We start from the raw sequence: 46,161 nt of genomic DNA, 5'->3' as shown, positions 1-46,161 counted from the left end.
TTCTCCGCCCATTTCGTGGTGTCAACAAGGTCTATCTTCAGCAGTATGTCGCCATTCATGAATGGGCTCACAACATCAAAATATGCTGCATAGAATTTCTCCGAATGCTGTGTGGCGTCACACAGTTGGCCCCATGAGCCAACATCGCATACCGCGCTGGGCGCGGTTTAGACCCACCGCGGATCGCCCGTCAGGCAGATCGACAGCCAGGCCTCGTCGACCGAGACGTCCATGGCGGTCCAGATGAGTTCCCGCAGTTGATCCTGCTGCGCGATGGTTTGCAATGCGAATCCCGGTCCGACGACGATGTCGATTTCGATGAAATAGGTTCTGCCGGTCTTGACCACATGATGGACGTACTTCTCGATCGCGTGCTCGGCACTGAGCGTTTTCATAATGGCATCGAGGCGCCCGATCAGCGCATCGTTCACGTCCACCATCAGCAGGACCTCGCGCAGATTGCGATTGAGGATCCCTAGCGGCACGGGTAGCAGCAGCAGCGACATGGTCGCGACCAGGGCCGGGTCCGCATAGCTCGCCCAGGCGGTGCGGTAGGGTTCCGCGAGCGCGGGCAGAACCGCAAAGCCGATTAAAGTCACCATGCTGAAGGCAAAGTCCATGCCCCATTCCTTGGCATCGGTGGCGACGAGTTGGGAGTCGAGGCGCCGTGCCTGAATCGACAGGTAAATCCAGAAGCCCAGACAGATCACGCCGCTGACCACGCTGAACCAGATGACACCCGCCGCATCGACCGCGGTGCCGCCCTCACGGATGCCATTGATGCCGTTGATGAACGAATAGATGCAGATCACCAGGACGAGGAAGCCGTTGACCGACTGAACCAGCGGTTCCACATGGGAATAGCCATAGGGAAAGCGCTTGTCCGCCGGTTTAACGATCAGCTTGGCGGCCAGCAGGCTCAAGCCCCCGGCGACCAGGCTGAGGACGGAGAAGATCCCGTTGAGAATGACGACTTCGGATTCCAGGAACAGACCGTAGGCGACGCTCCCGAGTCCGACCGCGACGACGCCCCAGATTGAGCGGCGCAACACCCGTTGTTCGATGCTGTTCGCTTGCCGTACCGACCACTCCGGGTCGCTGCTTGGCGGGGATTCCGGCTGGGACCGCGGGGTGTCGGCGCGGTCGCCCGCGGTAGCCCGGGCTGCCAGGGGATCGATGCTGAAGGCGTCCGGTTCGGACTTGAAGGGCCAGTTGGCCATGGTGCCACCTTATCATTCAATAAAGAACAGCTTGCACGCCAAGACGCTAAGTCGCCAGTTTTCTCAATGTGTTATCCGCGCCGGATGACTCACCCATGGGTGATCGAAGGCTCCGCCGCATCCCTCTTTCTTACGTGGCGTCTTGGCGCCTTAGCGTGAGCCATTGCCGGATTCAGGGTCACGCCGCCGCGGCGACGCTGCTCAGGCCCAGGCCGGACCCAGCCCGGCGGCCAGGTGATGGAAATTCGCCAGCCGTTCAGGCGCGATCTCGCCCGCATCGACCGCCGCGCGGATGGCGCAGCCGGGCTCGCGGTCGTGCCGACAGTCGGTAAACCGGCAGCGCTCCAAGTGGGGGCCGAATTCGCGGAATCCGCGTTGCAGCGTTTCACGGTCGATGGCGCCCAGGCGGAAGCTGCGTACCCCCGGCGAGTCGATCAGGAAGCCGCCGCCGATCAGCCGGTAACAGGTCGCGGTCGAGGTCGTATGACGGCCGAGCCCGGTGGCCTGGGACAGGCGGCCGATCTGGATGTCCAGGTCCGGCAGCAGCGTCTGCACCAGTGATGACTTGCCGACGCCGGATTGACCCACCAGGATGCTGGTCTGATCCGCCAGGGCGGAGATCAGCGCGCCCAGTGTCTCCGGTTGCCGCAGGCTGGTCCAGAGGATCGGATAGCCGATCGCCGGGTAGAGTGCGAAGCGCGCCCGAAATGCGGCCGCGGCCGACGCGTCGAGCAGGTCCATCTTGTTGGCGACGATCAGCGCCTGGACGCCGATCAATTCAGCCGCCGCCAGATATTGATCGATCAGGTAGCCGCTGGGGTCCGGCTCAGGGGCGATCAGCACCACCAGGCGAGTGAGGTTGGCGGCCAGCGGTTTGTCATGGCCGCCGTAGTCCGGACGACTCAGGACTGAGTGGCGGGGTTGGATGGCGGTGACCACGCCCTGGCCGTCCGCGGTGTCCTGCCAGACCACCTGATCGCCGCAGACCGGATGGCCGATGTTGCGGCGCGCCAGGCAGTGGGTGATGTGCCCGCCCGCGTCCTCCACCGCCAGGTTGGCGCCGTGGCGCACCACCACCCGTCCGGACCGCGGCGGGGCCTCCTCTGCGATCTCCTCACGTGCCGTGTCCAGCGCCGTCTCGGCCCGGTCGGCCAGGTGCTGACGGCGCCGCTCCTGGATGGTCCGAATCCGCTGGACCTGTCGTTCCGACAGCCGCCGCCGCGGCATCAGGAGCCCGGCTTGAAGTGGTAGAACCGGTCGTTCAGGAAGGTTGTCATCTCATCGATGTCTTCGTCGAACCAGCGCAGGCTCAGTGCCGTTTCGCACTGCCGGACTTGGCTGCTCAGACCGCCCAGTGAGGTCACCTTGCGGTCCGTTCTGCTGTAGACCTCAGTGCCGTGGCACTTGATGCAGTGCTCCTCGTGCAGTGTATCGATGCCGGGGGCGGCGGCCTTGGGGGCCGGCGCTTCGGCCGCCAGTGGACCGGTCAGCGGGGCGGTCAGCGCCAGGGTGCAGGGAAGCACCAGGGCAATGCAGAAACGGCGTGTGATCATGGCGTGGCTCCAATCGGGTTGATTCGCTCATTGTAGGGTCTGACCGGGCGCGGCGCACGGCCGGCCGCTGGTACACTGGGAGACTGGCGCCCGCCGCGGCAAACAACAAGGAATCCGGCAATGGCTATGAGCGAACAAAACCTGATCTGGTTGGACCTCGAGATGACCGGTCTCAACCCTTTTACCGACCGCATCCTGGAGATCGCCACCGTGGTGACCGATCAGGATCTGCGCATCCTGGCCGAAGGCCCCGTGATCGCTATCCATCAGCCGGAGGCGATCCTGGCCGATTTGGACGAATGGAACCGCAGTCACCACGGCGCCTCCGGGTTGCTGGAACGGGTGCGGATCTCCCCCTGGGACGAGGCCGGGGCGGAGTCGGAGACGCTTGCCTTTCTGGCTGAGCACGTGCCCGCCGGCGCCTCACCCCTGTGCGGCAACAGTATCTGCCAGGACCGCCGCTTTCTGGCGCGCTGTATGCCGCGCCTGGATGCCTATTGTCACTACCGCAATCTGGACGTGAGTACGCTGAAGATACTCGCCCTGCGTTGGGCACCGGAAATCGCGAGCAGCTTCAAGAAGAACGGCAAGCACCAGGCACTGGACGACATCCGCGAGTCGATCGCCGAGTTGAAGCATTATCGGCAGCATTTGTTGCGGGTGTGATCCTGCCCGACGGTTTTCTGTTGTCCCCATAAAGACAACCTGGGTAGCCTCAATCCAGGACCGTGGTAAGGTTTCACCCGCGTTGACGCTGACCTGGAGCCGCCGGCGGCAGTTCCAGGTCCCCGCCGCCGCGCGCCACCCGATCCCGAACCATATAGTCGCTTCCGCCCCGCGTGACCGGTGCCGCGCGCCGGTGGAGCCAGAGCCGAGAGAGGCGAAAGTCGATGATCAGACCCGTGGGTTCCGACGCTTTGCAACCCTTGTTCGTCTACGATCCGGACCAGCATCACGCGCTGATGCGTCAGGCCGAGACGCTGCCGTCGGTGGTGATCAGTTCCCAGGCGGCCGGCAACGCGGTCATGCTGGGCGCCGGCTATTTCAGTCCGCTGCCGGGGTTCATGAACGTGGCAGACGCGCTCAGCGTCGCCGAGACCATGCGCACCACGAGCGGCCTGTTTTTCCCGGTGCCGCTGCTCTGTCTGCTGGAGAGTGCCGCGCTGATCGGCGACGCCCGGCGCATTGCGTTGCGTGATCCCAACATGGAAGGCAATCCGGTGCTGGCGATCATGAACGTGGAGGCGGTCGAGACGGTCAGCGATGCCCAGATGGCGCAGATGACCGAGCGGGTCTATCGCACCCAGGACCCGCAACACCCGGGTGTGGCCGCCTTCCACGGCCAGGGGCGCGTGGCTGTCTCAGGTCCGATCCAGGTGCTGCATTTTTCCTACTTCCAGAACGATTTTCCGGATACTTTCCGCACCGCGGTGCAGATCCGCAATGCCATTGCCGAACGCGGCTGGCAGCGGGTGGTCGCTTTCCAGACCCGCAACCCCATGCATCTGGCCCATGAGGAACTGTGCCACATGGCCATGGAGCGGCTGCACTGTGACGGTCTGGTCATTCACATGCTGCTGGGCAAGCTCAAGCCTGGCGATATTCCGGCCCCGGTGCGCGACGCGGCCATCCGCAAGATGGTGGATCTCTACTTCGCCCCAAATAGCGCCATGGTCACCGGTTATGGCTTCGACATGCTCTATGCCGGCCCGCGCGAGGCCGTTCTGCACGCCTATTTCCGCCAGAACATGGGCGCCACCCACTTCATCATCGGCCGCGATCATGCCGGTGTCGGTGACTATTACGGCGCTTTCGACGCCCAGACCATCTTCGAAGAAGAGGTCCCGCCCGGCGCCCTGGCGATCGAGATCTTCAAGGCCGACCACACGGCTTACTCCAAGAAGCTCAACCGGGTCGTCATGATGTGTGAGGCGCCGGACCACACCAAGGACGACTTCGTGTTGCTCTCCGGCACCAAGGTGCGCGAATTGCTCGGCAGCGGCATTGCCCCGCCGCCCGAGTTTTCCCGCCCGGAGGTGGCGCAAATCCTGATGGATTATTATCAGTCGCTCAATTAAAGCGATTGCCGCAGTTGTTCGATGAGCGGCAAGACTCCGGCGTCACTCAGCGGGCCGTCATAGATGCCCGGCTGGCTCTCGGGTCGGCGGCGGAAACGTTTGTAGGGCCAGACGTATTGATCGGGACAGGTGCGCACGCACTGTTCGATGCCGCGGTTGAGCGCCGTGGCTGCGGTCAGGTCATCGGCGCTGTCGATGCCCTCCGGGGCGGGCAGGCAGTGGATGCGGAAGCCGGCGGCGCCAGGTAAACGCTCGGCGAACATGAAGATGACTGGCGCGCCGGTGCGTCGCGCGAGCCGTTGCACCAACAGCATGGTGAAGGCGGGGATGCCGAACAGGGGTGCGAAGCAGGCGCCCTTGTTCTCCTTGGGCTCCTGGTCCGGCAGCACGCCGACATAGTCGCCGCGCTCCAGTGCCTGGACCAGGACTCGAATCCCCCGGGCGGTGATGGGTGCCAGCTCGGCGCCGCTGCGGCGGCGCGCGGCAAGGATCAGGTCGTCGAGATAGCGCTGGGGTTTGTAGAAGATCGCGGTGGGCCCCTGGCGGGCCAGATGCAGACCGGCCAGTTCCCAGGCGCCCAGGTGTGGGGAGAGCACGATCAGGCCCTTGCCGGGTTGCCGCTGCAGCAGTTGCGCTCCGCGGACCTCGCGCACCAGGGCGTGCACCTGGTCGACGGGGCGCAGCCACAGGTGACCGATCTCGAGATAGGTCTTGCCGAACTCGACCAGATTGCGGTCCCGCAATCGCGTCTGTTCCGGCGGGCTCAGTTCGGGGAGGCAGAGCCCGATGTTGATCAGGGCGTTACGGCGCTGCCGGTTGGGCCAATGGATGAATATCCAGCCGACCGCGGTGCCGACCCGATGGATCAGCGACAAGGGCAGGCGCGCGCTCAGTTGCGCCAGGCCACGGGCGATGCCGTCGGTCGTTTTGAGTCTCAGCCGACGCCAGCGGCTCAATGTCTTTTTCGTCATGGGTCCCGCCGTATTCCTGGGGGTTAGCCGCGCCTGATCCGCACCGCGGATCTTCGTCCGCGGGGTCAGCAGTTCCAAATTTGGGTGGTCGCTGCCGGGCGGCGTGCCGGCAGCGAGGCTGATGGTGGATGCGCTACGCTTATCCACCCTACAAAACCCGCTCCGTTGTAGGGTGGATAAGGCGCGCCGCTCGTTATCGGGGATCTGGTACCGCGGTCGGGCGCGCCGCATCCACCAGGGGCCGCGCGATGTCGCCCAAATTTGGAATTGCTGCCGCGGGGTCCGCGGTGCGGACCAGCGGCCTGACGCTTGCTACACTGTCGGCCCCGCGCCGCACACTCAGGGCGCGTAGGACATTGCATAATAACGACCACCAATCGAGGTAACCCCGCGTGAGTGACGAACACCCAAAAGGCTTGAGCCCGCAGGAAGCACTGCGGATGTTGGAGGAGCATCCCCAGGCGGTCCTGGTCGATATCCGCTCATCCATGGAATTTCTGTTTGTCGGCCATCCCAAGGGGGCGGTGCATGTGCCCTGGATCGATGAGCCGGACTGGACCGTCAACCCCCATTTCACCACGGAGATTCGCAAGCTGCTCCTGGGCGGGGCGGTCTGCGACCCGGACAGCCCCTGCGCCCCGGTGATCCTGATCTGCCGTAGCGGCAAGCGCTCGCTGGAGGCCGGCAAGGTCCTGATGAAGGACGGGCTGCGCGCGGTCTATCATGTGGACGAGGGGTTCGAGGGCGACCTGAACGAGCACCATCAGCGTAGTAGCCAGGGCGGCTGGCGCTTCCGCGGTCTGCCCTGGGAGCAGTGCTGACCGGTTCACGGCACCGGCGGGGCGCGACTATTCGCGCTCCTCGATCCAGGCTAGCTGGATGGCTTCCAGGATTTTCTCACCGCACCGCGCCGGGTCGTCCGCGAACTTCGCCAGCGACTCGACCCAGACGCGCAGGTCCACATAGTTCAGGTAACGCGGGTCGACTTTCGGATGCGCCTCGTCCAGGGCGATGGCGATCTCCCGCGTGTCGGTCCACTTCAGTTCCATCGGATTACCTCGCCCATCGCCGTCGTTGTTGGTTTTTCGTTTCTCGTTTTTCGTAAGCTGATGCTTGATATAGCATTCGGACGTGATAACCGGACGTAGGGGCGGGTTTCAAACCCGCCCCTACACCAAGGGTCGGTCTGGATATCAGGTACGAAGTTTATAAACTCTAACGAAAAACGGAAAACCCTCTACCGCCGCTCCGAGACCATGTTGATGGTATAGCGCGGGATCTCGATGACCAAATCCGCATCACCCACCAGGGCCTGACAGCTCAGGCGCGATTCGTGTTCAAGGCCCCAGGCTTTGTCGAGCAGATCCTCCTCCAGTTCATCGGCCGGGGCGAGTGAATCGAAGCCCTCGCGGATGATCACATGGCAGGTGGTGCAGGCGCAGGAGCGCTCACAGGCGTGCTCGATCTCGATCCCCTGGGCCAGCGCGGCATCGCAGATGCTGACACCCGGTGCGGCCGTGATCACAGCGCCTTCCGGGCAGATGTGCTCATGGGGCAGAAAAATCAGGTTAGGCATGGGAGTGACGTTGCTTATTCGAATGCATCGACCCGCTGCCCGGCCATGGCCGACTGGATGCTGTGGTTCATGCGCCGCTCCACGTAATGGGCACAGGCTTGTTCCAGGGCACGGCGGGTATCGCCGATGCGCTTTGCATCGATGCTGTTCAGAGTGGTGGCCAGCGCGGTCATGGCGTCCTCGATCCGGGTGCGTTCAGCGGCGTCCAGCAGGGTGTCGCCATCGCGCGTGAGCGCTGCGCGCAGCGATTCGAGCACCCGTTGCGCCTCCACCCGCTCTTCGCGCACGCGCCGGGCGAGTTGATCCTCACCGGCGTGCTGCCGGGAGTCGCTCAGCATGGCGGCAATCTCGCCGTCGGTCAGGCCATAGGAGGGTTTGACCTCCACGCGCGCCGTGACTCCGCTGGTCAGTTCGCTCGCGGCGACCCGCAGCAGTCCGTCCGCATCGATCTCGAAGCTGACCTGGATGCGCGCCGCGCCGGACACCAGCGGCGGAATGCCGCGCAGATCGAAACGCGCGAGCGACCGGCAGTCGTCCACCAGATCGCGTTCGCCCTGGAGGACATGGATGGCCATGGCGGTCTGGCCGTCTTTGAAGGTGGTGAAGGTCTGAGCACGCGCGACCGGGATGGTGGTGTTGCGCGGGATCAACCGCTCCACCAGTCCGCCCATGGTCTCGATGCCGAGCGAGAGCGGGATCACGTCCAGCAGCAGGAGGTCGTCCCCCGGACGGTTGCCGGCCAGCAGGTCCGCCTGGATGGCGGCGCCGATGGCGACCACGCGATCCGGGTCGATGTCGGCCAGCGGCGGCCGGCCGAACAAGGCCGCGACCCGCTCGCGCACCCGCGGGACCCGGGTGGAGCCGCCGACCAGGACCACCGCGTCGATCTCCGGCACGCTCACCCGCGCATCGCGCAGGGCGCGCCGACAGGCGGCCAGTGAACGGTCGATCAGCGGGTCGATCAGGGCCTCGAAGGCCGCCCGGTCCAGGGTGGCGGACCAGTGGCGGCCGTCCGGCAGGTTGAGCATCAGGTCCGCGCTCGGTGCGCTGCTCAGTTGCTCCTTGGCGGTGCAGGCCGCCTGCATCGCCTGACGCAGGGTCCGGTGGTCGGCGCCATCGCCGATACCGGCCTGTTCCAATGCCCATTGGGCCAGTGTGCGGTCGAAGTCGTCGCCGCCCAGGGCGGAATCGCCCCCCGCGGCCAGCACCTCGAAGACGCCGCGGGTCAGGCGCAGAATCGAGATGTCGAAGGTGCCGCCACCCAGGTCATAAACCGCATGCACGCCCTCGGCCGTGCCGGCATCCGCGCGATCCAGCCCATAAGCGACCGCGGCGGCGGTCGGTTCGCTCAGGAGTCGAAAGACCTTGAGCCCGGCCAGGGTCGCCGCGTCCTTGGTGGCCTGACGCTGGGCGTCGTCGAAATAGGCGGGTACCGTGATCACCACTCCGGCCAGCGGACCGCCCAGGGTGTCCTCCGCACGCTGCGCCAGGGTCTTCAGGATTTCCGCCGAGACTTCCGCCGGGGTCAGGTCGCCGCCCGCGGTGTGGATACGCGGGACCGCCGCGTTAGGGCTCACGAAGAGGTAAGGAAGGCGTCCGCCCAGTTGCTTGATATCCGCGAGGCCGCGCCCGATCAGCCGTTTGGCTGACGCGATGGTGTTGAGCGGGTCATCCAGCGCGCCCGCCTGGGCAGTGTAACCGACCACCGGCGCAGCCTCGGCGCTGAAGCGCACCACCGAGGGCAGGAGATGGCGCCCCTGCGCGTCCGGCAAGGTCTCGGCGACTCCGCTACGCACGGTGGCGACCAGCGAGTTGGTCGTCCCCAGATCGATGCCCGCGGCCAGCCGGTGCTGATGGGGGGCGGCCGACTGACCGGGTTCAGCGATCTGTAACAGTGGCATCGGGTCTCGTCTGCGGATTCACGGATGTTGCGGGGAAGACATCGGGTTTGCTGATGAACGCGGATTGGTGTTCATCGGCGGACGGATGCTTGGCTAATATCGGCCATCGATCAGCCCCTCCAAGTCCTCCGCGTCGCGCCGACACTTATCCAGGAATTGAAGTTTGCGCACGATCTCCCGTGCGCTCGCCAGGTTGGCGGGGGAGGGGTCAGCGAACAGCCCCGCCAGTTCTTTGTCGAGTGCCGCGCTCTGTTCGGCCAGATGGGTCAACACTGTGGCCACCGCCGCATGGGGGTTCGGGCTGCTTTGGGCCTCGGCCAGGGTTTCGCGCAACTCCATCTGCTCCATGAGAAAGGCGCCGTCCTTACTGGTCTCGCTGTCCGTTCCCGGGTCGCCGGTGTGCAGGGTCAGCAGGTAGCGGGCGCGGGCCAGGGGGTCTTTCAAGGTTCGATAGGCTTCGTTGACCTGGGTCGACGCCTGCAGCGACACCCGCTTTTCATGATCCGCCGCGACCACGTAGCGATCCGGGTGGGTCACCGCCTGGAGTGTTCGATAGCGCTCGGCCAGGCGCTTGGCGTCCACGGTGAATCCGAGCGGCAGATCGAACAGCTCAAAATAGTTTTTGGAAAAGTCCAGCATGGCAAAATTCACCGCGCATGTGCCTCGCTAGACGTTGAAACTCTCGCCGCAACCGCAGGCGTGTTTGGCGTTGGGGTTGTTGAATCGGAACCCCTCGTTCAGGCCCTCGCGGACGAAGTCCAGTTGGGTCCCATCCAGATAGACCAGGCTCTTGGGGTCGACGATCACCTTAACCCCTTGGTCTTCGAAGATCTGATCGTCCGGCTCCAGTGCATCCGCGAACTCCAGGCTGTAGGCCATCCCCGAACAGCCCGAGGTGCGAACGCCCAGGCGGACGCCCACGCCTTTGCCGCGCTGGGCGAGGAAGCGGGTGACATGAGCGGCGGCGGCGGGTGTCAGGGAGATGGCCATGAGCGTGTCTTCCGCGGGTCGATCCCAATGGACAACGACGCGACTCCTGGGCCGCGCGTTGCAGGATAGGGAAATGCTAGGCGCTTTGGGCGCGCGAACGCAAGCGCAAGGTGTCCTCTGGAGTCCGTTCCCGCAATGCCGGTGCCTGGGGGGCGGAGACCCGGATGGCGATTACTCCGGCTGACGTTTGGCGGCGTAGTCGTGGATGGCCGCCTTGATCGCATCTTCCGCCAGGACCGAGCAGTGGACCTTGACCGGCGGCAAGGCCAATTCGTCCGCGATGTCCTGGTTTTTGATCTGCCGCGCTTCGTCCAGGGTCTTGCCCTTGACCCACTCGGTGAGCAGGCTGCTGGAGGCGATGGCGGAGCCGCAGCCGTACGTCTTGAAGCGGGCGTCCTCAATGACGCCCTGGTCATTGACCTTGATCTGCAGGCGCATCACGTCCCCGCAGGCCGGGGCGCCGACCATACCGGTGCCGACGCTGGGGTCGTCCTTGTCGAAGGTGCCCACGTTGCGCGGGTTCTCGTAGTGGTCCAGAACCTTGTCACTGTATGCCATTGCGTTTCACCTCATGTTGAGGAGCGGTCAGTCTGAAGCTCAGGCAGGCTGTTGTAGCCTTGTCACCTGACATCCAGACAGACCCTTAGGCGTTGGGGCGGGTGTAAACTCGCCCCGACGTCCGGTACGTAACGAGTCAAGAACAAGTTAAAGACATCGTTGTCGTTGTCGTTGTCGTAATCGTAATCGAGTTTGTGATGCCCGCGAGGATGCAACTTGAATCGCTTCTCCGATTACGACAATGACAACGACAACGACAACGACAACGACAACGAGTGTATCGTTGCTTAACGTTTCTCTGACGCGTTACTTAATGCCCAACCCATTGCACTGACTTGAGATCCACCCCGTCCTGGTACATGTCCCAGAGCGGCGAGAGTCCGCGCAGCCGCTCCACCTGGGTGCGGATCTTGGTGATCGCATAGTCGACCTCGTCCGCGGTGGAGAAGCGCCCGAGGGTGAAGCGGATGGAACTATGGGCGAGTTCGTCCTCGCGGCCGATGGCCCGCAGGACATAACTGGGTTCGAGGCTGGCGGACGTACAGGCGGAGCCGGAGGAGACGGCCAGATCTTTGAGCGCCATGATCAGCGACTCGCCCTCCACGTAGGCGAAGCTGACATTGAGGTTGCCGGCGACCCGGTGCTGGGCATCGCCGTTCAGAAAGACCTGATCCAGGTCCTTGAGCCCATCCCACAGCCGCTCACGCAGGGCCAGCACCCGCGCATTCTCCTGCACCATCTCGAGGCGGGCGAGGCGGAAGGCCTCGCCCATGCCGACGATCTGGTGGGTGGGCAGGGTGCCCGAGCGCAGGCCGCGCTCGTGACCGCCGCCGTGCATCTGCGCCTCGATCCGCACCCGCGGCTTGCGCCGCACGTACAGTGCGCCGATGCCCTTGGGACCGTAAGTCTTGTGGGCCGAGAAGGACATCAGGTCCACCGGCATGGCGTCCAGGTCGATCCGGACCTTGCCGGTGCTCTGGGCGGCGTCCACGTGCAGCAGGCAGCCGCGGGCGCGGGTCAGTTCGCCAATGGCGGTGATGTCCTGGATCACGCCGATCTCGTTGTTCACGTGCATGACCGAGACCAGGATGGTGTCATCGCGCAGGGCGGACTCCAGCGTGGTGAGGTCGATCAGGCCGTTCGGTTCCGGGTCGAGATAGGTGACCGTAAACCCCTCACGCTCCAACTGGCGACAGGTGTCCAGTACCGCCTTGTGCTCGGTTTTGACAGTGATCAGGTGGCGTCCGCGCTTTTGATAGAAGTGGGCGGCGCCTTTGATCGCCAGATTGTCGGATTCGGTGGCACCAGAGGTCCAGGCGATTTCTTTGGGATCGGCGTTCACCAGCTCGGCGACTTGGCGACGGGCATCTTCCACTGCTTCCTCGGCCGCCCAGCCGAAGGCGTGGGAGCGTGACGCCGGGTTGCCGAACACGCCATCGGGGGTGAGGCAGGCGCACATGCGTTCCGCCACCCGCGGATCGACCGGGGTGGTGGCTGAATAGTCCATATAAATCGGAAGCTTCATCTCGGACTCCGCGCCGCCTCCACCGCGCTGGAGGCAGGGGCACTCGCTAAGGATAGGGGCCGCGCGGCAACTCGCCGCCGGGCCCGCGCAACCGACCAGCCAGGTCGAACCGGCGGGTCAGATCGGGGCGGCGGCGCGCCCGCCCGCCACCACCCCGAGCTTGATGTCGACCGTCGTGCAGGGCTGGGTGCGGTCGCCCGCGGGGTCGCGGCGATTCACCAGATCCTGCAGCGTGATGGTCTCCAGGTAGTCCTGGATCCGGTTGCTCAAGTCGAACCAGAGCGCGTGGGTCAGGCAGGGTTGACCATCCTGGCAGTTGCCGGCGCCGCCGCAACGGGTGGTGTCCACGTTCTCGTCGACTGCGACGATGACTTCCGCCACATGGATTTCACCGGCCGAACGGGCCAGATTGTAACCACCGCCCGGACCACGGACACTGGTCACCAGGCCGTTACGGCGGAGTTTGGCGAACAACTGCTCAAGATAAGACAAGGAGATACCCTGTCGCTGGGCAATGTCGGCAAGCGCCGTCGGTCCCTTGCCGTGATGGATGGCCAGGTCCAGCATCGCAGTGACCGCGTAGCGGCCTTTCGTCGTCAGTCTCATGCTCAACGCCCTCCGGGGGTCTTCCCTGCACATCCTACGTTACCCGACCTCAGCGATCAATTAATGACTTGGATTGGGCTTCAAGGGTTCCGGGTTGGGTGAGTCGATCACCACCGCGTCCAGGTCGGCGTCGTGGTCGAAATGCGTCATGATCCCCTTGGCTTCCAGGGCTTGTGACATCGCCTCCATGCGGCTGTCCATGTGGTGGATGTGGTCGAGCATGCGGTTGATCGCGTTGGCCACCGGGTCCGGGGCGTCGACGGTCGCGCCGTAGGCGTCGAAGCCGATGCGGGCGGCGGTATCGGCGCGGCGGCGCTGGTCCGCATCCCGCTCCCGCTCGATGATGCGGCCGGGCACGCCGACCACGGTGGCGCCGGCGGGAACCGTCTTGACGACCACCGCGTTGGAGCCGATCCGCGCCCCGTCGCCGATCGTGATCGGCCCCAAGACCTTGGCCCCGGCGCCCACGACCACGTCGCGCCCCAGGGTTGGGTGGCGCTTGCCCGGCTGCCAGCTGGTGCCGCCCAGGGTCACACCGTGGTAGAGGGTACAGTCGTCGCCGACGACGGCCGTCTCGCCGATGACGACGCCCATGCCGTGGTCGATAAAGAAGCGGCGGCCGATCTGCGCGCCGGGATGAATTTCGATCCCGGTGAAGAGGCGCGCGACATTCGACAGCACCCGCGCGAGCAGCTTGAGCTCGTGCACCCAGAGGGTGTGGGTCAGCCGATGGGCCAGCACGGCGTGCAGTCCCGGATAGGTCGTCAGGATCTCAAACCCGGTGCGGGCCGCGGGATCGCGATCGTAAATGCTTCCGATATCCTCTCGCAGTTGGTCGAACATGCGCTTAACTGGGCTCCTGCTCCTGGTGCACCGCGGCCGGACGGTTCGCGGTTTTGCGTCCCTGGGCGGCGCTGAGGATGCCGCGCAGGATATTGATCTCGACCCAGTCGGGGCGCGCCCGGTTAAACAGGCGCCGCAACCGCATCAACAGCTGGCTGGATTGCTCCGGGTCGCGGAAGCCGATCTCCACCAGCGTCCGGGCCAGATGGTCATGGAAGGCGTCCAAGGCCTCCGCGGTCGCCAGGTCGCGCGGTTCTTCGTGGGTCTGTTCGCCCTGACCCTCCCGCCAGGCACGACGGATTTCGTAGGCAAGCACCTGGACGGCGGCGGCTACATTGAGCGAGCTGAATTCGGGATTGGTCGGAATCTGCACCAGATAGTGGCAGCGGGCGAGTTCTTCGTTGGTGAGACCCGAACTCTCCCGCCCGAAGACCAGGGCCGCCTCGCCCACCGCGGCCTCGGCCAGCAGCAGACGGGCTGCCGCGGGCGGTTCCAGCAGCGGCCACTCCACCGTGCGTTGCCGGGCGCTGGCGCCAATCACCAATCGGCAGCCGGCGAGGGCGCCCACCAGATCCTGATGCGTCCCCGCCCGCTGCAGCAGGTCATCGGCGCCGGACGCGCGGGCCAGCGCCTCGGCATCGGGCGGGTGGCGGGGTTTCACCAACTCCAGGCGGGTCAGGCCCATCGTTTTCAGCGCCCGCGCGGCAGCGCCCAGGTTGCCGGTATGGGTGGTCTCCACCAGCACGCAGCGGATGCGGGCCAGGGTCGTGTCGGGGTGCGCGTCCATGGGGTAGTCAGCTTCTTCAGAACAAGGCCACATTGTCAATCTTTGATCCGCACGTCCCTTGGGGTATCGTGTCGGTTATGAATCCTACCGTGAATATCGCTATCCGCGCCGCCCGTGCCGCAGGCAAGGTGCTGCTTCGCTACTACGACCGCGTGGACCAGATCAAGGTCCAGACCAAGAGCCGCAACGACTTCGTCAGCGAAGTCGACCGCAGCGCCGAGCAGGTCATTATCCAGGAACTGCGCGCCCGTTTCCCCAGCCACGCGATCCTGGCCGAGGAAAGCGGCGCCCAGGGGGAGGGCGACTACCAGTGGGTGATCGACCCGCTGGACGGCACCGCCAACTATCTGCATGGCTTCCCCCAGTTCTCGGTGTCCATTGCCTTGCGGGTGCGCGGGCAACTGGAGTGCGCCGTCGTTTACGACCCGCTGCGCGAAGAACTCTACACCGCGGCCCGCGGCGAGGGTGCGCAACTCAACGACCGGCGGCTGCGGGTGGCCGGTCGGCCGTCGCTCGACGGGGCGCTGATCGGCACCGGGTTCCCCTTCCGCGATCAGCGCCATATCGACGCCTATCTGGGCATGTTCAAGGACATGACCCTGTCGACCGCCGGTTTGCGCCGCCCCGGCTCGGCCGCCCTGGATCTGGCCTATGTCGCCGCCGGGCGCACCGACGGATTCTGGGAACTGGGTCTGTCGCCCTGGGACTTCGCGGCCGGGGCCTTGCTGGTCACCGAGGCCGGGGGCACCGTGACCGATCTGAGCGGCGGCCCCCGTTACTTCGACACCTGCAACCTGGTGGCCGGCAACCTCAAGGTCCATCAGGCGATGCTCGAACTCATTCGTCCCCACTTGAGCGACGCACTCAACGCCTGATGTCGGCATCGGCGTTGATTTCCTTGGCAAGTCATTGACTACCATTAAAATTCTGTATTTGACAGCCCCGCTCAGGCTTGTTAGCGTGAGCCGTGAACTCAAACGAGGAGGCTGTACATAAGATGTCACGCATCGTTATTCTCGGCGCCGGTATCTCGGGGCACACCGTGGCCCGCTATCTATCCATGTGGGTCGGCAAGAAACATCAGGTCACGGTGGTCTCACCCAAGCCCCAGTGGAACTGGATCCCATCCAACGTCTGGGTGGCCTGCGGCGAGATGACCGCGGAGCAGGTGACCTTCGATCTCGGGCCGATCTACCAGAAGGCCGGTGTGGAGTTTCTGTTGGGCAAGGCGGTTTCGGTGCATCCCGAGGGCGCGGCGGAGCGCAGTCGCCCCTTCGTCCGCATCGAGTATACCGACCCGACCCGCGCCGGCCAGACCGAGGATGTCGATTACGACTTCCTGGTCAACGCCACCGGCCCCAAGCTCAACTTCGGTGCCACGCCCGGTCTGGGGCCGGAAGGGGGCTACACCGTCTCGGTGTGTACCGCCGAGCACGCCGTGGCAGCCAACGCGCAGTTGCAGGAACACATCCAGGCCATGAAAGGCGGCGCGCGGCGTCGTTTTGTCGTCGGCACCGGGCATGGCATGTGTACCTGCCAGGGCGCGGCCTTCGAATATATCTATAACGTCGACCATTCGCTGCGTCAGGCGGGTGTTCGCGATCAGGCCGAGATCACCTGGATCAGCAACGAGTATGAACTCGGCGATTTCGGGATGGGCGGCGTCCACATCAAACGCGGCGGTTATGTCACCAACGGCAAGGTGTTCGCCGAGTCGCTGATGGTCGAGCGCGGCATCAGTTGGATCACGCGCGCCGCGGTCAACAAGATCGAGCCCAACAAGATCCATTATGAGACGCTGGAGGGAACCTACCATGAGTTGGACTACGACTTCGCGATGCTGATCCCGCCCTTCGCCGGGGTCGGTTTGAAGGCCTTTGGTAACGACGGCAGCGACATCACCGCGGCGGTGTTCGCCCCCAACGGGTTCATGAAGGTGGACGCGGACTACAATCCCAAGCCATTCGAGGAGTGGAGCAAAGCCGACTGGCCCCGGTACTACGAGACGCCGAAGTACAAAAACGTCTTCGCGGTCGGCATCGCCTTTGCGCCGCCGCACCTCATTAGTAAACCGATGAGCAGCCCGAACGGCACGCCGATCAACCCGGCACCGCCGCGCACCGGCATGCCTTCGGCGGCCATCGGCAAAGCGGTGGCCGAGAATATCCGGGATATTCTCAACGGCGCGGCCGCTGGACCAACCCACACCGCATCAATGGCGGAGATGGGTGCCGCTTGTGTCGCTTCCACCGGCTCTCACATCTTCAAGGGCAGTGCGGCGACCATGACCGTATTTCCGGTCGTGCCCGACTACGAGACCTATCCGGACTATGGCCGCGATATGGATCTCACCTTCGGCGAGGTCGGTCTGGCCGGGCACTGGATGAAGTGGATTCTGCACTACGTCTTCCTCTACCAGGCGCAGCTCAAGCCCGGCTGGTCGATCCTGCCGGATTGATCGTTCCGGATTCCGGTCCAAAATGTGGGACACCCCGGTCGGTCTGAGTGATGACCGGCCGGGGCGTCCACAGAACCTTGCGGTCACCTTACCCAGCGGAGATATAACATGCCCGCCAAGAACAAAGAGCCCTATAAACAATCCTATTATCCACCGATGCCGACCGCTTTCACGCGCTACATGCGCCGGTCGCTGGTGTGGCAGTTCATCCGCTTCTGGATCATCAATTTCAAGATCTTCAAGCTGCTGACCAAGTCGCACCACTAACGCAACGGGAAGGGTGTCGTGACGATACTCGTCGGATGCTCGCACCCGCGAGCGAAGGCCAGCTGATCCGCGTTGCCGGCATAGACCCAGGCGGTCAGCCGGTGCGCCACCGTGAAGTCCACCGCTTGCCCGATCAAGCGACGCCCCAAGCCTTGACGTCGCCAGTCCGGGTCCACGAAGACGCTGAGATGCGCATTGCGCGGTGAGTCTTTGAACGCGGCGAACCAGCGTGCCAGACTCCAGCCGATGATCACATCGTCGTGCCAGGCCAGGAAACAGCGGACGTGCGGAGGGCGCTCGCGCAGGATTGTCAGCAGGTGGGAATCATTGCCGCCCGCGGTCAGCGCCCGCAGGCGTTTGCGTTCGGCGGCCGTTACGCGCCGCAATGGCCGCGATTCGAAACGGATGTCTGGTTGATCGGTCATGCGGGGTCAGGTTCATCGCGGCCCGGTCTTGGAGCGGCAGACGATATTTTGCCATAGGGAGGATGGATCTGCCCGCCCCCCTGGCTTGTTGCTGTAAGAAGACATGCTGTCAGATCGATCCGCCAGGGTGGGTCGATTTGGCAATCGCCTTGAGTGTGAGGATAGCCCCATGTCGTGCTCGCGCACTGCGACCTGTCCCGCAGGACCTGACTTCAGCCGCTTCGTCATGGGCTATTGGCGCCTGATGGACTGGGGATTCACCACGCACCAACTCATCGCGTTTATCGAACAGGGGCTGGATCTGGGAATCACCACCGTGGACCACGCGGACATCTACGGCGGCTATCGGGTGGAGGGCTGTTTCGGCGAGGCGCTGGCGCAGGTACCGGGACTGCGCGAGCGTCTGGAGATCGTCACCAAGTGCGGGATCGTCCTGGAGCGGCAGGTCTGGTTCCACATCCTCCAGGCTGCCGCTGGGGCGGAGGTGCCGTGATCCTGAAGTCAGCCCGCGATCCCGTGGGAGCGGCCTCCGGCCGCGATGGGGGCTCGCGGGATCGCGAACGTCAGCATTCAGCTCGGCATTGCGTAGCGGCCGCAGGCCGCTCCACGGGAGACGTTATCGGTCGGGAAGACTCAGACGGAGCACCTGACTAGGCCCGCTCCAGTCGATCGAGGAGGCGCCGCACCCATCCGGGTCCGCCATAAATGAGCCCGGTGTAGACCTGAAGCAGGTCCGCCCCGGCTGCCAGCTTGGCCTGCGCGCCCGTTGCATCCATGATGCCGCCGACGCCGATCAGCACCGGCGCCGGGCCCAGGGCTTGCCGCACGGTGTTGAGCAAGACCGTGCTGCGGCCCAATAGCGGCCGGCCCGACAGGCCGCCGCTCATGCCGTCGGTCGCGTTGCGCAGTCCCTCGAAGCGGATCGTGGTATTGGTCAGGATCAGGCCGGCGCAGCCCGCGTCCAGGGCCGCCCTGGCGCAGGCGACGGCGTCCGCGTCAGCGAGGTCCGGGGCCAGTTTCAGCAGCAGGGGGCGCGGCCGGCTCATGGCCTGGTTGGGGGTTTGAATGGCATCGACGATGCGCCGCACCTCATCGACCGTTTGCAGGTCTCGCAGGCCCGGTGTGTTCGGGCTGGAGATATTCACCACGATGTAATCGGCCAGATCGGCGAGTCGCTCGAAGCTCGCCCGGTAGTCCGCGGCGGCGCGCTCGGCCGGGGTGACCTTGGATTTGCCCAGGTTCACACCGAGCGGTACCTGGAGGACGGCGCGCGCCCGCAGGCGGGTGAGGCGCGCCTGCATGGCCGCCGCACCGCCATTGTTGAACCCCATGCGGTTGATGATGGCCTCATCGGCGGGCAGGCGGAACAGGCGCGGTCGCGGGTTGCCGGGTTGGGGCAGGGCGGTGACGGTGCCGACCTCCACGAATCCGAAGCCCAGCCGCTGCCAGGCCGGGACCGCCGCACCTTCCTTATCCAACCCGGCGGCGAGGCCGATCGGGTTGGGAAAGTCCAAACCCATGATCCGCCGGGCCAGCGCCGGCCGTCGCGCGGGGTCCGTGTCCGGCAGGCCGCCAACGAAGACCGCAGACCAGCGCGCGAGGAGTCCCAGTGCGAGTCGGTGAGCCGACTCCGGGTCGAGCCGAAAGGCCAGGGGCCGGATCAGGCGCCACAAGCCCGTGGTGTCGTCGCTGTACATCATTGATTCCGAAAGTAATACACTGTTCCAGCGAGTCCTGCGAATCCGTCGTGCCGGCGCGCTACCATCCATGGCACTGGATTCCGGCATCCTGCCGGAATGACGCCGCAGCTTAAGTTGGAGCGGGGTACGATAGCCTTCGTACCTGATATCCAGACAGACCCTTGGTGTAGGGGCGGGTTTGAAACCCGCCCCTACGTCCGGTAATCACGTCCGAAGGCTATAGCACAGACCGGGAAAATCGCCCTTAAAGGCGATTTTCCCGGTTCAGGACTCGATCATCTGGTCCAGGCCATGCCCCGGCCGCACCATGGGCAGCACGTTTTCCGCTTTGTCGACCCAGCAATCCACCACCATCGGGTGCGTATCGGCCAGGGCCAGGGCGATGCCTTCGTGCAGTTCCGCCGCGGTCGTGATCCGCAGGGTCTTGAGGCGCGGGTAAACGTGCTTCAACCCCAGCAGATTGGGAATCTGGCGGCGGCAGTCCTCGTCCATCTCGGTGCAGTCGCGATCGCAGTCGACGTTGCGGGAGAGACAGGTCTCGTAATGGTGCCCGTCGTCCATCATGTCCTCCCACTGGCGCACCATTCCCAGGTAGTTGTTGTTGAGCACAAAGATCTTGAGTGGAATCTGCTGCGCCACCACCGTGCCGAGTTCCTGGATGTTCATCTGGAAGCTGCCGTCGCCGTCGATCAGGACCACCGGCCGGGTCGGGTCGGCGAACCAGGCGCCGATGGCCGCCGGCAGGCCGAACCCCATGGTCCCGAGCCCGCCGGAGGAGACCCACTGGCGGGGGCGCTGGAAGCGGTAATACTGGGCCGCCCACATCTGGTGCTGGCCCACTCCGGTGACCAGGGTGGCGTTGCCGCCGGTCAGCTCGGAGATGGCCTCAACGACCGCCTGGGGCTTGAGGTTGGGCATTGGCAGGTAAGGCAGGGGCATCTGGGTGCGCCACTGCTGGATCAGGACCATCCAGTCCGGGTGGCTGGCGGTGCGTCCGGTGCTCAGCGCATAGTCGAGGAAGGCGTCCAGGCCGGCCACCAGATGAAGATCAGTCGGCACAGTCTTGTCGATCTCGGACGGGTCGATGTCGACCTGGGCGATGCGCTTGCCCTTGGCGAATCCGCTGACCGCCACCCGGTCATCGAAGCGCCCGCCGAGCGTCAGGATCAGGTCGGCGTCGCGCAACGCATAGTTGGCCGGGATGGTGCCGTGCATGCCGGGCATGCCCAGATTGTGCGGGTCGGCGAAGGGCACCGCCCCCAGGGCGTTGAAGGTGGTGGTCACCGGCACATCGAACCGCTCGGCGAAGCGGCACAGGGCGGCGGCGGCTTCCGCATGAATGATCCCGCCGCCGGCTTTGACCACCGGGCGTTGGGCGGTGGCCAGGGCGGCGAGGATGGCGTCGGCCTGGGCCGCGTCGAACGGCACGGGCTCACGATGGCGCCGTCGCGGCGGATTGGTCTCGGTCACCTGTGCGAGTTGTACGTCCTTGCAAATGTCGACCACCACGGGTCCAGGCCGGCCATGATTGGCGAGCGCGTAGGCCTCCCGCAGCACCCACTCCAGGTCGCGCACGTCCTTCACCAGATAATTGTGCTTGGAGATATGGCGGGTCAGGCCCACCGTGTCGACCTCCTGGAAAGCATCGGTGCCGATAGCCCGGCTCGGTACCTGGCCGGTGATGAACAGGGTCGGAATCGAGTCCTTGTAGGCGTCCGCGATGGGCGTGGTGAGGTTGGTGGAGCCGGGCCCGGAGGTGGCCAGGGCGACGCCCACCCGGCCGCTCACCCGCGCGTAGCCCTCAGCCGCGTGGCCGGCTCCGCCCTCCTGGCGGCACATGATGAAGCGCGGGCAGGGTTCGCCGCGGCGCATCCGCTTGTTCAGCTCCACATGCAGGGGAATGACGGCCCCGCCGGTGTGGCCGAAGATGATCTCGACGCCGAGATCGGTCAGCACATCGAATAACAGGGCGGCGCCGGTGGGGTGAGTGGGGGTCTCTGGGGCGTTCATGGTGATTCTGCGTTTCATGGGGACCAGTGGGTCATGGCGACATGATCCCAGAAAAATCGGTCAGCCGTAAGGCGCTTGCCGGAAATCGCCTAAGCTGCCAGGTAGCGCCGATGCATCCGTTCGACCTGGGGTCCGAGCGCCTCAGGCCCGCCGCCGTTGTCGATGATGTCATCGGCGCCGGCCAGGCGCTGCGCGCGCGGGATCTGAGCCGCGATGATGCGGGCGACCTCGGCATCGCTCAGTCCGCTGCGTCGGCACACCCGGTCGATCTGGACCGACTCGGGGCAGTCCACGACCAGGATGCGGTCCATCAGGGCCTGCTGGCCGGTCTCGAACAGCAGTGGGATCACCAGCACCGCATAGGGGGTCGTCAGGCCCGCCGCCCGTTCCAGCATCAGGGTGCGGATCGGCGGGTGCAGGATGGATTCCAGCCGCGCCCGCGCCGCGGCATCGGAAAAAACACGAGCGCGCAGCGCCGCGCGGTCCAACTGTCCATCGGGGAACAGGCAATCGCTGAAGGCGCTGCCGATCTGCGCCAGGGTCGGCGTGCCGGGTGCGGTCAGTTCGCGGGACAGCAGGTCGGTGTCGATGACCCCGGCACCCAGCGCCGCGAGCTGATCGGCCACGGTGGATTTTCCGCTGCCGATTCCGCCGGTGAGGCCGACCTTGAACACCTAACCCAGGCCGGACAGACGCAAATAGGCGTCGTTGATCTGCTGACCCCAGATCAGGCAGATCCATCCTGCCGTGGCCAGAAATGGGCCGAACGGCATCGGGTGTCCGGGCCGATGGCGGCCTCCGATGATCAACAGGGTACCGAGCACCGCTCCGGCCACGGCGGACAAGAGGATGATCTGGGGTAGAAACTGCCAGCCGAACCAGGCACCAAAGAGCCCGAAGAGCTTGAAGTCCCCGTAACCCATGCCCTCCTTGCCGGTGACCAGACGAAAGATCTGGAACACGGCCCACAGGCTCAGATAGCCGGCCGCGGCGCCGATGATCGAGGACGCGCTGTCGGTGAACAGACCAAACAGGCTTAGCAGCAGGCCGGCCCAGAGGAACGGGATAGTGATGCCGTCGGGCAGCAGTTGGGTGTCGTAGTCGATGACGGCGAGCGTGATCAGCCCCCAGGTCAGCGCCAGCGCGGCCAGCGTCTGCCAGCTCAGGCCGAAGTGCATAACCACGATCAGGGTCAGTACGGCGGTCAGTCCCTCGATCAGCGGATAGCGCGCGCTGATGCGGGTCCCGCAGGCGGAACAGCGCCCGCGCAGGAACAGATAGCTCAGGATCGGGACGTTCTCCAGCGCACTGATGCGATGCCCGCAGGCTGGGCAGTGGGATGGCGGCCTCGCCAGATTCAGCACGGGTTCGTCGCTTTGCGTTGCGGTGCCGACAAACTCGGCGCAGTCCCGCCGCCAGCCCGCCTCCATCATCCGCGGCAGACGCAGAATGACGACGTTGAGAAAGCTGCCCACGATCAGCCCCAGCGCCAGGGTCGTCCCGTAGAGCAGACTCGAGCTGTCTCTAAACACGTCGATCCAATCCATCGTCAACTCCCAATGCGGTAAAGCGCAGATCCTTTCGGTCTCAGCGTCCGGTTTACAACCTGCTCGTCGCCGCTTGACGGGATCTCAGGCCAAGCGACAATCGTTAGCTGCTAGCCACTATTATTAGACCACGGCCGCCAACTTGAAGATCGGCAGGTACATGGCGACCACGAGGCTGCCCACCAGGCCGCCGATGACCACCATGATCATAGGCTCCAGCAGACTGCTCAAGCTGTCCACCGCATTGTCGACCTGCTCCTCGTAAAAGTCCGCGACCTTGGCCAGCATGTCGTCAAGCGCGCCGGACTCCTCGCCGATGGCGGTCATCTGAATCACCATGTGAGGAAACAGGTTACGCTGGCGCATGGACAGTTGCAGTGCTTGCCCGGTGGCGACCTCTTCGCGCATTTTGAGGACCGCCTCCTGGTAGACGACGTTGCCGGTGGCCCCCGCCACCGATTCCAGGGCCTCCACCAGGGGCACGCCGGCGGCGAACATGGTGGACAGGGTCCGGGCGAAACGCGCCAACGAGGCCTTGTTGAGAATGCCGCCGATGATCGGGATTTTCAGTACCGCCCGGTCCACGATATCGCGGAACTTACGCGAGCGCTTGAAGACATAACCGATACCGTAAACGGCGGCAGCCACCCCCAGGAAGATGGCCCACCACCAGTCGCGCAAGATGTCGGAGGCGCCGATGACCAGCAGGGTGAAGGCCGGCAGATCGGCCCCGAAACTGCTGAACAGCTCCTTGAACTGGGGGATGACGAACATCAGGATCACCACCGTGACGATGATGGCCACCACGATGACCGCCGCGGGATAGAACAGGGCCTTCTTGATCTTGCCCTTGATCGATTCGGTCTTCTCTTTGTAGGTCGCGATCTTGTCCAGCAGGATGTCGAGCACGCCCGCCTGTTCGCCGGCAGCGACCAGATTGCAGAACAGATCGTCGAAATACAGCGGTTGTTTGCCCAGCGCCTCCGCCATCGCCGTGCCGCTTTCGATATCCTGCTTGATCGAGAGGATCAAATCCTGCATCGCCGGATTTTCATGTCCCCGGCCAACGATGTCGAAGGCCTGAACCAGCGGTACCCCGGCGGTCATCATGGTGGCGAGTTGGCGGCTGAAGATGGCAATATCTCCAGCACCGATTTTCTTACGCCCGCTGAAGAGCGGCCGGGCCTTCTTGGTGACCTTGGTGGGGTTGACTCCCTGGCGGCGCAGATCGGCCCGCACCACGGTGATGCTGGGCGCGCGCGTTTCGCCCTTGACCCGGCCGCCGCGTCGGTCGGTGCCCTCCCAGGCAAAGACGTACGCCTTTTCGACCTTGGGCGGGGCCTTGTGTTGCGGCTTGGGTTTTTGGGTTGCAGCGAGTGCCATGGGCGTTCAGTGACTTAGTGAAATGACTTGGTGCGTCGCGTGACGTGGTGAGTCTGTGGTTTAGTCTGTGGTTAGTCTTTGGTGACGCGATTGATCTCTTCCAGGCTGGTCACCCCGGCCTTGACCTTGCGCAGCCCGGATTGGCGCAAGTCGGCGACGCCCTCGCGGGCGGCCTGATCCGCCAATTGCAGCGAATTGCCGCCCTCCATGATGAGCCGGCCGATCGTCTCCGACACTTTCATGACCTGAAAGATACCGACCCGTCCCTTATAGCCCTTATTGCAGCGTTGGCAACCGACCGGGCGGAAGATGGTGATGCCTTCCTCGATCTCTTCATCCGTGAAGCCCTCCTCACGCAGGGCTTCGCGCGGCACGTCCTCGGGCTGTTTGCAGTGTGGACAGAGCCGCCGGGTCAGGCGTTGCGCCATGATCAGCAGGATCGCGGACGCGATATTGAACGGTGCGACGCCCATGTTCGCGAGTCGCGTCAGTGACTGCGGGGCATCGTTGGTATGCAGCGTGGAGAGAACCAGGTGGCCGGTCTGGGCCGCCTTGACCGCGATCTCAGCGGTCTCCAGGTCGCGGATCTCGCCGACCATGACGATATCCGGATCCTGCCGCAGGAACGCGCGCAAGGCGGCGGGGAAGGTCAACCCGGTCTTGGTGTTGACATTGACCTGATTGATCCCCGGCACCTGAATCTCCACCGGATCCTCGGCCGTGGAGATGTTGACCTCCGGCTTGTTGAGAATGTTGATCGCGCTGTAGAGGGAGACGGTCTTTCCGGAGCCGGTCGGTCCGGTGACCAGGATCATGCCGTACGGCTTGGCGATGGCGGAGAGAAAGGCGTCGCGTTGCTCAGGCTCGAAGCCCAGCGCATCGATACCGACTTGCGCCGACGATGAGTCGAGTATCCGTAAGACGACCTTTTCGCCGTGCAGGCAAGGCAGGGTGTTGACGCGGAAGTCGATATCACGTGTGCGGCTCAGTTTCAGCTTGATGCGCCCGTCCTGGGGCACCCGGCGTTCCGCGATGTTCATTCGCGACATGACTTTGAGGCGCGCCACCAAGCGCCCCGCGATGTTCAGCGGCGGGTTGGCGACCTCGCGCAGCAGCCCGTCCTGGCGAAAGCGGATGCGGAAGTATTTCTCGTAGGGTTCGAAGTGGATATCGGAGGCGCTGTTGGTGATGGCGTCCACCAGGATCTTGTTGACGTAGCGCACCACCGGGGCATCGTCCACGTTCACATCCGAGTCGTCGCGCTGCTCCTCATCCTCGTTGGCGATATCCAGGTTATCCAGGTCCGTATCCATGAGGTCAGTCATGGTGGTGTCCTGGGCATCGATGGCGCGGTCGATGGCGGCGGCGAGTTTGTCCTCCTCGACCAGCACGGCGTCGGTCGCGAGCCCCGTGTTGAAGCGGATTTCTTCCAGTGCCTGATCGTTGGTCGGGTCCGACAGGGCCAGGAAGATGCGGTTGCCGCGGCGGAACAAGGGCAGCGCCCGATGCTTGCGGATCAGCTTCTCGTCGACCAGGGTCAGAGGCAGATCGGCGAGATCGATCGCGGCCAGATCCAGCAGCGGAACACCGAACTCATGGGAGGCCGCAATGGCGATGCGGCGGCTGTCGAGCATCTTCTGCTCGACCAGATAACGGATAAAGGGTTCGTGGCGGCGCAGCGACTCGGTGATCGCGAAGTTGGCCTGCTCCTCGGTGAGCAGGCGGTCCCGGACCAAACGCCAGGCGAGGCCCGAGGGTTTCATGGTGGTCGGATTGGTCGCCATTGGCTGCCTGTGCTATCGGGTCGGCTACGTTCTTGCGGGTGGCCATCACCCGCTTTTTGCCGCGCGAGCGGCCATCCGGTGGCCGCCGCGACGACACCAGTGTGTTACCTGTTGACCGAAAATGCGAGCCTTACGTTGTTGGCCACCAGGCCGTTGTCTTTCTGTTCACTCTCATTGACATAAAACTCCAGGATGGTCTCCCGGTTCATCAGTTGATCCTCGGTGACATCGTCAGCTAATTCATTGACATGACAGAAGACGCTGGTGTAGGGCGAGCCCTCCGCCCGCGGGTCGGTGATCCACAGGTCGGGAGAAATGTGGTCCATGATGCGCAGGAACCCGTAACCCTTGTCGGCAATCCACTTGGTGCAGACGCCGCGTACACATGAGGCTGGCTTGCCCCAGTCGTTCCGCGGCTCATAGGAAACGGGCAGCAGGTCGGGAATCAGGAAACCGGAGTAGAACGCATCCACTTCCTGCTGGAGCTGGCGGGAGACGTTCTTGAAACCGATCAGTTCCACCCGACAGCCCTTGTTTTGCAGGGCGTTCACGACCTGTATGAAATCGCCGTCACCGGTGACCAGGAGAACCTGATCCAATTTATCGGCCTGCAGCATGGCATCGACCGCCATGTCGAGGTCGGCGTTGGCCTTGGTGGTCACGTTGCCGGCCTCGTCGGTGTACCGGCGCACCAGTTTAACCGTGATTTTCCAGCCGAAGTCACGCACCATCTGCTGGTAGGTACGGGACTTCTTGCGGTACTCCGTGTCCTCTTTGGCGCGTTCCTCATCATAGGCCATGTAGGTGTTGAGGCGCTGCAAGATACCGTCCCCACGGGCGGCGAAGCGGCGCAAAACATCATAACGCATCTGGTAACCGCCATTGTAGCGGACATTCTCGGCGTCGACGAAGACGCCCACGCGGCAATAAGAACTCAAGCTGACCTCGGACAAATGCAAAGTGAAAGTGCGTCTTGAAGTAACGATGATCGGCGCTGAAAGTACACTTTCTGGTAAATTTATGGTTCAGGGCGGTGACCCCGCGCCCGGACGGCGCGGGGTGTCCGCATGACAGTCTAGACCTATTTGTTCGCGCGGTTCTCGATCAGGTCGTTGACCACGGTCGGGTCGGCCAAGGTCGAGGTGTCGCCCAGTGAGTCGATCTCGTTGGCGGCGATCTTGCGCAGGATACGGCGCATGATCTTGCCCGAGCGGGTCTTCGGCAGGCTCGGCGCCCACTGGATGATGTCGACGATGGCGATGGGTCCGATCTCGGTGCGCACCATGGCCACCAGTTCCTTCTTGAGCGCGTCGGTTGGCTCCACGCCGGCCATGGGTGTCACGTAGGCATAGATGCCTTGCCCCTTGATGTCGTGGGGATAGCCGACCACGGCCGCCTCCGCCACATGCGGATGCAGCACCAGGGCGGATTCGATCTCGGCGGTACCCAGGCGGTGGCCGGATACATTCAGCACGTCGTCGATGCGCCCGGTGATCCAGTAGTAGCCGTCCTTGTCGCGGCGTGCGCCGTCACCGGTGAAGTAGGACCCGGGGTACTGCTTGAAGTAGGTGTCGACAAAGCGCTGATGATCGCCGTAGACGCTGCGCATGATCGCCGGCCAGGGCTGGGTGAGGATCAGCGCGCCCTCGCCGGGGCCCTCGATCAGGGCGCCGGTGGCCGCGTCGACCAGCGCCGGCACCACGCCGAAGAACGGCTTGCTGGCGGAGCCGGGCTTGAGCGCCGTGGCGCCGGGCAGCGGGGTGATCAGGTGACCGCCGGTCTCGGTCTGCCACCAGGTATCAACGATCGGGCAGCGCTCGTCGCCGACCACCCGATGGTACCACTCCCAGGCTTCCGGGTTGATCGGTTCACCCACGGAACCCAGAATGCGCAGTGACTTGCGCGAGGTTTTCTTGACCGGGTCTTCGCCCGCGCGCATCAGCGAGCGGATGGCGGTGGGCGCGGTGTAGAAGATGTTGACCTGATGCTTGTCGACCACTTCCCAGAAGCGCGACATGTCCGGGTAGTTGGGGATGCCCTCGAACATCAGCGACGTGGCGCCGTTGGCCAGCGGGCCGTAGACGATATAGGTGTGTCCGGTAACCCAGCCCACGTCCGCCGTACACCAGAAAATTTCACCTTCCTGGTAGTCGAAGGTGTACTTGTGGGTCATGGCGGCAAAGACCAGATAGCCGCCGGTGGTGTGCATCACACCCTTTGGCTTGCCGGTGGAGCCGGAGGTGTAGAGGATGAAGAGCGGGTCTTCAGCGTCCATCTGCTCAGGCTCGCAGACCGCGTCCGCCTTGGCCATTTCCTCGTGGTACCAACGGTCGCGGCCGGCGGTCCAGGCGACATTGCCGCCGGTGCGGCGCACCACGAGCACGCTGCCGACGTTCGGGCATTCCTGCAGCGCGGTGTCCACATTCTTCTTCAGCGGCACACTGCGGCCGCCGCGCATGCTCTCATCGGCGGTGATAACCACCCGGCAGTCGGAGTCGAGGATACGGTCGCGCAGGCTGTCCGGGGAGAAACCGCCGAACACGATGGAGTGGGCCGCGCCGACACGGGTGCAGGCGAGCATCGCGACCGCCGCTTCCGGGATCATCGGCAGATAGATGCACACCCGGTCGCCCTTCTTCACCCCGCTGGCCTTCAGCACGTTGGCGAATTTGGAGACTTCCGCATGCAGTTCGCGGTAGGTGATCTTGCGGTCTTCCGCCGGGTTGTCACCCTCCCAGATGATCGCGACCTGATCGCCGCGTGTTTCCAGGTGGCGGTCCAGGCAGTTGTAGGAAACGTTGAGCTTGCCGCCCTTGAACCAGTTGATGTGCAGGTTCTCCGCGTCGAAGCTCCAGTCGGTCACCGCGTCCCAGGGCTTGAACCAGCTGACGAACTGCTCGGCCTGTGCGGCCCAGAACGCATCCGGATTCTCGATCGACTGCTTGTACATGACCTCGTATTTTTCGGCGTTGATGTGCGCCTTGGCCGCGATGGCCGCGGGAACTGGATAGACCTTCTCGTCTGACATCTCGTATTTCCTCTGTCTTTCGGGTGGTGGTGGTGAATCAGCGGTGCCCAGGGTTCTGGTTGGCTTCCGTCAAGGGCGTGGTCGCGGGGAAGATAATACTAAACGCTCGTCCTAAGGGTTTCCAGGTAGGTTAGCAGGCAGTCCATACCGTTCCAGCTTGTTGCGCAAGCCCATGCGGGACAGCCCCAAGGCGTCCGCCGCCCGGCTCTTGTTCCAGCCGTGGCGGGTCAGTGCCTCGCGCAGCAACTGTTCCTCCAAGGCCTCGACCTGTTCCTTGAGTCCGCCCGTGCCCGGTCTGGCGTTGCCTGATATGGGGCTGTCGCGGGTCGCTCCGAGCACGTCGCTTTTGTCCAGGGCGAGGCCCCGGCGTACGCGCGGGTCGAGCAACTCGGTTCCCAACTGGTCCGTCGGGGCCATGATGAGCATACGTTGGATCTCGTTGCGCATCTCGCGCACATTACCCGGCCAGTCGTAGGCCTTGAGGCATTCCAGCAGGTCGTCGCTGAAGCCGCGACACGGTTTGTCCAGGGTATGGACCAGTTCGCTCAATAGGGCGCGGGCGATGAGCGGGATGTCGACCCGGCGCTCGCGTAAGGGCGGCAGGTGCAGGCAGACCCCGGCCAGGCGGTAGAACAGGTCTTCGCGGAAGCGTCCGACCCGGATGTCCTGCGCCAGCTCCCGGTTGGTGGCCGCGACCACGCGCACGTCCACCCGGCGACGGCGGTTGCTGCCGACCGGTCGGACCTCGCCTTCCTGAAGGACGCGCAGGAGCTTGACCTGAAAAGCCGTGGAGACCTCGCCGATCTCGTCCAGGAAGATGGTCCCGCCGTCGGCCTGTTCGAACAGCCCGATGCGGGCGTTGATGGCCCCGGTGAAGGCGCCGCGCTCATGGCCGAACAGCTCGCTCTCGAGAATGTCATCGGCGAGCGCGGCGCAGTTTTCCGCCACGAACGGCTTGTCGGCCCGCGGGCTGTTGTAATGGAGCCCGCGGGCGAACAGCTCTTTGCCGGTGCCGGACTCACCGGTGAGGAGCACCGGCACGTCGTAGAGGGCGACCTGCGCAACCTGTTCGCAGACCCGGTTCAAGGGGCTCTGCGGTCCGCGGATGATGTTGTCGAGTCGGAAGTTGCGCTTGAGCTGGGCGCGGCGATGTTCCATCCGCTGCTCCAGGGTGGGCGTCATGACCTTCATTTCCAGCGCCAGGAATGCGTTTTCCCGCTGGAGTTGGTGCAAGCGGCAGGCATTGCGCACGGTGAGCAAGAGCTGATCGGGGTGCCAGGGTTTGCTGATGAACTGATAGATGCCGGCGCGGTTGATGCCGTCGATCAGGTCGTCGGCGTCCGTGTAGCCGGAGAGGATCATGCGCACGACCTCGGGCCAGCGCTCGCGGACCCGTGCGAGAAACTCGACACCGCTCATCTCCGGCATCCGCTGATCCGAGATGACGGCACGGATATCGTCCTGCTCCAGGCAGCGTTCGGCCTCCGCGGCGCTGGTGGCGGTGCGGCAGTCGAATTCCTCATCAAGCGTACGGTTAAGGGTATCCAGTGATAAGACCTCGTCATCCACCAGCAGGACGGTCGGCCGGAGCGTCGGGCACGCGTCGGCCATGCCTCAGTTACGCCCGCCCGACACGGTGCGCAGGAGTCGTCGGCGGCAACCGACGCTGTGCGAGGCGGACCGGTCCGGGCGCGTTCCGGCGGCTGTCGTCAGCGTCGGCGTGCGGTCGGTGAGGGCTTCTGGTACATGTTGGACCATCGAACGCCAGGGAGTTGCAGTGGTAAAGCGGGTATTATAAGTCCGATCGGATCTCCGGGCGTGAATAGAACCTCAGCGGCGCCTCACCCGCACCGCAGGGCTTCCAGGATCTCGGCGAGCCGACCCGCGCTGTCGTCGATGTCCTCCTGGGCGGCCAGCACGGCGGTTGGGGCGGCCGTCACCTCAACGGTGTTGAGGATCAGACGGTCCTCCGAGTTGAAATGCTGCACCCGCCAGACGTTCGCAACCCGGGCGGCGCAGACCCGGCAGCTTCCGTAGCCGCGCGACGACAAGGTCACGGACCCGGTGCCCAGGATCTGATCGAGACAGTGCAGGTCCTGCTCGGTCTGCGGCAGCAAGGTCAGATTCACCACATGGGACAGGTCTCCCGGCCGATAGCGGGCGGCCTGCGCATTGACCTCCACCAGCACGCCTGGCGCATTCATCACGCCCGCGGGCCAGGGATCCGGGATGGGTGCCGCCGGGAGCGCTTCGCGAAAGGCTTCGGCGCGAATCAGGCCCGGCAGATCCGCAACCTCCAGATGATGAGTCGACGTCAGGGTGCCCTGGGGTCCGACCGCATGAACCCACCAGACGCCGGCCAACCGGGTTTCCCGGATGCGCGCGGCCCGCGGGCCGCCGATCAGTGCGCTGACCTCGCCCTCGCCCAGGGTCTGCTCGAGCAGCGTGCGGTTGGTCAGGTCCAGGTCGGCCAGGTCGATCATCACCGGCGGATCCTCCACGCGATGGGCGGCGAGCGCCTGCAGCAGCCGCTCCAGCACGGCCAATGCGGCGCCGCAGACGCTGAGGTCCTCCGCCGCCGGCAGTAGGGGGGGCTGGTAGGTCGCCATTGTCTTGGGCATGGGCAGATAGTCGAGGGTCGCCTCGTCCGGGCCAGGCGGCGGCGTGCCTGGGCCAGCGAGTCCGGTCGTCAGCGGGATGGGGAACATGGGCGCGGCTCCGGGGGCGATGATTGGTTGCAACAGGGGACGAGCGGTCAGCTGTTCGCTTGTGAGCCTCGATCAAGATTCCGGCGTGCGTAGTCAGGCCATCCTGGCCTGACCCCGTCAGGGCTGGAAGCCCTGACTACGCATGCCGCTGGCCGGGATTACGATCAAGGCCCGCTTGGGCAACGCGCAGGAACTCGGGCAGTTGCGGCGCGCGTCCCACCAGGTCCGGAAAGAGGTGGTCGAATTGTTGGCCGGCCGCGGCGGCGTCGAGCGCGGCCAGGGCGTCCAGCACCAGTCGGGCGCGGGTTTCGGTCAAGACCTCCCGGGCCGCCCCTTGGAAGACCAGCAGCCAGGCATTCACGCGCTGCGCCCCGACCAGCCGGGTGTCGACCTGGATACGCTCATCGGGCCCCTGGCACCAGGCCCAATAGGGGCCGGCCTCGATGACCTGCATGGGGACGCCGATGCACATCAGCAGGCCACTGCCGCGGGCAGCACCCGCGGATCGCCGTGGCGATAGGCGCTGGCGGCGCTGGGTCGGCCGGATTCGTAGGCATTCAGTGCCAGGGCCGGGTCCGGCAGATCATGGGCGTGCGGCCGAGTGCTGTCCGACGCCTCGTCCATGCGCTCGGCGTGCACGCCGAATCCAGCGAGATAGTCGTGGGCAAGCGCGATGGCGGGCGCGATGCACGCCTTGACTTCGGGTCTCAGGCTCCCGCCGAAATCGTCGAGTTCGACCGGCTGCACGCCGATCAATAACAGATGCTGCGGAGACTCGCCCAGCAGGTCAGCGAGTGCCAGCACCTCCTGGAAGCCGGTCTGATGCAGGCTCATCTTCTTGGCGCCCATGAACTTGGGAACCTCGGCGCCCTCGACCCGTTTGAGCGTCCCCGTCGGCAGACCGTAATCCACCGCATCGAAGACCACCAGCACGTCCGCCCAGCGCACCTGATCCACCAGATAGATCCCCTGGGTTCCGCCGTCCAGCAGTCGCACGTTGGGGCCGAAGCGATAAGCTGCGGCCAAGGCTTCGACCGCCCGCACGCCGAACCCCTCATCGGCCCACAGGACATTGCCGATGCCCAGGATCAGGATGTTCGGGTCATTCTTCATCTCACTTCTCCGTTTATTTTTCAGATGGGTTTCGCTGCGCTCAACCCATCCTACGGGCGATCATCCTTGAACATCCGCCAGCCGCTGATCATGGTGCTGATCAGGCTCTGCCGCGACAGGATATCCTCGCGGATGGCGGTATACACATGCAGCATGACGAAGATCGCGATGATCCACATGCCCCAGTGATGCCACATGCGCACGTCCTGGCTTTGTCCCACGAAGGGGATGACCCAGCCGAACCAGCGGTCCTGCCAACTGCCGAGTCCGGTCTGCTCGGAGTAGAGCGCGAACCCGGTGAACATCATCACGATGCCGCCGACCGTGATGATGACCACCATGAACAGGTGAGCAAGCGGGTTATGCCCGATATATTTGCGTGGCTCCTGCTCCAGAAAGGCGTACCAGCGCACCTCATGCCAGAGCTCGTTCCAGAAGCGCCGCCGCCAGAACGGCAGGGCGAAGAGCTGGCGCGACCAGCGGTTGCCCACCATGGCCCAATAGAGCCGGAAAAGGAAACCCACCGCGAAGATGTAAGCCGCGGCGAAATGGGCGAAGCGGATGTACCCCATGAGATAATGGTCGCTGGCCTCCCCCGACAACGTCGGCAGCGGGCTGCCGATGAGATAGCCGGTAACGGCCAGCACGGTGAGTGACAGGGCATTGATCCAATGCCAGGCGCGCAGCGGGGCCTCATAGACATAGACCGCGGTGCGCTTGACGGTCGGAACGGCGGTGTTCATCGATGGTGATCTCCGCGGCAACGGGGGTGAGGGAACTGTTCGTGAATAGGCGAAACAAATCCACTAGGGAACGCCGTTAGTGTCTCTTTCGTTGTCGTTGTCGTTGTCGTAATCGTAATCGAGTTGATGATCCCCGCGAAGATGGGCCTTGATCAGAATTCCGGCCACTTGGGCTCGCCGGGTACGTAGTCAGGCCATCCTGGCCTGACATTGGCAGGGCTGGAAGCCCTGACTACGCACGCCGCTGGCCGGGATTACGATCAAGGCCGATTACGACAACGACAACGATTGTATTCATGACCCGCGTCGGGGCCCCGCCTCACCGCACCTTGACCCGCGTCAGTTCCTGCCCATCCGGGCTCATGACATGGGTCGAGCAGGCCAGGCAGGGGTCGAAGCTGTGCAGGGTGCGCAGGATCTCCAACGGCTGATCGGCCACCGCCACCGGGGTGTTCAACAGCGCCGCCTCGAACGCGCCGATGTTGCCCGCCGGGTCACGCGGCGAACCGTTCCAGGTGGTGGGCACCACCGCCTGATAATTCTCGATGCGTCCGTTCTTGATGACGATCCAGTGTCCGAGCGCGCCGCGCGGGGCCTCGGTGGTCCCGACCCCGCGGGCCTCGCGCGGCCAGGTGTCCGGGTCCCATTTGGTGATGTTGGCGGTGGCGCTGTCGCCGGCCTTGATGTTGGCGACCAGTTTGTCCTGGAAATAGCGCAGCTTGTGCACCGCCCAGGAGGCTTCCAGACCGCGGGCGGCGGTGCGCCCCAGGGTGGAGAAGAGCGCGGCGACCGGGAGATTCAGATCGGTCAGCACCTTCTCGACCGGCTCCTTGAACTCCGGGGTGCCCTGAGCGTAGCCGATCACCCAGCGGGCCAGCGGACCGACCTCCATGGCATGGCCGCGCCAGCGCGGCGCCTTGATCCAGGAATATTTTGCGCCCTCGTCGATCTCCTGAATGTTGGTGCGCGTGCCCTTGGTGTTGGGGCCGAGCACGAAGTTGGGTTCGGTCACGCCGTCCCAGGGGTGCAGGCCCTTGTTTTCATCCTTGTAGCTGTACCAGGAGTGGGCAACGAACTCCTGAATCTGCTCGGGGTCGCGCAGATTCACCTCATGGACCTCGCTCAGGTTGCCGTTGATGATGGCCCCGCGCGGCAGGAGTTGGTTGGCCGCGGAATTGTCATTGGCCCGTTCCGGGATGTCGCCGTAGGACATCACGGATTGGCTGGAGAGCCCGCCGCCGAAGGTCCAGTCCTTATAGAAGGACGCAATGGCCAGCAGATCCGGGATGTAGACCTGATCGATAAAGTCGATGGTGCGGTCGATGATGGACGACACCAGATTCAGTCGCTCCATGTTGATCGCGCCCACGGCCCCGGTGCCGTCGACATTGATCGCGCAGGGGACCCCGCCTACCAGCCAGTTGGGGTGGGGGTTCTTGCCGCCATAGACGGTGTGGATCTTGACGATCTCGCGCTGGAAGTCGAGCGCCTCCAGATAGTGGGCAACCGCCATCAGGTTGGCCTCCGGCGGCAGTTTGTACGCCGGATTGCCCCAATAGCCGTTCATGAAGGGGCCGAGTTGCCCCGACTCCACGAAGCGCTTGAGCCGGTTCTGGACATCTCTGAACCAGCCCGGTGAGGATTGCGGCCAGGCCGAGATCGACTGGGCCAGGGTGGACGTCGCCTTGGGGTCGGCCTTGAGTGCCGAGACCACATCCACCCAATCGAGCGCGTGCAGGTGATAGAAGTGCACCAGGTGGTCGTGTGACTGGAGCGTCAACTGCATGATGTTGCGGATGGAGTTGGCGTTCTCCGGGATCTGGATGCCGAGCGCGTCCTCCACCGCCCGCACCGAGGTCAGGGCATGGGTGCCGGTGCAGACACCGCAGATCCGCTCGGTAAAGGCCCAGGCGTCGCGCGGGTCACGGCCCTTAAGGATGACCTCGAGCCCGCGCCACATGGTGCCGCTGGACACCGCGTTGCGGATCACATTGTTTTCGTCCAGGTTCACCTCGCAGCGCAGATGACCCTCGATGCGGGTCACCGGGTCCACGACGATGCGGGTGCCGGAATTGTCCAGGGTGAAGCCGTTGGGGGTCTGGATGCTCATGAACGGTCCCCTGTCTGTTTCTTGCTCTCGCCGGGCTCACTGTCGCCGAACTCGGCCGGTTTGCTGATGCGCTTGATGGCGGAGACCGCCGCATGGGCGGCCACGGCCGCGCCCACGGTGCCGGCCGCGACCAGACCGACGCGATCCGCGTTGGCCTCGATGCCGAAGACCCGGGTGTCGGTCACATGGTCGTAGAAACTGCCCTTGTCCCAAAAGCCGTCCTCGGAGCAGCCGATGCAGCCGTGGCCGGACTGGATCGGGAAGGACACGCCGTTGTTCCAGCGCACGGTGGAGCAGGCGTTATAGGTGGTCGGTCCCTTGCAGCCCATCTTGTAGAGACAATAGCCGCGGCGCGCGCCCTCGTCGTCCCAACTCTCCACGAACTGGCCGGCGTCGAAGTGGGGCCGGCGGTAACATTTGTCGTGGATACGCTGGCCGTAGAACATCTTGGGCCGGCCCTGACGGTCCAGTTCCGGAATGCGCTCGAAGGTCAGCATGTAGGTAATGACCGCGGTCATCACCTCCGCGATCGGCGGGCAGCCCGGCACCTTGATGATGGGTTTGTCGTGGATGACCTGGTTGATCGGCACCGCGTGGGTGGGGTTGGGATGCGCCGCCTGCACGCAGCCCCAGGAGGCGCAGGAGCCCCAGGCGATCACCGCCTTGCAGTCGGCGGCGGCCTCTTTGAGCTGTTCGAGGAAGGGGCGCCCGCCGATGATGCAGGACATGCCGTCCTGGTTGAGCGGGGGGTTGCCCTCGACGGCCAGGATATAGTTGCCCCGGTACTTCTCACGGATCTCTTGGATGATCGCCTCGGCCTGGTGGCCCGAGGCGGCCATGATGGTGTCATCGTAGTCCAGCGAGATCATCGACAGCACCACGTCCTTCACCAGCGGGTGGGCCGAGCGGATGAAGGACTCCGAGCAACAGGTGCACTCCAGTCCGTGGAGCCACAGCACCGGGATGCGCGGTTTGGTCTCCATGGCCGCCACGACTTCGGCGGCGGTCGCCGGGCTCAGACCCAGGGCCGCGGTCGTGAGGCTACAGAACTTCAGGAAACTGCGGCGGGTGATCCCCTGGCGCCGCATGACCTCATAGAAGGTCTCGGTGGTCGGCATGTGCTCATCCCCTCAAGGTGTCGGCCGCCGGCGATCGCCGGGGCTGGGCGCGCAGCACTCAAATGCAAACGCCGGGCCAAGAGTCTGGAAAAGACAAAGATAAAATCGTAAACAATGGCTTGCAAGACAGATTGATGTCGGATTGGTCTGTCAACTATCAAGTATTTGGCCAGGTTTGTGCCATCGTGCGTAAGCTTAATTTACACCTACCTGGTGCGTCGGGTAGTTAACTAAGGCACGATGTCGCGCCAGTGCGCCACGCCCTGGTCTGGCGGCCGGCCGATGACATGGGGTCGCAGTAATTCCAGGTTGGGGCGGTATCAGCCGATCCTTAAATAGGCGGATGCGGCGCGCGCGACCGCCGTGCCGGGTCCCTGACACCCGAGCCGCGCGCCTTATCCGCCCTACACGGAGCCGGTTTTGTAGGGTGGATCAGCGCAGCGCATCCACCATCGACCTCGCCGTCGGCACGCTGCCGACGGTGGCCACCCAGATCTGGAATTGCTGTGGGGGTCGAGCCCCTGCTTTTTGTGCCGAAAACGCAACATTTGTCACGGGTGTCTCTTTTTTTTCTCGATCGTGTTGCAAAGGGCGCGTGCGTCCTCTATGATTAGCCCTGCAAAGCACGATTGCTTTTGGTTTATGCAGTCCTTGTTGCTAAATCCACAACAGCGGAGATCCCGATGAACAAGAAGTTACTCACCCTGGCAGTCGCTGCCGCCATGGCCGTCCCGGCCATCGCCTCTGCCGAAGCCATCATGTACGGCAAGGTCAATGTTTCGCTTGACTATATCGATGTCGAGCAGAACGCCACCTTCTTCCGTCCCGGACGGCAGGTTGGCCCCACGTTCAGCATGTTGACGTTCAAGGGGGCTGGGACCTACAACACCGGCGTCAATTTTGGTAGCTTAAACCCGGTCGGAACCTCTGCCGCCGGCTTGGGAAGTTTGACGACAGCAAACCTGAGTAACGAAGCGACGGCTGCCTACTACGACGCCGCGACAGCCGCTCTGAATTCGGGTAGGACTCAGGCACAGGCGCAGGCAGCCGGTGTCGCAGCCGCGAATCTGTATAGCACCAACCCCAACCTGTTTCCCGTGAACAGCCCAGAGCGCGCCACCCAGATCGCGAACATTGCGATGGCGCAAGAGGATGCCTTCGCGAGCAATGGGGCGGCGGCGGGGTTCACGTCGCTGGACGGGTACTTTACCAACCAGTTTGACCTGATGGACCAGAATTTCGCGCTCGGTAAGATCACCGAGAGTCAATACATGGCCGGAGTGGCGCGGCTTGCAACGCTGGAGCAGCTTGCGGTCGCATCGGCAGCGACCGGGGCCTTCCGGGCCGGTCAGTCCTTCAAGGGTTGGGGCATGGACCAGAGCTGGTTCGGACCCGCCTCGCGCCTCGGCGTCAAGGGCTCTGAAGATCTGGGTAACGGTCTGAAGGCGGTGTACCAGATCGAACTCGGCGTCGACATGACCAATGCTTACCGCGATGCCAATATCGCCAATGGTAACCGCGCTGACGGTTTTGCCTTCCGGAACACCTTCGTTGGCCTGGCCGGCGACTGGGGTACCTTCTTGATTGGTCGTCACGACACCCCGCTGAAGATCTCCACCGGTAAGCTGGATCTCTTCTCCGACACCCTGGCGGACTACAACAACACGATCGGCTACCAGGATCTGCGTGCCGACAGCGCGGTGGCCTATGTGTCCCCGAGCTGGAGCGGCTTCCAGTTCATGGCGGCCATTGTTCCGCAGGGCGGCGCGACCGCGCTTGGCGTGTTCAACGAAAATGAAGACTCCCTGGCTGGCGCCTACTCCCTGGCGGCGATCTATAAGAATGGACCTTTCTATGGATCGGTTGCCTACGAGTCGCTGGAGGCCGAGAACTTTGCGTCTGACAACGCCAATTACGAGCTGCTGTACGGCGTCGGCATGACCGCCGAGGCGGACAACAAGTGGCGTGTTGGCTTGGGCCTGCTGGACTGGAACGGCTTCAGCCTGACCGCGATCTATGAAGATCGTGAGCACATCCTGGGTGCCCCGGAAGACGCCGACGGCAATTTCTTCCAGGTGCAGGCCGGCTATGCCTTCGGCAACAACATGATCAAGGCGATGTGGGGCCGTGCCGACCTGAACCGTTGCGCCGATCCGAACAACGTTGGCTTCCGCTACACCTGCCCATCGAGCGCCTTGGGTGAGTACTTCGCCGACAGCATCCTGGTCCAGAACAACGAGAAGAGTTCTTGGGCCGTCGGATATGACTACAACTTCAGCAAGCGCACCTTCGCGTTCGTCCAATACACGCAGGTTACGGATAACATTGAGGATGCGGACTGGAGCGGCTTCTCGATCGGCATGATGCACAGCTTCTGATGATGTAGAAGCCCGCCTGCGGGCGGCCAGGGATGGACTAAAAGCGGGGCCTTCGGGCCCCGTTTTTTTGTGTTGAGGCTAAGCGGAGTCGATGGGCGGCAATTCCATATTTGGGCGGCAACCCGCGATCCCCCTGGTGGATGCGGCGCGCGCGACCGCTGTGCCAGGTCCCTGACACCGAGCGGCGCGCCTTATCCACCCTACAGCGGAGTCGGTTTCGTAGGGTGGATAAGCGTAGCGCATCCACCACCAGCCTCGCTGTCGGCGGGGCCACCCGACACAGATGTTTTCTTCATCTGTGTTCATCTGTGACATCTGTGGACAAATCCAAATCCGGGTGACCGGTTCGGCCGGAGCGACGATCAAGGCGCCAAGCTCGCCAAAAAACACAACAAGCCCGCCGCGGTCACTCCACCTTCAGCGTCTTTGGTCCCTGAGGCGTCCCCAGGATCAGCACATCGGCTGGCCGCAAGGCGAAGATCCCGACCGTCACCACGCCGGGCAGATTGTTGATCTGCTGCTCCAGTTTGGCGGGCTCCAGGATGCTCAGGTGGTGGACATCCAGGATCAGGTTGCCGTTGTCGGTGACGAAGCCCTCACGCCACACCGGGGTGCCGCCCAGTTGAACCAGTTGCCGGGCGACCAGGCTGCGTGCCATGGGGATGACTTCCACCGGCAGCGGGAAGCGGCCGAGTACGTCCACCAGTTTGGTCTCATCGGCGATACAGACAAAGCGCGCGCTTGCCGCCGCCACGATTTTCTCGCGCGTCAAGGCCCCGCCGCCGCCCTTGATGAGCTGTAACTGACGGTTGGTCTCGTCGGCGCCGTCTACATAGAGCGCTAGATCGCCCACGCCGTTGAGGTCATAGACCGGGATGCCGTGGCCTTTCAGGCGTGTCGTGGAGACCTCGGAGCTGGACACGGCGCCGTCGATCCGGCCCTTGATGGTCGCCAGCGCGTCGATGAAGTGATTGACCGTGGAGCCGGTGCCCACGCCGATGATGCCGCCTTCCACATAGGCCAAGGCCGCCTGGGCCGCCTGTTTCTTTTGCTCGTCTTGTTGCATGGATGGACCTCGCTGAATCCGACGATGAACCAAGGGGTATCATAGCCACTTCCGCACCTCTCGCCGCTGAAGGTTTATGCATGCCGGAACGCTACATCGAACGGATCCTGAAGGCGCGGGTCTACGAGGTCGCCCGGGAAACGCCCCTCACCCTGGCCGCTCAACTGTCGTCGCGCCTGGGCAATCAGGTGTTTCTCAAGCGCGAGGACTTGCAGCCGGTGTTCTCGTTCAAGCTGCGTGGGGCCTATAACAAGCTGGTGCACCTGAGCCCGGAGGTACGCGCCCGCGGGGTGATCGCGGCCAGTGCGGGCAACCATGCGCAGGGTGTGGCCCTGGGGGCGGCGCGGCTGGGGGTCGCCTCTACCATCGTCATGCCCCGGACCACCCCGGCCATCAAGGTCCGATCCGTGCGTGCCTTGGGCGGTAAGGCGGTGCTCTTCGGTGATTCCTATGACGACGCCTATGCGCATGCGATGGAGTTGGTGGCGGAACGTGGGTTGACCTTCGTTCATCCCTTCGATGATCCGGAGGTCATTGCCGGGCAGGGCACCATCGGCATGGAGATTCTGCGCCAGCATCCGCGGCCGCCCGATGCCATCTTTGTCCCGGTGGGCGGCGGCGGTCTGATCGCGGGGATCAGCACCTATGTGAAGTGGCTGATGCCGCAGGTGCGGATCATCGGTGTGGAACCGGAGGACGCGCCGACCCTGCACGCGGCACTCGCGGCCGGGCGGCGGGTGGAACTCCCGCAGGTGGGTCTGTTCGCCGACGGGGTGGCGGTGCGGCTGATCGGGGAGGAGACCTTCCGGCTGGCACGCACCCGGGTGGATGAGGTGATCCTGGTCAGCGCGGACGAGATCTGTGCCGCGATCAAGGACATCTTCGATGACACCCGTGGTATCGCCGAGCCCGCCGGGGCCTTGGCGGTGGCGGGTCTGAAGCGCTACGTGGAGCGCACCGGCTGTCGTGGTGAGCATCTGGTGGCAATCGAGAGCGGCGCCAATGTGAATTTCGACCGTCTGCGGCATATCGCCGAGCGTGCTGAGCTGGGCGAGCGGCGCGAGGCCCTGTTGGCGGTTGAGATTCCGGAGCGGCCGGGAAGTTTCTTCGCCTTCTGCCGGGTGATCGGCAGGCGTCAGATCACTGAGTTCAATTATCGCTATGCGGATGCGCAGCGCGCCCAAGTCTTCGTGGGCGTGGAACTCGGCCGCGGCGATGAGGAGCGCGCCGAGTTGATCGAGCGGCTCATCGAAAAGGGGTTCGGGGTGCTGGACATGACGGACAACGAAACGGCCAAGTTGCACATCCGCTACATGGTGGGCGGTCATGCCCCCGGCATCGCGGCCTGCGGGGCGGCCGAGACCCTGGTGCGTTTCGAGTTTCCACAACGCCCCGGTGCTTTGCTCGATTTTCTGACCGGACTCGGCAAGCGCTGGAACATCACGCTGTTTCATTATCGCAACCACGGCGCGGCCTACGGCCGGGTGCTGATGGGGGCGACGGTGCCGGCCGATGAACAGGCCGCATTCCGCCGCTCGCTCGACGATCTGGGCTATCCGCATTGGGATGAGACCGATAACCCGGCGTATCGGATTTTTGCGGGGCGCTTGCCTGGCTCCGATACCGGTTGATCCATTACAGTCGTTGTCGTTGTCGTAATCGGAGAATTGATTCAATGTGGGCATGAGCAGCCTGATATCTATCGGCTTTCGATTCGCCATGTCGCCAGGGCAGACAAGTCCGCCAGGCGTTTGACAGGCTACAATCGCCGGTCACGGGACCAGCGTATCGTTGCGCTGCTTGCGCCTCGATCATCGTGCCGGTCGGCGTCTGGGCCTGCCGCACTGGAGATGCGGCTTTACTGTGAAAGTGCGTAGTCAGGCCATCCTGGCCTGACGGCGTCGGGACTGGAACGGTCAGGGCTGGAAGCCCTGACTACGCAGCCTCGCACGCCGCTCCCACAGGGTCGCTGTGCGACTTTCACGCTAAAGCCTCGACCGCCGGTCTTCTTGCGGCCGGAGCAATGATCAAGGCAGCTGCTTTTAACGCTCGGACGGCGCAGCGGTGCGGTTCGAGAGCGTATCCTCGTGGGTGTCGAAACTCGATTACGACAACGACAACGACAACGACCGAGACGCCCACGGCGTTCCCTAATGGCCTTGGTCACCTGATGCTGCTGCTTCGCCGATAGAGTCGCCGTTCGGTTGCCACTGCGTCCAGCGGGATGTCCCAGGGTTGGGGTTGAATGCGCTCCACCCGCTGGCATTCATGCGCAATGCCGATGAGGCGCGGTCGGTGCCAGCGGGTGCGTTGCCGCAGGAAGCTCAGGGTGCGGTCATAGAAGCCGCCGCCCATGCCGAGACGGTTGCAGTCGGCATCGAATCCGACTAATGGCACCAGGATGAGGTCGAGTGTCCAGGCGAGCGCCAGTCGTCGTTGCCGCCTCGATGGTTCCGGTATGCCAAAGCGATTGGCGCGCATCGGCTCGCCGGGTCGATAGCGCAGGAACCAGAGTTGACGGCGCTTGCCAGGTCGCAACATCGGCAGAAAGCCGCGTCGGCCGCGTTTGATGGCTGATTCCAGGAGGGGTCTGGGGTCCAGTTCGCCATCCGCGGGCCAGTAAGCGGCGACCCGGCGAGCGTTCAGGAAGGCGGGCGCGCATCCAAGCGTGCGGGTCAAGGCGATGGTGTGGTCGCGTTGTGCTTGGGGGGAGAGTCGACGCCGCGCCGCGCGCAGATCGCGCCTTGATGCTCTAAGAACGCTTTGCGTGACAGATCCAACCACTAAAAAAGGGGACACCCCCCGCCGGTGCCGTCGTAACCTTTGTTCTTGAACCGTAGGGTTCAAGTGGGAACAGTCGCATCGGCTTCAGGCTTTCCGCTCGGGGCGGACTTGCGCAACAGCCTCAGGGTCATGCTCCCGGGGTACAAATTAGGCTCAAGAAAATACCCAGGCCATGGTCGAACACTACAGGGGGTGTCTGAGGAACAGGCTATACCCTTTCGCTCGACGAGTCCAGACCCGCTTCTGCGGAAAGCGCTTCCCCGATCCGCTCCTCCACTCGGGCCAGTCGCCGCGCGAGCTCCCTGTCCAGGCCGGGCTGTCCGTTTTGCACCTGCAGCAATTCATGGACGATGTTCAGCGCGGCCAGGACCGCGATGCGATCGGTGCCGATGACCCGTCCGGTCTGGCGAATCTCGCGCATCCGGCTGTCGAGGAAGCGCGCCGAGGCCAGCAGTTCGTTCTGTTCCTCGGCCGGACAGGCGATCCGGTAGTCCTTGTCCAGAATCTTGATGTCGACTCCGATGGGTTGTTCAGTCACAGGCTCTCCTCCATCGCGCGCAGCCGCGACAACATGGCCTCGACCCGACTGCGCGCCTGTTCGGTTTTTTCGATCAACTCCCCGCGCTCCGCGACCAGAACGTCCTGGCGGGCACGCAAGGAGGCGTTTTCCTCTCGGAGGCGACGGCAGAGGTGGATCAGGCCATCCACCCGGCGTTCGAGCTGATCGATGTCGAAATTGGCCAAGATGCGGGGCTCCCAAGCAATTTTACGCACTATAGAAGGGGTGCGAGGCAGGGTCAATCAGGCCGAAGCGCGTGCTATGATCGCCACCGACACAAAGGCGGGCACCGCGGCGCCCGACCCCCACCGGCTAATCGGAGGCTGCCACGGATATTCACCCCCATCAGAGCGGGGATCAGAACTGGAATCAGATCGGGCAACTGCTCGAGATCAGCGCGCTCTCCCCGACTCCGAGCGAGGCGCAGGGCATCCTGTGCGGTCTGATCTGCGGCGGTGAACCGCACCCGGAGCGCGTCTGGCTCAACCAGTTACTGCAAACGCCCCAGGCGGATCCTGACCAGACCCCGGTCCTGGACGTTGCGCAGGGATCAGGTCTGATCGATCCACGCTTCGCGGCGGCGCGCGATGGGCTGCACGCGCTGGCACAGCGCACCCTGGATGAGATCCAGGGTCCGGATATCGGGTTTACGCTGCTGCTGCCCGCCGACGACCGGCCCCTGGTCGAACGGGCAACCGCCTTGTACGACTGGATCCGCGGCTTTCTGTTCGCACTGGGCGTGTTGGGGGTCTCCGCGCCGGATCTCTCCGCGCAGGGCCGCGAGGTCTTGAGCGATTTCGCGACCCTCACCCGGATGGATTTGGATGCGCTGAGTGAGGGCGAGGAAGATGAAGCGGCGCTCGCCGAGTTGATCGAGTTCGTCTGGGTGGCCGCCATGTTGATCCATGACGAGCGGGGACTCCCCCGCCAGGAGGCGCGGTGACGCCCGCCGAGTTCCAGCGCCGTCGCCGCGCTTTGCTCAAGTCGATCGGCCCCGCCGGACTCGCGATCCTGCCCGCCGCGTCCGAGGTGATACGCAACCGGGACGTTCACTACCCGTTTCGCCAATCCAGCGACTTTACCTATCTGACCGGGTTTCCTGAGCCCGCTGCGGTCGCCGTCTTCGCCCCTGGCCGCAAAGAGGGTGAATTCATTCTGTTTTGCCGTCCCCGTGACCCCGAACGGGAGCAGTGGGACGGCCGTCGGGCCGGCGTGGAGGGGGCGGTCGCGACCTATCACGCGGCCCAGGCGTATCCGTTGAGTGACCTTGACGGGCTCATGCCGGGGCTGATCGACGGGCGTGACCCGCTTTTCTATCCCATCGGTGCCGATCCGGCGTTCGACGCGCGGGTGTTGGGCTGGGTCAATCAGGTGCGTGCCAATGTGCGCAAGGGGGCGTCCCCGCCCGAGACGTTCGTGACCATCGAGGCCGTGCTGCACGAGCAGCGGCTCAGGAAAAGCCATTCCGAAATCAAGCGGATGCGCCGGGCGGCACGGATCTCCGCCGAAGCGCATCGGCAACTCATGCGCCGCTGCCGTCCCGGTCGGGTCGAGTCGGAGCTGGAGGTCGAGTTCCAGCACCACTGTGCCCTACAGGGTGCCCGCTTTCAGGCCTATCCAACGATCGTCGGCGGCGGGGTCAACGGCTGTATCCTCCATTATGTGGAGAATGACGCACGCCTTGCGGACGGCGATCTGGTGCTGGTGGATGCGGGCTGCGAGCTCGGCGGCTACGCCTCCGACATCACCCGGACCTTCCCCGTCAACGGTCGCTTCAGTCCGCCCCAGCGGGAACTCTACGAACTGGTCTTGGCGGCGCAGCGGGCGGCGATCACCCAGGCGCGTCCCGGAAACCGCTGGATCGACCCCCACGAAGCAGCGCTGAAGGTGTTGACCGACGGGCTGATCCGGCTTGGCGTGCTCGTCGGCAAACCGAAGCAGTTGATCAAGGATGAAGCCTACAAGCCCTACTACATGCACCGCACCGGCCACTGGATCGGCATGGACGTGCACGACGTCGGACACTACAAGCAGAATGGCGCTTGGCGTATCCTGGAGCCGGGCATGGTGTTGACCGTGGAGCCCGGACTCTACATGCCGGCGACCGACGCGGTTCCCGCGCCCTATCGGTCGATCGGTATCCGGATCGAGGACGATGTGCTGATCACCGAGGATGGTAACGAGGTTCTGTCCGCGGCGGCACCCAAGGACCCGGACGCGATCGAGGCGGTGATGGCGGGAGGATCGTAGGTAACTCGTCTAGCAGCCTGTCGGACTTAGCCCCTAGGATGAGGGCATGAGTCAACATAAAGACTTTTTGTTGCTCCACAATCTAACGTAAGGTGATTTCCGCGAAAAATCCAACCCGTAGG

Annotated in this window: 45 protein-coding genes and 1 other RNA gene; 11 read left to right on the top strand and 35 right to left on the bottom strand. The window is 64.2% G+C overall.

All coding sequences use genetic code 11. The annotated features are described in order from the left end of the window. Positions 1-167: 167 nt before the first annotated feature. The 3 genes from QZY03_RS18270 to QZY03_RS18260 all read right to left on the bottom strand — a co-directional run bounded on the left by QZY03_RS18270 (position 168) and on the right by QZY03_RS18260 (position 2,773). A complete protein-coding gene (locus QZY03_RS18270) occupies positions 168-1,220 on the bottom strand; it encodes a cation transporter (RefSeq protein ID WP_295583584.1) in 1,053 nt (350 codons plus the stop codon). A gap of 201 nt (positions 1,221-1,421) precedes the next feature. Next, positions 1,422-2,447, bottom strand: a complete 1,026-nt coding sequence (rsgA, locus tag QZY03_RS18265) for a ribosome small subunit-dependent GTPase A (RefSeq protein ID WP_295583583.1) — start codon at positions 2,445-2,447, stop codon at positions 1,422-1,424. Beyond that, positions 2,447-2,773, bottom strand: coding sequence for a cytochrome c (locus QZY03_RS18260; protein WP_295583582.1), 327 nt, complete (start codon positions 2,771-2,773; stop codon positions 2,447-2,449). Before QZY03_RS18260 ends, rsgA begins: the two co-directional genes overlap by 1 nt. 120 nt (positions 2,774-2,893) lie before the next feature. Here QZY03_RS18260 and orn point away from each other — a divergent pair, with 120 nt between their 5' ends. Next, a complete protein-coding gene (gene orn / locus QZY03_RS18255) occupies positions 2,894-3,439 on the top strand; it encodes an oligoribonuclease (RefSeq protein ID WP_295583580.1) in 546 nt (181 codons plus the stop codon). Between the two features lie 224 nt (positions 3,440-3,663). Further along, positions 3,664-4,851, top strand: coding sequence for a sulfate adenylyltransferase (gene sat / locus QZY03_RS18250; RefSeq protein ID WP_295583578.1), 1,188 nt, complete (start codon positions 3,664-3,666; stop codon positions 4,849-4,851). Here the strand turns inward: sat and QZY03_RS18245 are convergent. Next, on the bottom strand, positions 4,848-5,822 hold the full coding sequence (locus QZY03_RS18245) for a lysophospholipid acyltransferase family protein (RefSeq protein WP_295583587.1): 975 nt from the start codon (positions 5,820-5,822) through the stop codon (positions 4,848-4,850). The genes sat and QZY03_RS18245 overlap by 4 nt on opposite strands. A gap of 392 nt (positions 5,823-6,214) precedes the next feature. Here QZY03_RS18245 and QZY03_RS18240 point away from each other — a divergent pair, with 392 nt between their 5' ends. Then, the gene (locus QZY03_RS18240; RefSeq protein ID WP_295583577.1) at positions 6,215-6,643 is read left to right on the top strand and encodes a rhodanese-like domain-containing protein; all 429 of its coding nucleotides are present in this window, start codon (positions 6,215-6,217) and stop codon (positions 6,641-6,643) included. Positions 6,644-6,670: 27 nt separating this feature from the next. Here the strand turns inward: QZY03_RS18240 and iscX are convergent, their stop codons facing one another. The 10 genes from iscX to QZY03_RS18190 form a co-directional block, all read right to left on the bottom strand. After that, on the bottom strand, positions 6,671-6,865 hold the full coding sequence (gene iscX / locus QZY03_RS18235; RefSeq protein ID WP_083924442.1) for a Fe-S cluster assembly protein IscX: 195 nt from the start codon (positions 6,863-6,865) through the stop codon (positions 6,671-6,673). A gap of 194 nt (positions 6,866-7,059) precedes the next feature. Next, the gene (gene fdx, locus QZY03_RS18230) at positions 7,060-7,398 is read right to left on the bottom strand and encodes an ISC system 2Fe-2S type ferredoxin (protein WP_295583574.1); all 339 of its coding nucleotides are present in this window, start codon (positions 7,396-7,398) and stop codon (positions 7,060-7,062) included. Between the two features lie 14 nt (positions 7,399-7,412). Then, entirely contained in the window at positions 7,413-9,299 is a 1,887-nt protein-coding gene (hscA, locus tag QZY03_RS18225; protein ID WP_295583573.1) for a Fe-S protein assembly chaperone HscA, read from the bottom strand. A gap of 93 nt (positions 9,300-9,392) precedes the next feature. After that, positions 9,393-9,938: a Fe-S protein assembly co-chaperone HscB gene (gene hscB, locus QZY03_RS18220; protein WP_295583571.1), complete on the bottom strand. Its 546-nt coding sequence runs from the start codon at positions 9,936-9,938 to the stop codon at positions 9,393-9,395. Positions 9,939-9,965: 27 nt separating this feature from the next. Beyond that, positions 9,966-10,289 (bottom strand): iron-sulfur cluster assembly protein IscA, encoded by a 324-nt coding sequence (iscA, locus tag QZY03_RS18215; RefSeq protein ID WP_295583569.1) that lies wholly within the window; start codon positions 10,287-10,289, stop codon positions 9,966-9,968. Positions 10,290-10,460: 171 nt separating this feature from the next. Then, complete coding sequence (gene iscU, locus QZY03_RS18210) at positions 10,461-10,847, bottom strand: Fe-S cluster assembly scaffold IscU (protein WP_295583567.1); 387 nt, start codon at positions 10,845-10,847, stop codon at positions 10,461-10,463. 310 nt (positions 10,848-11,157) lie between these two features. After that, positions 11,158-12,372, bottom strand: a complete 1,215-nt coding sequence (locus tag QZY03_RS18205) for an IscS subfamily cysteine desulfurase (protein WP_295583565.1) — start codon at positions 12,370-12,372, stop codon at positions 11,158-11,160. Between the two features lie 117 nt (positions 12,373-12,489). Further along, a complete protein-coding gene (iscR, locus tag QZY03_RS18200) occupies positions 12,490-12,978 on the bottom strand; it encodes a Fe-S cluster assembly transcriptional regulator IscR (RefSeq protein ID WP_295583563.1) in 489 nt (162 codons plus the stop codon). A gap of 60 nt (positions 12,979-13,038) precedes the next feature. Next, positions 13,039-13,821 (bottom strand): serine O-acetyltransferase, encoded by a 783-nt coding sequence (cysE, locus tag QZY03_RS18195; RefSeq protein WP_295583561.1) that lies wholly within the window; start codon positions 13,819-13,821, stop codon positions 13,039-13,041. A gap of 4 nt (positions 13,822-13,825) precedes the next feature. Continuing rightward, positions 13,826-14,608 (bottom strand): TrmJ/YjtD family RNA methyltransferase, encoded by a 783-nt coding sequence (locus QZY03_RS18190; protein ID WP_295583559.1) that lies wholly within the window; start codon positions 14,606-14,608, stop codon positions 13,826-13,828. Positions 14,609-14,685: 77 nt separating this feature from the next. Between QZY03_RS18190 and QZY03_RS18185 the strand changes: the two genes are divergently transcribed. From QZY03_RS18185 to QZY03_RS18175, 3 genes are all read left to right on the top strand, one after another. After that, positions 14,686-15,483 (top strand): inositol monophosphatase family protein, encoded by a 798-nt coding sequence (locus QZY03_RS18185; protein ID WP_295583557.1) that lies wholly within the window; start codon positions 14,686-14,688, stop codon positions 15,481-15,483. Between the two features lie 122 nt (positions 15,484-15,605). Next, positions 15,606-17,066, top strand: coding sequence for an FAD-dependent oxidoreductase (locus QZY03_RS18180; RefSeq protein ID WP_295583555.1), 1,461 nt, complete (start codon positions 15,606-15,608; stop codon positions 17,064-17,066). Between the two features lie 108 nt (positions 17,067-17,174). Next, the gene (locus QZY03_RS18175) at positions 17,175-17,333 is read left to right on the top strand and encodes a hypothetical protein (protein ID WP_295583553.1); all 159 of its coding nucleotides are present in this window, start codon (positions 17,175-17,177) and stop codon (positions 17,331-17,333) included. On the opposite strand, the gene QZY03_RS18170 is transcribed toward QZY03_RS18175, so the two are convergent. Beyond that, positions 17,330-17,758: a GNAT family N-acetyltransferase gene (locus QZY03_RS18170; protein WP_295583551.1), complete on the bottom strand. Its 429-nt coding sequence runs from the start codon at positions 17,756-17,758 to the stop codon at positions 17,330-17,332. The two genes, QZY03_RS18175 and QZY03_RS18170, sit on opposite strands and share 4 nt — an antisense overlap. Before the next feature lie 169 nt (positions 17,759-17,927). On the opposite strand from QZY03_RS18170, the gene QZY03_RS18165 reads away from it, so the two are divergent. Beyond that, on the top strand, positions 17,928-18,251 hold the full coding sequence (locus QZY03_RS18165) for an aldo/keto reductase (RefSeq protein ID WP_295583549.1): 324 nt from the start codon (positions 17,928-17,930) through the stop codon (positions 18,249-18,251). Between the two features lie 157 nt (positions 18,252-18,408). Here QZY03_RS18165 and QZY03_RS18160 read toward each other — a convergent pair whose 3' ends face one another. From QZY03_RS18160 to QZY03_RS18090, 15 genes are all read right to left on the bottom strand, one after another. Further along, the gene (locus tag QZY03_RS18160) at positions 18,409-19,455 is read right to left on the bottom strand and encodes a quinone-dependent dihydroorotate dehydrogenase (RefSeq protein WP_295583586.1); all 1,047 of its coding nucleotides are present in this window, start codon (positions 19,453-19,455) and stop codon (positions 18,409-18,411) included. 267 nt (positions 19,456-19,722) lie between these two features. Then, positions 19,723-21,468, bottom strand: a complete 1,746-nt coding sequence (ilvB, locus tag QZY03_RS18155) for a biosynthetic-type acetolactate synthase large subunit (RefSeq protein WP_295583547.1) — start codon at positions 21,466-21,468, stop codon at positions 19,723-19,725. 89 nt (positions 21,469-21,557) lie between these two features. Beyond that, positions 21,558-22,142: a dephospho-CoA kinase gene (gene coaE / locus QZY03_RS18150; RefSeq protein ID WP_295583545.1), complete on the bottom strand. Its 585-nt coding sequence runs from the start codon at positions 22,140-22,142 to the stop codon at positions 21,558-21,560. After that, the gene (locus QZY03_RS18145; protein WP_295583544.1) at positions 22,143-23,015 is read right to left on the bottom strand and encodes an A24 family peptidase; all 873 of its coding nucleotides are present in this window, start codon (positions 23,013-23,015) and stop codon (positions 22,143-22,145) included. 123 nt (positions 23,016-23,138) lie between these two features. Further along, on the bottom strand, positions 23,139-24,398 hold the full coding sequence (locus QZY03_RS18140; RefSeq protein WP_295583542.1) for a type II secretion system F family protein: 1,260 nt from the start codon (positions 24,396-24,398) through the stop codon (positions 23,139-23,141). Positions 24,399-24,469: 71 nt separating this feature from the next. Beyond that, a complete protein-coding gene (gene pilB, locus QZY03_RS18135) occupies positions 24,470-26,182 on the bottom strand; it encodes a type IV-A pilus assembly ATPase PilB (protein ID WP_295583540.1) in 1,713 nt (570 codons plus the stop codon). 104 nt (positions 26,183-26,286) lie between these two features. Then, positions 26,287-27,120, bottom strand: coding sequence for an NYN domain-containing protein (locus tag QZY03_RS18130; protein ID WP_295583538.1), 834 nt, complete (start codon positions 27,118-27,120; stop codon positions 26,287-26,289). A 143-nt stretch (positions 27,121-27,263) separates the two neighbouring features. Continuing rightward, positions 27,264-29,210, bottom strand: coding sequence for an acetate--CoA ligase (acs, locus tag QZY03_RS18125; protein WP_295583536.1), 1,947 nt, complete (start codon positions 29,208-29,210; stop codon positions 27,264-27,266). A gap of 111 nt (positions 29,211-29,321) precedes the next feature. Beyond that, positions 29,322-30,821 (bottom strand): sigma-54 dependent transcriptional regulator, encoded by a 1,500-nt coding sequence (locus tag QZY03_RS18120; RefSeq protein ID WP_295583534.1) that lies wholly within the window; start codon positions 30,819-30,821, stop codon positions 29,322-29,324. A 230-nt stretch (positions 30,822-31,051) separates the two neighbouring features. After that, positions 31,052-31,918 (bottom strand): hydrogenase expression/formation protein, encoded by an 867-nt coding sequence (locus QZY03_RS18115; protein ID WP_295583532.1) that lies wholly within the window; start codon positions 31,916-31,918, stop codon positions 31,052-31,054. A 136-nt stretch (positions 31,919-32,054) separates the two neighbouring features. Next, complete coding sequence (locus QZY03_RS18110; RefSeq protein ID WP_295583530.1) at positions 32,055-32,390, bottom strand: HypC/HybG/HupF family hydrogenase formation chaperone; 336 nt, start codon at positions 32,388-32,390, stop codon at positions 32,055-32,057. Then, positions 32,390-33,031 carry a HyaD/HybD family hydrogenase maturation endopeptidase gene (locus QZY03_RS18105; protein WP_295583529.1) on the bottom strand — a complete coding sequence of 214 codons (642 nt, stop codon included), beginning with the start codon at positions 33,029-33,031 and terminating at the stop codon, positions 32,390-32,392. The genes QZY03_RS18110 and QZY03_RS18105 overlap by 1 nt, the downstream gene beginning before the upstream one ends. A 50-nt stretch (positions 33,032-33,081) precedes the next feature. Then, complete coding sequence (gene cybH / locus QZY03_RS18100; protein WP_295583527.1) at positions 33,082-33,774, bottom strand: Ni/Fe-hydrogenase, b-type cytochrome subunit; 693 nt, start codon at positions 33,772-33,774, stop codon at positions 33,082-33,084. Positions 33,775-34,093: 319 nt separating this feature from the next. Continuing rightward, positions 34,094-35,884: a nickel-dependent hydrogenase large subunit gene (locus tag QZY03_RS18095; protein WP_295583525.1), complete on the bottom strand. Its 1,791-nt coding sequence runs from the start codon at positions 35,882-35,884 to the stop codon at positions 34,094-34,096. Beyond that, positions 35,881-37,002: a hydrogenase small subunit gene (locus QZY03_RS18090; RefSeq protein ID WP_295583524.1), complete on the bottom strand. Its 1,122-nt coding sequence runs from the start codon at positions 37,000-37,002 to the stop codon at positions 35,881-35,883. Before QZY03_RS18090 ends, QZY03_RS18095 begins: the two co-directional genes overlap by 4 nt. Positions 37,003-37,685: 683 nt before the next feature. Here QZY03_RS18090 and QZY03_RS18085 point away from each other — a divergent pair. Continuing rightward, the gene (locus QZY03_RS18085) at positions 37,686-39,380 is read left to right on the top strand and encodes a porin (RefSeq protein WP_295583522.1); all 1,695 of its coding nucleotides are present in this window, start codon (positions 37,686-37,688) and stop codon (positions 39,378-39,380) included. Positions 39,381-39,786: 406 nt separating this feature from the next. Here QZY03_RS18085 and rpiA read toward each other — a convergent pair whose 3' ends face one another. Beyond that, positions 39,787-40,446 (bottom strand): ribose-5-phosphate isomerase RpiA, encoded by a 660-nt coding sequence (gene rpiA, locus QZY03_RS18080; protein ID WP_295583520.1) that lies wholly within the window; start codon positions 40,444-40,446, stop codon positions 39,787-39,789. A gap of 80 nt (positions 40,447-40,526) precedes the next feature. Between rpiA and ilvA the strand changes: the two genes are divergently transcribed. Further along, entirely contained in the window at positions 40,527-42,077 is a 1,551-nt protein-coding gene (ilvA, locus tag QZY03_RS18075) for a threonine ammonia-lyase, biosynthetic (RefSeq protein ID WP_295583518.1), read from the top strand. Between the two features lie 532 nt (positions 42,078-42,609). Here the strand turns inward: ilvA and QZY03_RS18070 are convergent. From QZY03_RS18070 to QZY03_RS18055, 4 genes are all read right to left on the bottom strand, one after another. Beyond that, positions 42,610-43,230, bottom strand: a complete 621-nt coding sequence (locus QZY03_RS18070; RefSeq protein WP_295583516.1) for a 5-formyltetrahydrofolate cyclo-ligase — start codon at positions 43,228-43,230, stop codon at positions 42,610-42,612. Positions 43,231-43,241: 11 nt separating this feature from the next. Then, positions 43,242-43,425: non-coding RNA, 6S RNA (gene ssrS / locus QZY03_RS18065), on the bottom strand. A gap of 13 nt (positions 43,426-43,438) precedes the next feature. Then, positions 43,439-43,768 (bottom strand): cell division protein ZapA, encoded by a 330-nt coding sequence (locus QZY03_RS18060; protein ID WP_295583514.1) that lies wholly within the window; start codon positions 43,766-43,768, stop codon positions 43,439-43,441. Continuing rightward, a complete protein-coding gene (locus QZY03_RS18055; RefSeq protein WP_026199087.1) occupies positions 43,765-43,974 on the bottom strand; it encodes a TIGR02449 family protein in 210 nt (69 codons plus the stop codon). The genes QZY03_RS18060 and QZY03_RS18055 overlap by 4 nt, the downstream gene beginning before the upstream one ends. 149 nt (positions 43,975-44,123) lie before the next feature. On the opposite strand from QZY03_RS18055, the gene QZY03_RS18050 reads away from it, so the two are divergent. Both QZY03_RS18050 and pepP read left to right on the top strand, forming a co-directional pair. Continuing rightward, the gene (locus QZY03_RS18050; protein WP_363168534.1) at positions 44,124-44,732 is read left to right on the top strand and encodes a UPF0149 family protein; all 609 of its coding nucleotides are present in this window, start codon (positions 44,124-44,126) and stop codon (positions 44,730-44,732) included. Next, entirely contained in the window at positions 44,729-46,039 is a 1,311-nt protein-coding gene (gene pepP / locus QZY03_RS18045) for a Xaa-Pro aminopeptidase (protein ID WP_295583511.1), read from the top strand. The genes QZY03_RS18050 and pepP overlap by 4 nt, the downstream gene beginning before the upstream one ends. The last annotated feature ends 122 nt before the right edge of the window (positions 46,040-46,161 follow it).

This window comes from uncultured Lamprocystis sp. (genome assembly GCF_903933125.1).
In the GTDB taxonomy this organism is placed as follows: Bacteria; Pseudomonadota; Gammaproteobacteria; order Chromatiales; family Chromatiaceae; genus Thiodictyon.
This window is presented reverse-complemented; position numbering and strand designations above follow the sequence as displayed.

Excerpts from the sequence above, each read along its gene's own strand:
- QZY03_RS18270 (WP_295583584.1), bottom strand. The coding sequence starts at position 1,220 with ATGGCCAACTGGCCCTTCAAGTCCGAACCGGACGCCTTCAGCATCGAT.
- rsgA (WP_295583583.1), bottom strand. The coding sequence starts at position 2,447 with ATGCCGCGGCGGCGGCTGTCGGAACGACAGGTCCAGCGGATTCGGACC.
- QZY03_RS18260 (WP_295583582.1), bottom strand. The coding sequence starts at position 2,773 with ATGATCACACGCCGTTTCTGCATTGCCCTGGTGCTTCCCTGCACCCTG.
- orn (WP_295583580.1), top strand. The coding sequence starts at position 2,894 with ATGGCTATGAGCGAACAAAACCTGATCTGGTTGGACCTCGAGATGACC.
- sat (WP_295583578.1), top strand. The coding sequence starts at position 3,664 with ATGATCAGACCCGTGGGTTCCGACGCTTTGCAACCCTTGTTCGTCTAC.
- QZY03_RS18245 (WP_295583587.1), bottom strand. The coding sequence starts at position 5,822 with ATGACGAAAAAGACATTGAGCCGCTGGCGTCGGCTGAGACTCAAAACG.
- fdx (WP_295583574.1), bottom strand. The coding sequence starts at position 7,398 with ATGCCTAACCTGATTTTTCTGCCCCATGAGCACATCTGCCCGGAAGGC.
- hscA (WP_295583573.1), bottom strand. The coding sequence starts at position 9,299 with ATGCCACTGTTACAGATCGCTGAACCCGGTCAGTCGGCCGCCCCCCAT.
- hscB (WP_295583571.1), bottom strand. The coding sequence starts at position 9,938 with ATGCTGGACTTTTCCAAAAACTATTTTGAGCTGTTCGATCTGCCGCTC.
- iscA (WP_295583569.1), bottom strand. The coding sequence starts at position 10,289 with ATGGCCATCTCCCTGACACCCGCCGCCGCCGCTCATGTCACCCGCTTC.
- iscU (WP_295583567.1), bottom strand. The coding sequence starts at position 10,847 with ATGGCATACAGTGACAAGGTTCTGGACCACTACGAGAACCCGCGCAAC.
- QZY03_RS18205 (WP_295583565.1), bottom strand. The coding sequence starts at position 12,372 with ATGAAGCTTCCGATTTATATGGACTATTCAGCCACCACCCCGGTCGAT.
- iscR (WP_295583563.1), bottom strand. The coding sequence starts at position 12,978 with ATGAGACTGACGACGAAAGGCCGCTACGCGGTCACTGCGATGCTGGAC.
- cysE (WP_295583561.1), bottom strand. The coding sequence starts at position 13,821 with ATGTTCGACCAACTGCGAGAGGATATCGGAAGCATTTACGATCGCGAT.
- QZY03_RS18190 (WP_295583559.1), bottom strand. The coding sequence starts at position 14,608 with ATGGACGCGCACCCCGACACGACCCTGGCCCGCATCCGCTGCGTGCTG.
- QZY03_RS18185 (WP_295583557.1), top strand. The coding sequence starts at position 14,686 with ATGAATCCTACCGTGAATATCGCTATCCGCGCCGCCCGTGCCGCAGGC.
- QZY03_RS18180 (WP_295583555.1), top strand. The coding sequence starts at position 15,606 with ATGTCACGCATCGTTATTCTCGGCGCCGGTATCTCGGGGCACACCGTG.
- QZY03_RS18175 (WP_295583553.1), top strand. The coding sequence starts at position 17,175 with ATGCCCGCCAAGAACAAAGAGCCCTATAAACAATCCTATTATCCACCG.
- QZY03_RS18170 (WP_295583551.1), bottom strand. The coding sequence starts at position 17,758 with ATGACCGATCAACCAGACATCCGTTTCGAATCGCGGCCATTGCGGCGC.
- QZY03_RS18165 (WP_295583549.1), top strand. The coding sequence starts at position 17,928 with ATGTCGTGCTCGCGCACTGCGACCTGTCCCGCAGGACCTGACTTCAGC.
- QZY03_RS18160 (WP_295583586.1), bottom strand. The coding sequence starts at position 19,455 with ATGTACAGCGACGACACCACGGGCTTGTGGCGCCTGATCCGGCCCCTG.
- ilvB (WP_295583547.1), bottom strand. The coding sequence starts at position 21,468 with ATGAACGCCCCAGAGACCCCCACTCACCCCACCGGCGCCGCCCTGTTA.
- QZY03_RS18145 (WP_295583544.1), bottom strand. The coding sequence starts at position 23,015 with ATGGATTGGATCGACGTGTTTAGAGACAGCTCGAGTCTGCTCTACGGG.
- QZY03_RS18140 (WP_295583542.1), bottom strand. The coding sequence starts at position 24,398 with ATGGCACTCGCTGCAACCCAAAAACCCAAGCCGCAACACAAGGCCCCG.
- pilB (WP_295583540.1), bottom strand. The coding sequence starts at position 26,182 with ATGGCGACCAATCCGACCACCATGAAACCCTCGGGCCTCGCCTGGCGT.
- acs (WP_295583536.1), bottom strand. The coding sequence starts at position 29,210 with ATGTCAGACGAGAAGGTCTATCCAGTTCCCGCGGCCATCGCGGCCAAG.
- QZY03_RS18120 (WP_295583534.1), bottom strand. The coding sequence starts at position 30,821 with ATGGCCGACGCGTGCCCGACGCTCCGGCCGACCGTCCTGCTGGTGGAT.
- QZY03_RS18115 (WP_295583532.1), bottom strand. The coding sequence starts at position 31,918 with ATGTTCCCCATCCCGCTGACGACCGGACTCGCTGGCCCAGGCACGCCG.
- QZY03_RS18110 (WP_295583530.1), bottom strand. The coding sequence starts at position 32,390 with ATGTGCATCGGCGTCCCCATGCAGGTCATCGAGGCCGGCCCCTATTGG.
- QZY03_RS18105 (WP_295583529.1), bottom strand. The coding sequence starts at position 33,031 with ATGAAGAATGACCCGAACATCCTGATCCTGGGCATCGGCAATGTCCTG.
- cybH (WP_295583527.1), bottom strand. The coding sequence starts at position 33,774 with ATGAACACCGCCGTTCCGACCGTCAAGCGCACCGCGGTCTATGTCTAT.
- QZY03_RS18095 (WP_295583525.1), bottom strand. The coding sequence starts at position 35,884 with ATGAGCATCCAGACCCCCAACGGCTTCACCCTGGACAATTCCGGCACC.
- QZY03_RS18090 (WP_295583524.1), bottom strand. The coding sequence starts at position 37,002 with ATGCCGACCACCGAGACCTTCTATGAGGTCATGCGGCGCCAGGGGATC.
- QZY03_RS18085 (WP_295583522.1), top strand. The coding sequence starts at position 37,686 with ATGAACAAGAAGTTACTCACCCTGGCAGTCGCTGCCGCCATGGCCGTC.
- rpiA (WP_295583520.1), bottom strand. The coding sequence starts at position 40,446 with ATGCAACAAGACGAGCAAAAGAAACAGGCGGCCCAGGCGGCCTTGGCC.
- ilvA (WP_295583518.1), top strand. The coding sequence starts at position 40,527 with ATGCCGGAACGCTACATCGAACGGATCCTGAAGGCGCGGGTCTACGAG.